The organism is Marinomonas aquimarina (assembly GCF_900089755.1).
GTDB lineage: Bacteria > Pseudomonadota > Gammaproteobacteria > Pseudomonadales > Marinomonadaceae > Marinomonas > Marinomonas aquimarina.
In genome coordinates this window covers 1-57,671 of the sequence record NZ_FLOC01000020.1, presented here as the reverse complement: position 1 = coordinate 57,671, position 57,671 = coordinate 1, and the positions used below count along the sequence as shown (strand labels likewise).

Genomic DNA, 57,671 nt, shown 5'->3' with positions numbered 1-57,671 from the left:
ATGGCGGTAATACGGAAAACCGAGACATCCTCGTCTATGAGCAAATCCCCTCTAGCTTGATCGACATTTTAACGATCACAGAAGATCGCGATTTCTTTCATCACTTTGGTATCTCCTTTACCGGTATTGCCCGTGCCGCTTTGGTTAATTTGAGCTCTGGCAGTCGTCGTCAAGGTGGTTCCACCTTAACTCAGCAGCTGATTAAGAATATGTTCTTAACCTCAGATAGAACCTATTCGCGTAAAGTGACTGAAGTCTTTATGGCACTTCTGCTCGAGTATCGTTACAGCAAAGAAGACATCATCACGGCTTACATCAATGAGGTGTATTTGGCGCAGGAAGGTGACAGTGCCTTGCATGGTTTCGCAGCTGCGAGTGAATATTTCTATGGTCGACCCGTTAATGAGTTAAACCTTGGTGAGCAAGCATTGCTGGTTGGGATGGTTAAAGGACCGTCTTTGTACAACCCAAGACGTAACCCAGAGCGGGCAAAGCAACGTCGTAATGTGGTGCTGGATTTGTTGTTTGAGCAAGGTCGCTTGACCCAACCACAAGTGGCCGCATTGAAAAAGCAACCACTGCGCTTGACCACAGAGGGCAAACGTCGCTCGGCCTATGGCGATTATTTAGATCTAGTGTCGATGCAGCTTGAGCGTGATTTTGATCAGGCTGCGTTGGCGACAAAGAACCTACGAATTTACACCGCGTTAGATGTCCGCGCTCAGAATGCGGCGTTGCAGGCCATGCAGGATCGAGTGGCGACCTTGGTAAAACAGAAGCCTGCTCTGGAAGGGCTGCAAGGTGCGATGGTGGTCACAGACCGTGAGTCAGGACAAGTGCGCGCCGTAGTCGGCTCCTCAGATAAGCTGTACAGTGGCTTTAATCGTGCGTTAGGGGCAGTGCGTCCTATTGGGTCTTTGGCTAAGCCACCGATTTATCTCACCGCGATCGCGTCAGGACGCTACACTTGGTGGGATCGTATCCAGGATGAACCTAAGCAATTTAAAGTGGGCAACTCTATTTGGGAGCCGAAGAACTACAGTCGCGATGTGCATGGCGAGGTGCCGTTATATGAGGCACTGGCAAAGTCTTATAATTTGGCTACCATTGATCTAGCGTATGCGTTGGGGTTTGATCGAGTTGCTCAGACATTGCGCGATCTTGGGGTTAAGCGCCCTTTTACTATGTATCCTTCAGTCGCACTTGGCTCATTAGAGTTGTCACCATTTGAAGTGGCACGCCTGTATCAACCATTGGCTTCAACCGGTAACAGTGCCGAGTTAGGCGTGGTGCTGTCTGTGATGGATCAAACTGGCAAGGTATTGAAGCGCTTTGATCAAAGCAGTGAGGTGCCTTTTACCCAGCAGGCCTTGTCTGTGACCCTTGCAGGCATGACGAAATCGCCTGAGATTGGCACCGCACGCGCGGCGCAAGCGCAATTACCTTGGTTACGCTTTGCGGCAAAGACTGGCACGACTAATGACCAACGAGACAGTTGGTTTGTTGGTATCACAGGAGACTACCTAAGCACCGTTTGGCTAGGGCAAGACGACAACTCTCCGATGAACATTACTGGGAGTTCTGGGGCTCAGTGGGTGTGGATCGATTTTGCCAAAACCTTGCCGCAGCGTTCCTTAGCCAAGGCTCTGCCTGAAGGGGCGAATTATTACTCGGTGACATTGGACGATTTTGAAATCGCTGCGGATCGTTGTGACGATAAAATTGAGTTGCCGTTTATCGAGGGAACTGAGCCACAGTCTTCTACTTCATGTTTCTGGTCATTCTAGAAAGTTTGAACAATAGGATAAAATACAAGTTTGTAATTTATTGATTTATATGATTATCTTTACAATATACGTAAAGTATTGTGTAGTTTTGTAAGGGCTTTTTGCAGGGTGTGAAGCCTTCAGAGTAGTAGAGTGCTGACAATGATAAAAATTTATAAGATAAAGAATGCATTAAAAGTGGCTACAGCACCGCTGATGATATTGGGCGCAGCGCTGAGCCCTTTCTCCTATGCTCATGCGAACGCGAACCAAGAGCAATCTTGCACTTCTCTTAGTGCAACGGGGAATCCTGAATACCCTCCTTTTTTATGGCAATCAGAGCAAGGCAATCAGTTGCACGGTGCGGTAGCGAACTTGATGGATAAGTTGGGCGACAAAATCGGTATCCCCATCGAAACCATTTATGTCGGCCCTTGGTCACGTTCACAACAGGAAGTGCGCAGCGGTCGTGTCGATTTAATGGCAGGCGCGTTTTATACCTCAGAGCGTGCCGATTACATGGAATACTTCAGGCCAGCGATGATGTATACCAAAAGCGTGGTCTGGCAATCTAGCCTCACGCCGTTCGAATACCGCGAGTGGGATGACCTCGTTGGCCGCTGGGGGGTGACTGTAATTAACAACAGTTTTGGCCAAGAGTTTGATACCTTCGCAAAACAAAACCTAAACCTGTTAAATGTCGCAAGCCTAGAGCAGGCGCTCTTTATGCTGGGAGCTGGTCGAGCTGACTATGTCTTGTATGAGCGTAGCCCAGGGGTCGCGTATGTGCAGAAATTAGGCTTAGAGGATGTGCGCTACATGGAGCCTTCGGTAAGCAGTGAAGGGTTGTTTTTGACCATGTCAAAAATGTCTCCTTGTAATACGCCCGAGATCAAGCAAAGCATTGCCACGGCATTACAAGACTTGGTGTCTGAAGGGGAATCGCAAGCCTCTTTAATCAGTGGCTTAATAGAATGGCGAGAGACGGCACAGGCGGCTAACTAGCGTTATTAGAGTGTTTTGATCTGATGAGCCGAGGCAAACTGCCTCGGCTTTTTTGTATCTCAAGTTAAGCAAGCAGTGACTGATATAATTGAATCCACTGCTCGGTTACACGCTCCCAGCTGTGGTCTTGCGACATCGCTTGGATTTGGAGGGTACGCCAAGTGGTTGCATTGCTGAACGCTTCTAAAGAACGTTCAATAGCGCCCTGTAAATCTTCTACTGAGGCATGTTGGAAGACAAAGCCGTTAGCATTTTCACCGCCTTCAAACACAGTGTCTGCTAATCCACCGGTATGGCGCACAATCGGCAAGGTGCCGTACTTCAGTGCATACAGTTGCGTTAGGCCACAAGGCTCAAAGCGAGATGGGATCAGCAAGGTGTCTACCCCTGCTTGCAAGCGGTGTGAGTAGGCCTCATCGTAACCAATGCGAATCGCGACCTGATCAGGGTAGCGCTCTTGTAATGCCAAGTACTGCTGCTCTAGGGATTTATCCCCTGAGCCTAGCAAAATCAACATGGCACCGCGTTTCAAAGCTGGTTCAATAGCGGCTGGAATCAAATCCAAACCTTTCTGCTCGGTCAGACGGCTGACGACGCCAAATACCGGCGCTTGCGCATTTTCCGGCAGATTGTTTTCGCGCTGTAACGCCAATTTATTCTGTAGCTTTAGGTCGAGGCTGTGCAGGTCGTAATGGGTATGGATAAAGGGATCAATGCTCGGTGACCATTCATTGTAATCTACGCCATTTAAAATACCGGATAACTTGTAGCTAGCAGCACGTAGGGTGCCGTCTAAGCCGTCCCCATATTCTGGCGTTAGGATTTCTTTCGCGTACGTTGGGCTGACGGTGGTGATGGCATTGGCATACACCAAGCCGGCCTTCAGTGACGAATAACGACCGTAAAACTCCATACCATGAATGGACAGCAAATCATGGGGTAAGCGTACGGCATCAAATTGTTCCACTGGAAAGCTACCGTTGTAGCGCAGGTTGTGTACCGTTGTCACAATGGGTGGGTGATCTAAGCGCCAAGCCGCCAAGTAGGCAGCGGCAAATCCTGTCTGCCAGTCGTTCAAGTGTAAAATGTCTGGTTGCCAGCCGATTAATCTGCCATGTTGGGTAATCATGGCGCAGACCCAAGAAAAGGCGGCGAAGCGCACATCGTTATCGCCAAAGTCATGGCTGTATTGATCAAGATAGGGGCCCGCTTCGCGCTCAAATAAGCTTTGACATTGCACCAGATAAATTGGGGTGTGGGATTCTGGTAGGTGAGTTTCCAATAGGATTAAATCACCCGTACCAAATGGATTACCTAAATTTATCGAACTTTTGACCGGTGCCATTTTTTCGAGAATACCTCGATAAGCTGGCATGATAAGTTTAACGTCAATGTCTTTTTTTCGTAGTGCAATAGGTAAGGCGCCTGCAACATCTGCAAGACCGCCGGTTTTAATGAGAGGGTGAATTTCAGATGCTGCAAACAGGACTTTCATAATTTTGTTTTCGTATTGATTTAGTAATATGACCAGAGTATACCTAATAAAAGCCTAATATAGTCTGGGACTTGGATAAAAAAATTAAGGGTGATATATGGATTTAAATGCTGCGCGTATGAGTACTCTCTCGCTTATTTTAGCTGGGGGAAGAGGGTCTCGACTGAAACAACTGACTGACCATCGTTCCAAGCCAGCGGTACCTATAGCTGGTAAGTACAAAATCATCGACTTTCCTTTGTCAAATTGCATTAATTCAGGGATGAGAAAAATTGCGGTACTGACACAGTATCGCTCTCATACATTAAATCAACATGTCCAACGCGGCTGGAACTTCTTGCGTTCCGACTTCAATGAATTTATTGAATTATGGCCAGCGCAGCAACAAACGGGTGAAGATTGGTATCGTGGTACCGCCGACGCGGTGTACCAAAACTTCAAAATGATTGATCAGCTGAACAGTGAATACATATTAATCTTGGCCGGTGATCACGTTTATCGTCAAGACTACAGTGTCATGTTACAAGAGCATATTGAAAACAAAGCCGATGTGACCGTGGCCTGTATTGAAGTGCCGGTTAAAGAAGCGGATCAATTCGGCATTATGCACGTTGACGAAGACGATAATATTATTGCCTTCGAGGAAAAGCCTTCTAATCCACCGACCATGCCTGGTAATCCAAATGTTTCCTTGGCCAGCATGGGTATTTATATTTTTAGCACCCAGTTCTTGCGCGATAATTTGATGAATGATGCGCAAGATTGCGACTCCAGCCATGACTTTGGTAAAGATTTGATTCCGTTATTTGTTGGGCGTTCTAAGATTAAGGCGCATCACTTCGCCAAGAGCTGTATTCCAAATGATAGCTACCCGGAGAAGCCTTATTGGCGTGATGTGGGTACGCTCACTGCGTATTGGGAATCCAATATGGATTTGACTAAGTTGGTGCCTGAATTGGATCTATACGATGAGTCTTGGCCGATTCGTACCACCCATTATCAGCGTCCAGCGGCGAAGTTTAACTACAACTACGAAGAGCGTATTGGTACGGCATTGAACTCTGTCGTGTCGGCGGGTTGTATCGTCTCGGGGTCGACAGTTGAGCAATCGATCTTGTTTAACAATGTACGCGTCAACTCTTATTCGTATGTGAAAAAATCAGTGGTTCTGCCACGCTGTGACATTGGTCGTTACTGCCAGTTAACCAATGTGGTGGTGGACTCGGATACCAATATTCCACCGCATACAATCATTGGTGAGGATCCTGTGGCGGATGCAGAACGCTTCTATCGCAATGAAGATGGCATTGTGTTGGTGACCCAAGCCATGATTGATGCATTGCCTAAAACAGACGTTTAATCCAGCAAGCGTCTAATAAACACTGTTGAAAGCCCTACTTGTTAGGGCTTTTTTCGTTGCTAGGGGTACTGAACAACTGCTGCACAAAGTAGCCTTTGTTTTCCAGTTCGTGAACAATGCTGTTGGGGCCGCTTAGGTGCAAAGCCCCGATCACGACAAAGGTGGTGCTTAATGCGTTTGGCGATTGGCCTAAATAAATACTGATCACATCGGCCATGCGTTGATTGCGCTGGTCAAGAAGTGCTTCCATCATAGGTTTGAGCTGCGGTGTCTCAAGCACATCTTGGTAGACAAAATGGTACAAGCCATCTGGGTCTGCTTGGCGCCAATATTCGGTCATTTGTGCCATATAATCTTCGTCATCCATTTGCTCTAAGCTGCTAGTGAGCATGGCTAGCTGGGCACTAAAGGGGGTGTCGGCAATGGCGCTGATTTGTTGCGCCAGGGTTTCAATCTCTAGGATCGGCAACTCCCTTTGTTTGGCTTGTTTCAAGAAGTGCAAGTCAATGCCATATTCTGCTTGATAGTTTGAGTCTTTTAATTGAGCTTGGGTGAGTTGCTCAACCAGCATCCAAGGGCGTATGCGAATCAGGCGCTCATAGTCGGCGTCGCTATCGTTAGCAAAATCCTTGAGTGTTTGTTGCTGGTCTGGCGTTAAATACTGATCCAAGGTGATGCCCTTTGGTAGCCACATCTTGGATTGCACGAGGCGTGAAGATTGATAAGGATCGAGGCTGTCAGGGTCCAGCTCTACGGCTAACCGGTCGGCGCTGGCAAAGGCCTCTTGGTAGGCTTCTGGCAAAGGGTAAAAGTCAGGAGTTAGCGCATGAATTGAGCCCACCAAATATACGGTGGCGCCTTGGTTTTGCACTTTCCACATGAAAGGTTGATAAGAAGAGGCGAATGCCGACGCTTGGGCTATGACAAGCAGCGTGAGAAAGATAAACTTGGGTAAGAGACTATTAAAGCGCATAGGATGAACCTACTGGATGTCACAAAACAGTGCAGGATTATCCCCGAAGCTTGTGGATAACCCCTGTAGAGACTATGTGATAACTCGCTCTAAGCCTTGAATTTACTGCTTTGAGACGGGTTAGTATATTAATTCTTCAGTCACGCAATAATCATGCTCCAAAATACGCTATTGGAGCGAAACTGATCAAACAGAGGATCGAATTATGTTTACCGGTATTGTCCAAGGTATGGCGGAAGTAGCTTCCTGTCAAGAGAATGGTCGTAACCTTATTCTTGAAGTGCAGTTTCCTCAGGGCACGATGTTGCAGCAGCAACTCGGTGCCAGTGTCGCCATTAATGGTGTGTGCCTAACGGTTGCTAAGATTGAAGGCGACCTGCTGACCTTTGATGTGATCGACACTACCTTGAACCTCACCAATATTGGTCGTTTAAAGCCAGGTGTCAAAGTGAATTTTGAACGCGCGGCGCGTATGGGAGATGAGGTCGGTGGCCACGTGATGTCGGGTCATATTATGACGATGGTGACCGTTCGTCAGGTAGAGCGTATCGATGAAAGCTTTCATATTCGCTTTGCCGTAGACCTTAATAATCCAGAAGTCGATGCGCGTCGCTATTTGTTTGATAAAGGCTATGTCGGGTTGAACGGTGCCAGCTTAACCATCAGTGCGATTGGCGATGATTGGATCGAGGTGTCATTGATTCCGGAGACCTTGCGTTTAACCACATTTGGCCTGCTGCAAACGGGGGATTTAGTGAACTTGGAAATCGATGCACACACCCAAGCGACCGTGGATACGGTGGAGCGCGTGCTGAAACAGCGCGGCATTGTTCTGCCCTAATGTAAATAACGGGGATATGGCGTGAAAACACTGAAATAAATGGAGTCTAGGACTGAATTTCGGTAGAATGCGCGCCATATTTTGCCCTGAGAACCTGTTTATAAGTCATTTATTCGCTTTTGATCGCTGCTTGCTGAGTGGATACGCTCCGTATGGCGTCATGATAGTTGGCTTATCAACAGGTACTCTTATAGAAATCGCTTTTAAAGTGTGAGTGTAACGTGTCAAACAATCTAAAGCACATCCGAAATTTCAGTATCATCGCCCACATTGACCATGGTAAATCGACCTTAGCTGATCGCTTTATCCAGAGTTGTGAAGGCTTAAGCGAACGTGAGATGGCCAACCAGGTATTGGACTCTATGGACATTGAGCGTGAGCGTGGTATCACGATCAAAGCACAGAGTGTGACGTTGGATTACGATTCAGCCGACGGTAACACTTATCAACTTAACTTTATCGATACCCCAGGGCACGTAGACTTCTCATACGAAGTGTCGCGCTCCCTTGCTGCCTGTGAAGGTGCGTTGCTGGTGGTCGATGCCGCGCAGGGTGTTGAAGCACAATCGGTGGCGAACTGTTACACCGCGATTGAGCAGGGCCTTGAAGTGATGCCGGTACTGAATAAAATCGATTTGCCGCAAGCGGATCCAGTACGTGTGGCCGAAGAGATTGAAGAAATCATCGGTATCGATGCAACCGATGCGGTGACCTGTTCTGCCAAAACCGGTATGGGTATTGAAGATGTGCTTGAGCGCTTGATCAAAACCGTGCCACCACCAGAAGGGGATACGGAAGCGCCTTTGCAGGCATTGATCATCGACTCTTGGTTTGACAATTACCTAGGTGTCGTGTCTCTGGTCCGTATCAAACAAGGTACGCTGCGCAAAAAAGACAAGATCTTCATCAAGTCGACTAAGCAAACGCATCCGGTTGATATGGTCGGTATCTTTACCCCAAAACGTACTGAAACAGGGGTTCTAAAAGCCGGTGAAGTTGGCTATGTGGTCGCGGGTATCAAGGACATCCTAGGTGCGCCGGTGGGTGATACGATCACTCATACACACACGCAAGATGTGCCAATGGTTGCGGGTTTCCAAAAAGTGAAGCCGCAGGTTTACGCCGGTCTATTCCCTGTCAGTGCCGACGACTACGAAGATTTTCGTGAGGCGCTGGGTAAGCTAACACTTAATGATGCTTCCTTGTTTTACGAGCCAGAGTCGTCTGATGCGCTAGGCTTTGGTTTCCGTTGTGGCTTCCTAGGCATGCTGCACATGGAGATTATCCAAGAGCGTCTTGAGCGTGAGTATGACTTAGACCTCATTACAACGGCGCCGACAGTGGTTTACAAGGTGGAGCTGAATAACGGCGACATCATTAATGTCGACAGCCCGTCAAAAATGCCAGACCCTGGTACCATTAAAGAAATGAGTGAGCCGATTGTTGAGGCCAACATTCTGGTACCACAGGAGTACCTAGGCAACGTGATCAACTTGTGTGTTGAGAAACGCGGTATTCAAAAAGACATGCAGTACATCGGTAGTCAAGTGCAACTGCGTTACCACTTGCCGATGAACGAAGTGGTACTGGATTTCTTCGATCGCCTGAAGTCTTGTAGTCGTGGTTTTGCGTCGTTGGATTACTCTTTCCATCATTTTGAAGCGGCGCCGCTATGCCGTTTGGATATCTTGATCAATGGTGATCGAGTGGATGCATTGGCCTTGATCATGCACCGCGACAATGTACAAACCAAAGGTCGTGCGCTGTGTGAGAAGATGAAAGAATTGATTCCTCGTCAAATGTTTGATGTGGCGATTCAAGGTGCGGTAGGCGCTAAAGTCATCGCTCGTACGACGGTTAAAGCCATGCGTAAAAACGTAACCGCGAAATGTTACGGTGGTGACGTGAGTCGTAAGAAGAAGCTGTTGCAGAAGCAAAAAGAAGGTAAGAAACGTATGAAGCAAGTAGGTAACGTTGAAGTGCCTCAAGCTGCGTTCTTAGCCGCTTTGCAAGTCGACAGCTAATGGAACGTATCAGAGCCGCAAACCTGCGGCTCTTTTTCTTGGAGATGTAGTATGGATTTTGATTTCGAGTTGATCTTGGCTGTGGCCTTTTTGGTGACCTTTGCGGCGTGGTTGTATGACCGCTTCGTATTTGCGCCAAAACGTAAACAGATTCTTGAGCAGATGGCTCCGGAAGCCGCTTTGGTATTGGATAAAAATGCCAAGCTAAGATTAGCCAACACGCCTAAGTGGTTATTGGAAGTCAAATCCTACTTTGTCATCGTTGCGGTGATTTTTGGGGTACGTTCGTTTGTTGCGGAGCCATTTCAGATTCCTTCTGGTTCCATGTTGCCAACGCTTGAGATTGGTGACTTTATTCTAGTCAACAAAATGGACTACGGTGTTCGTCTGCCAGTGTTGAACAGCACATTGATCTCAACTACGGAGCCGCAGCGTGGCGATGTGGTGGTGTTCAAATACCCTGATAATCCAAGCCTGAACTATATTAAACGCATGATTGGTTTGCCAGGTGATGTGATCAGTTACCACAATAAGCGTTTGATGGTGAATGGCCAGCTAGTGGATGAAGAGTTATTGGCAGAATTGCCCGTGTCGAAGAACCCTAGTCGTGAGCCGGTGGCAGTATTTGCCGAAAATTTAGACGGCGTGTCACATCAGATTTACAAAAGCTACCGTCGCAATCCTCTTGAAGGGGATTGGGTGGTGCCTGAAGGGCAGTATTTTGTGATGGGTGATAACCGCGATAACAGTGCGGACAGCCGTGTCTGGGGCTTTGTGCCAGAGGAAAACCTAAAAGGCCGTGCCTTTTATGTTTGGCTGCACTGGGATGAGTTTTTCAGTCTCCCAAGTTTTAAGAATAACGGTTTAATTAAATAATAATTTTTTGGAGAAATTTTGAGCTCTCTTTATGAAAAACTGTGTCGGCGCATAGGTTACTTTTTTGCCGACCTTGGGCTGCTTGAGTTGGCGCTGACGCACCGTAGTTACGGTGGCAAAAACAACGAACGATTGGAATTTTTAGGCGATTCGATCTTAAATTATGTAATTGCTGAAGATCTATTTCATCGCTTTCCAAAAGCCAAAGAAGGCGAGTTAAGCCGACTGCGTGCGTCCCTTGTGAAAGGGGATACCTTGGCCGAGTTAGCTCGTGAATTCCAGTTAGGGGACTTCCTAAAGCTGGGCGCTGGTGAGTTGAAAAGCGGAGGCTTCCGTCGTGATTCAATTCTAGCGGACGCCGTGGAAGGTATTATCGGTGCGATTTATTTAGACGCCGGTATGGATGTATGTCGTCAGCACATTTTGGAGTGGTACAAAGAGCGTCTTAATGCAACATCATTGAAAGTGGTGACCAAAGACGCTAAAACACGTTTGCAAGAGTTTCTACAGGCGCGTAAGCATTCACTGCCTCAGTATGAAGTAGTGGACATTGTCGGTGAACCTCATGCACAAACGTTTTTTGTCCACTGCCAAATTGAGTTGTTCGATGCGCCGATTGAAGGCAAAGGTAGTAGTCGACGAATTGCTGAGCAAAACGCTGCAGCGAAAGCGCTAAAAGAGCTGGAAAAGAACTAAATGCATCACGAAGAAGAGTATCAAGAGATTACGCACTGTGGTTTTGTGGCGATCGTCGGTCGTCCAAATGTGGGTAAATCCACCCTAATGAACCACATCCTCGGCCAAAAGCTGTCGATTACGTCGCGTAAACCGCAAACCACTCGCGATCAGATTTTGGGTGTGCAGACCAAAGGTCATATCCAAACTATTTACGTGGATACACCTGGGCTGCACAAAGGTCAGGATAAAGCGATCAACCGCTACATGAACCGTACCGCTAGCCAAGCGTTGAAAGATGTGGATGTGGTGCTGTTCGTGGTTGATGCGGAGCGCTGGACCGAGGAAGACGATAACGTATTAGCGAAACTGCGCTATGCGGAGTGTCCGGTGGTATTGGTCGTGAACAAGGTCGATAAGCTGGAAGAGAAAGACGAGCTTCTGCCGCGCATGATGACGCTTTCGGAAAAGATGGATTTTGCGCAAATCGTGCCGATTTCAGCGTTGCGTAATAAGAATCTAGATCGCCTTGAAAGCTTGGTTGAAAGCTACATTCCGGAAGGCGTGCAGTACTATCCAGAAGACCAGATCACTAACCGCAGCTCACGTTTCTTGGCGTCGGAAATCGTACGTGAAAAGATTACCCGTCAGCTAGGTCAGGAAGTGCCTTATGAAGTGGCGGTGCAGATTGAAGAGTTTGTCTTTGAAGGCAGTACGATTCATATTAGTGCATTGATCCTAGTGGAGCGTGATGGTCAAAAGCGCATCATCATTGGTGATAAAGGCTCCAAGATCAAATTGATTGGTAAAGAGTCGCGCATCGATATGGAAAACCTGTTCCAGCAAAAAGTGATGCTTAACCTATGGGTGAAAGTGCGCTCAGGTTGGTCAGATGATGAGCGCGCCTTGGCAAGTCTAGGTTACCAAGACGATTAATCTGTGCGTGTCCAAGGCTACGTCATACACACGCGCGCTTTTCAGGACGATAAGGTCCTAGTTGACTTATTGACGCAAGAAGCGGGTTTGGTGCGTGGCGTTTGGCGCAAGAAAGCGAAAGAGGCTCGGGTATCCCCCGGGTCTTTTTTATTGCTGGAGTTTGACTTGGTAGGGCGCTCTGAGCTGAAAACCATTCGCTCTGCAGAAGCGCTGGAAGCCCCAGTGATGTTGCAGGGCGCGGCCCTGTACAGTGCTTTTTATGTGCATGAATTGATTGAGCGGCTGTTACCGGTTGGGCTGCCGTTTGAGCCTTTGTTTGTGCTTTATCGTTGGCTGATTACGCACCTCAGTGGCGAAGCGCCCTTGGCACCTTTGTTAAGGCGCTTTGAATGGGGCTTGTTTGAAGAGCTGGGGATTCGCGTCAATATGAGTGCCACAGGGCGTGGTGACCCGCTCGAGGCCAAGCAGTTGTATCAACTGCACCATAAATTTGGTTTGCGACCGTATTATGGCGACCAGCCGAAGGTAAAGCCGATTGCTTTCTTGGACGGTGCCGCCGCGATGGCCTATGCCGCTGGGCGCTGGGACAATCGTCAGGTGTTGCTGTTGGCAAAAGAGTTGCATCGGGCTTGGCTTGATCAGGCATTAGGGGCGAAGCCATTAAAGTCGCGTTCCTTGCTTCCTGCGAAACCTTATGATGGTGAGCGTTTATGGCAGGTGCCATTGTTTAAACTATCCCATACGTTGTAAGAGTGTTTTATGATTCTAGGTATTGGCACAGACATTGTTGAAATTGAGCGCATTGCAGCCTCCATAGAGCGCTTGGGTGAGCGCTTTGTTGATCGCATTTTGACCCCATCAGAGCGCGAGCAATTTGCGCAATTGAATAATGTGCGCGCGGCTGCCTTTTTGGCTAAGCGTTTTGCCGCTAAAGAGGCGGCGGTAAAGGCATTAGGTACTGGTATTGGCTCAGGGGTCAGCTTTCAGCATTTTACGGTGGTTAATTTACCATCGGGTAAGCCAACCCTAGAGGTGGATGAGAGCATTCAAGGGACGCTGGGGCGCTCTGTGCAATGGCATCTTAGTTTGTCGGATGAGCAGCAGTTTGCGTTGGCGTTTGTGACGCTTGAGGCCATGGAATAAGTGTTTGGATGTTCTCCAAGTGTTCTAAGCTGGCCATAAAATCGTCAAACACTTCTTCCACTTCATCAAATCCCAGTTCTTTTAGGTGGGTTTCCAAAAAGTTGGCGTGCTTGGTCAGCTCAATGGTACCAGAGTATTTGCTGGCACCGTGGATACGGTGTACCGTGGCGATCAGCTTGTCTAAGTCTTGCGTTTCAAAATGGTGAATGAGTAGACGTCGATCTTCGCTCAGGGATTGCATAAGCATGTCAAACAGGTCTTTGGCTGCCGCAACACGATTACCTGCCATGGAGAGGGCTTTCTCCACATCAAACACATCAGACAGCTCTTCTTCCACTTGGCTGGTGAGGTTCTTGTTGGTGCTGCACCATTCACTTAGGGTATTAAGTAAGGTTTCTTCATTGATCGGTTTGGTCAAATAGGCGTTCATGCCACTGGCTAGAATAGACTGTTGCTCTTGTGCCAGCGCATGGGCCGTCAATGCGATGATGGGAGTCTCTTGGTAATGTTCTAGTTTACGCAGCTGCTTAGTGGCTTCCATACCATCCATATTTGGCATCTGAATGTCCATCAGAATCAAATCAAACTGTTGCTGCTGGGCCATGTCAATGGCCTGTTGGCCGGAGTAGGCCAAGCTCAGGTGAATGTTGTGCGGTTCCAGCCAGTGCCCAAGTAGTTGCAGATTGATGGCGGTGTCATCCACGGCCAGCATATGTAGCCCACTCAAATGTTGCCAAGTATCCTGCTCAGGTTGTGTCGCCGAAGGGGGAGCAATAAGCATGTCTGGCTGGGCCAGATTTTGCAGAGCGGCGTAAAGGCGCTTCAAGGAAATTGGCTTTTGCGCTAATCGAGAAGCCAGCTGGTACTGTTGTGCATGCAAAGTTAAATGGCTAGAGGGTTTGCTCAGAACCAGTGTGGGAAGCTGGAAGCGCTGCGCCAGATAATGAGTCAGCTCTGCGGCTTCCTCGGCATCTGTTTGCGTAATGCCGGTACAAATTAGGGCGGCTTGATACGCTTGCTTACTGTTGTGCAAGGACGTCATAAAGTGCTCAACCGAACTGGTGAAGTCATGGCTAACAGACAGTTGTGTCAAACAGCTGGCTAAGTACTCGCGATAATTGCTGCCTGGCTCATAGACAATGATGTGCTGGTTCAAAGGTGGCAGGGCGTCACTGCTTTTATGAGAACATTGCAGGCGGATATTAAAGTAAAAGTTGGAGCCGCGCTCTAGTTCGCTGTTGACGGCAATGCTGCCGCCCATTTGTTCAATCAATTTCTTGGTGATCACAAGTCCTAAGCCAGTACCAGCGTAACTGCGAGTATGGCTGGAGTCGACCTGTGAGAAAGGTTTAAACAGTTGGCTGAGTTTTTCGTTAGCAATGCCACAGCCGGTATCCACCACTTCAATACGCACATCTAGCTCAGTTGCTGATAGCTGGCTACTGCTCGCGAATACTTGAATGGAGCCTTTGTGGGTGAACTTTATCGCGTTGCCCACGAGATTGTTAAGGATTTGGCGCAGGCGCGTTTTATCCCCTTTTACCCAGTCAGGCAGGCTCTCATTGAAGTTGGGAATAAGATCGATGTCTTTGGCTTCACTAAAAGGGGTCGACGCTAGGGAGTGTAATACATCGTCGATGGTGTCTTTGATGTTGAAGTCTTCGCTCTCGAGTACCACCATTTTGCCTGCTTCAATCTTAGAAAAGTCGAGAATGTTGCCAATGGTGGCCAGCAAATCGTTGGTCGATTGGGCGATGGTGTCCACGTAAACTTGTTGTTGTGGGCACAAATTGTCTTTTTGTAATAGGTTGCTGTAACCCAAAATGGCGTTGAGTGGTGTGCGCACTTCATGGGAAATGTTGGCTAGGAACTGTGTTTTCAGACGATTCGATTCCATCGCTTCTTTGTTGGCGATGTGTAGCTGGGCACTTTTCTCTTCCAATAAGACTGAGTTTTCTCGTGTTTCCTTAGTAATCTGATTGATTTCGTTTTCCAGCTCAGTGCGATAGTTTTTCAGTCGTTCTGAGATGTAAGTTAGCGCTTCTCGGGTCGTGTTAAGGTAGCTGGGCAGACGGATCGCGTTGGCGGTCTCGTAATCGCCGCGCGTAATCAGTGACAGGCTCTTAGTAATGTTTAACCAAGGTTGTGAGATACGGGCTGCGTAGCGCCAGCAGAGTATGGCACAGATCAAGGTGGCGACAACCAGGTAGCCTAATGTGAGCAGAGCTATCATGATGTTGTCTAGGCTAAGGCGTTGTGTGCTGGAGCTTACCTGAATCCAGCCGAGTAATTCTTGTTGTGGCGTTTTCGACAGGCCAATGGCGTCCGCAAGCAGAGCGCTGTTAGGCTCGTTGAAAGGGTGTTCACTTAGCTGATTGTTATTGAGGTTGGCGTAGTAGATCGGCGCAATGGTGATATATTGGCTGATATCGTCTTGATAGTAACTCCGCGCTTGATTGGGAAGTGTGCCTTGTGGAGCCTCAATTTGCCCGACGCTGTCGATCAAGTCCCCTTGGCTGTTAAAGTAGCTAACGCCAACGATGTCCTGTTGGCGTAGCAGGCCGTGAATATTGCTACTGATCAGATTACGATCATTAAACAGCAGGGCGTATTCGCTGGTGTTAGCGATTTGCTCAGCTTGATAACGGTTGATGTATTCAAACTGCTCCTTGTTATCCAATGCTTCGACAACATAGAGGATGGCCGCTGAGCAGATCAGAATGCCTAATACAGGCAGAAAAATGGCTTTCCATAACTTAAAATGTAGATCTGAGCTACTGGATGAGCGCATTTTTCATTTCCTATTTCTCTACAAGAAGTTTAGTAACAAGCTATGTTACCTTTGTTCTTACGACGATCGCACTCCCGTTCATAGTTTTCGCAAGCCAGTACCTTGGTTCGAGACGGGTTGCTGATCGATTTACATTCACGCCATTTTTGACGTAGTTCGGCATCAGGGATGTCGGCAGAGGGTCCCCCGAACATATCACAGCCAGAAAGCGTAACGGCGGCGAGCAGTGCGCTGATTAAAAGGGGCTTTTGCATAGTCTGTCACTCCTAGTGCAACATAATGGGCCTAAATTTATAACAAGTTTGTATTTTATTCCTTAATGGATGTGCATTCTAATACGTTCTGGTAAAAAAGCGTAAACCATTAATTTATATAATATCTCAAGTGTCTGAGTTTATGATCGAATATCCTACTATTGAATCTATTATAGGCAATACGCCTGTAGTTAAGTTACAGCGAATTAATCCCAACCCAAGCAACACCATCTTGTTGAAGCTTGAAGGGCAAAACCCAGCGGGTTCGGTGAAGGATCGCCCAGCACTAAATATGATCGCTCAGGCCGAATTGCGTGGTGATATTAAGCCGGGTGACAGTCTTATCGAAGCGACCAGCGGTAATACAGGGATCGCCCTCGCGATGGCGGCAGCGATTAAGGGCTATGAAATGCACCTGATTATGCCGGATAACATGAGCCAAGAACGTAAATCTGCGATGTCTGCCTACGGTGCCATTTTGCACCTGGTCAGCAAAGAAGAGGGCATGGAGCGTGCTCGTGACTTGGCGTTAGAGATGGAAGCGGCTGGTAAAGGTAAGGTGCTGAATCAGTTTGGTAACCAAGACAACCCCAGTGCCCATTACGTTTCTACAGGGCCTGAGATTTGGCAACAAACTCAAGGGCAGGTGACACATTTTGTCAGTTCTATGGGGACCACAGGCACCATTATGGGGATTTCACGCTACTTAAAAGAGCAAAATCCTAAGGTCGAAATCATCGGTCTGCAGCCCTCTGAAGGCAGTAGTATTCCGGGCATCCGCCGTTGGCCGAAAGAATATCTGCCGACCATTTTCGATGAGAAGCGCGTCGATCGCGTGATGGATGTTGATCAACAAGATGCAGAAGTGATCATGCGTCGCTTGGCCACAGAAGAAGGCATTTTCTGTGGTGTGTCTTCGGGGGGCGCTGTCAGTGCTGCATTGCAGTTGTCCGAGCAAGTGAACGATGCCACCATCGTGGTGATCATTTGTGACCGTGGTGATCGTTACCTATCTACAGGCGTGTTTAACGCTGAGTAAAGTTTTGGCTTACCCTAGGTCGTCGAGTTCGAATAAGGTATTATCAACACATTATTTTTGTTGTTAGAGACGTTACCTTGAAACACCGATCGAATCGTCGAGCTCGACCCTCTCAGGATAAGCCTATCTCTTCCCCTATCCGCACTTTTACCATTGAGAATACCACCCATGAAGGGCATGGCGTTGCTCGTGAAAATGGCAAAGTGACGTTTGTCGAAGGCTCCTTGGCTGGCGAACAAGTGGAAGCGCGAGTCATCAAAGAAGGCCGCCAATTTAACCAAGCCATTCCTCTCAAACGCCTGCAGGACAGTCCGGCACGTGTACAGCCGCCTTGTCCGTATTTTGAACAATGCGGTGGCTGTCAGTTACAGCATATGGCGGTGGCGGCGCAGCGTGACCTAAAAGTGGACTGGCTCAAAGGGCAATTCCGTAAGCTATCCCTACCGGATGAAATGAGTCGCTTAGAAGGCCATGACTTTGGCTACCGTCGTCGTGCGCGCATCTCTGTGTTCGTTAAAAATGGTCAGGCGCAGATTGGCTTTCGTGCCAAGTCTTCCAACACCATTGTCGACATTGAACAGTGCCAAGTGTTGGCACCTGCTTTGCAAACAATCTATCCCGCGTTACGTGAACAATTAATAGCCACACCGTTGGTGGCCAAGCTGGGCCATATTGAGCTGTTGCATGATGAGCAAGGTGTTTGTGTGATCTTACGTCAGTCCCGTGACGTGTCGGAGTCGGATCAGCAGCCATTGGACGATTGGGCCAAAGCACAGGGGATAACGCTATTATGGCAGGTGCCAGAGCAGAAAAAAGTTGCAATCGACGCGCCACGACACTACACCATAGATAATTTAGCGTTGAACTTTCAGCCGCAAGATTTCATCCAAGTGAATGCTGAGATCAACCAAGCGATGGTGGCTCAGGCCATGTCTTGGTTGTCCTTATCAGCAGAGGATGTGGTGTTGGATCTATTTTGTGGCGCCGGTAACTTTTCCTTGCCGTTAGCAAAACGCGCTGGGCGAGTGTTGGCCGTGGAAGCAATTGAGTCCATGGTGGAAATGGGGCAAAGTAATGCGGCGCAGGCGCAGCTGGACAATCTAGAGTTCTTGGCGGCCGACCTGACACAGGCACCGCCCAATCGCTTGAAGAAAGCGAAAATCACTAAAGCCCTGTTGGATCCACCGCGGGCCGGTGCGTTTGAATTTTTACCAACGTTGGTGCGTTTGAAACCGCAGCAAATTTTGTATGTTTCTTGCAACGCTTCCACCTTAGCAAGGGATGCTGAGTACTTGGTTGAAAATGGATTTCGTGTGACCAAGGTGTGCATGATGGATATGTTTCCGCACACCTCGCACGTTGAAGCAATGATGTTGTTGCAGAAATAAGTTGTTACCAGAAGGGTAGTTATATGGTTACGGTAAGAAAGGATCACCCTGTTCTCGCAGACGGTAGTGTCGACATCGATGCATGGATGTCACAGTTTGCGGACAAAGTCGATGAAGCGAGTCGAGTGCCGCTAAGAATGGCCTGTGAATTAGCAAGGCAAGCGGAAGCTGCATCCGGTAGATCCTCTTATTGGGGGCCGCAGGCCAGTACCTTTCGTGCCGGATTAGAGATGGTCGAAATCTTAGCCGGCTTCCGTGCCGATCAGGATTCTCTGATTGCCGCTGCCCTATATCGCGTCGTGCGCGAAGACCAGTTGGTGTTGTCCAAAGTCAGTGATATGTTTGGTCGCAAAGTGGCGTCACTGATTGAAGGCGTGATTCGCATGGGCGAGGTGTCTAAAAACCTGTCCAAAGATACTACCGCGGAAGTGCTCGGTAGCCATGAAAACCAGCTTGAATCCTTGCGTAAAATGCTGGTGTCGATTATTGACGACGTACGTGTGGTCTTGATCAAGTTGGCGGAGCGTGCCTGCGCCATCAAAGAAGCCAAGCATCAGAGTGATGCCCGTAAAGAAGCGGTGGCTTTGGAGGTGCAGAGTGTTTATGCACCATTGGCGCACCGCTTAGGCATTGGTCATATCAAGTGGGAGCTTGAGGACCTGTCGTTCCGCTATTTGTATCCAGGTGAGTACAAGCGCATTGCGAAACTGTTGGATGAGAAACGTCTCGATCGCCAGCAGTTTATCGACGATGTGATTAGTGTGCTTAGAGAGCGCATGGAAGCCATCAATATTCATGCTGACATCAATGGGCGAGCGAAGCACATTTATAGTATCTGGCGTAAGATGCGCCGCAAGAATATTCCTTTTGATGAAGTCTATGACGTGCGTGCGGTGCGCATTCTCGTGGACGAGCCGATGCAGTGTTATGGCGTTCTCGGGATCGTACATAACCTCTGGAAGCCCATTCCACAGGAATTTGATGACTATGTCAGTAACCCCAAATCGAATGGCTACCAATCCTTGCATACTGCGGTCGTTGGGCCTGAAGGCCGGGTGCTAGAAATTCAAATTCGTACTCATAAGATGCATGAAGATGCGGAGCTTGGGGTGTGTGCCCATTGGAAATACAAAGGCACGGATTTGAGTTCGAACAGCTCAAGCTACGAAGAAAAATTGCAATGGCTGCGTACCATCCTCGATTTTCATGAAGTGCAGGGCGATCTCGAGTCGCTCAGCGAGCAGGTCATGAATGATATTGAGCAGGATCGTATCTATGTGTTTACGCCAGATGGCCACGTAGTTGACTTGCCAGTGAATGCCACGCCGGTGGATTTTGCCTACCGTGTGCATACGGAAATTGGTCACCGTTGTCGCGGTGCTAAAGTGAATGGCAAAATTATCTCCTTGGTCACGCACTTGAAGACCGGTGACAAGGTAGAAATTTTGACCACCAAAGAGGGTGGCCCTAGCCGTGATTGGCTGCATCCCACCCTTGGTTACGTCAACACTAACCGTGCGCGCGCGAAAATTCAGAGCTGGTTCCGTCGCGAAGATCGTGAGAAAAACCTCGAAGCAGGCCGCAGTGTGTTAGATAAACAGCTGAAACGTTTGGGTATCGAAGAAAATAAATTGGACTACGGTGCCATTGCCGAGCGTTTTAATTTCACCAGTGGTGAAGATGTCTATGTCTCACTCGGGGCGGGGGACATTCAACTGTCTCGCGTGCTGCGTGCGATCGATGATCTACATGGCTTAGACGGGGAACCGGCACCACGTCCAATCCGTCTGAAGAAAAGTCGTCATAAAACGTCGGATAATGACATCCATATCCAGGGTGTGGGCAAGTTATTGACGCAAATGGCAAAGTGCTGTTCGCCTATTCCGGGTGATGATATCGTCGGTTACATCACCCAAGGTCGCGGTGTTTCGATTCACCGTCAAGACTGTATCAACGCGGCACAACTGCAGTTGGAAGAGCCTGAACGCATGGTGCAAGTAAGCTGGGGTGAAGAGGTAGATAACCTCTACCCAGTGAACATTCGGGTACAAGCTTACGACCGTACTGGACTGCTGAATGACATTACCTCATTGCTGGCCAATGAGAAGGTCAACTTGTTATCAATGAATACCTTATCGGCAAAAGCGGATCATACGGCTGCTATTCGCTTCACCATTGAAGTCAGTGAAATCAGTTCGTTATCGCGCTTATTACATCGTATTAATCAGTTGCCTAACGTGCTGGATGTGTTCCGGGAGCGCGATCAGTGAAATACAGCCTAAATGACCTGCTGGCATTAATGACCATGTTGCGTGATAAGGAATATGGTTGCCCTTGGGATCAAAAGCAAAGCTTTGCCACGATTGCGCCTTACACCATCGAAGAAGCTTATGAGGTGATGGACGCCATCATTCGCGGCGACCGTAGTGACTTGAAAGACGAACTGGGCGATCTATTATTCCAGGTGGTGTTTCATGCGCAAATGGCCAGTGAGGAGAATCAGTTTAACTTCTCTGATGTGGTGCATGGCATCGTTGAAAAGATGCTGCGTCGTCATCCACATGTGTTTCCTGATGGCACCTTTGACAGTTACGCCACGCCCAATCCGCTTTCGGAGCAAGAGATTGGTGAACAATGGCAACAGATTAAGGCTCAGGAAAAGCACGCTAAAGGGCGTCACCAGCAGGGCTTACTGGATTCAGTGCCGAGCAGTATGTCGGTGCTTAGCCAAGCGGTGAAATTGCAAAAGCAAGCGGGCAAAGTAGGCTTTGATTGGCAGAATGTGAAACCGGTCTTCGCTAAGATTCGTGAAGAGCTTGACGAACTAGAAGAGGCCATAGAGCAGCTGTCTCAGGCTGAGGCGGAAGCAGAGATAGGCGACATCTTGTTTGCGGTCGCCAATCTTGCCCGTCATCTGTCGATCTCTCCAGAACAGGCGTTGATGCAAACCAATGTGAAGTTCCGTCGACGTTTTGCGTACATTGAAAACGCATTGTCAGAACAACAGAAGCCCCTGACAGATTGCTCGTTATCTGAGCTTGATCTGTTGTGGGAACAAGCAAAAGCCAACGGCTTATAAAAGTTAGACTCGCATAGCGGGCTTATTTAGAGAACTAAGGAGACGTATTGTGACCGATCGTCAAGCCTCGTTACGAGAAAACGTACGGTTGTTAGGGGATTGCTTAGGGGAAACCATGAGCAATCATTTGGGCGAACGATTCCTAGACACGGTCGAAAACATCCGCCGTTTGTCGAAAGAGGGCCGTCAAACTGGTGACTCCAGTGCTTTGATTGAAGCGTTAGAAGCGCTTGATGATCAGGATATTGTTCCGGTTGCTCGCGCGTTTAACCAGTTTTTGAACCTATCTAACATTGCCGAGCAGTACCACCGCGTACACCGTCGTCGTTCCAATGAAAGTAAAGGTATCTACAAAAACCCAATCGGGGATTTGTTGACTCGTCTTAAAGCGCAGAACTTTAGTGCTGAGCAAATGGTTGAAGCATTGCGTGATCAAGCGATTGACCTCGTCTTGACCGCTCACCCAACCGAAGTGGTACGCCGCTCGCTGATTCGTAAGTACGACAACATTTCTACTGAGTTAGAAGCGTTAGACAAAGACAATATTCTGCCGCTTGAGCAGCAGAAGCATGTGCGTCGTTTGAATGAAATCATCACTCAAGCATGGCATACCGACGAAATCCGTGAAGAACGCCCAACGCCAGTAGATGAAGCGAAATGGGGCTTTGCCGTGATTGAACAATCACTGTGGCAAGCACTACCACAATTCTTCCGTCAGTTAGATAAACAATTTAAAGAGCATACGGGTGAAGAGCGTTTACCGCTTGATCTAGCACCGATTCGTTTTGCCACTTGGATGGGCGGTGACCGTGACGGTAACCCGAATGTGACCCATAAAGTGACCGAAGAAGTGGTGATCCTAGCGCGCTGGAAAGCGGCTGATTTGTACCTAAAAGATTTGGTTGAATTGCGCGCTGAGTTTTCCATGACGGACTGCAACGCCGCGTTACGTGAGCGCGTTGGTGACAGCCAACAGCCTTACCGTGAAATCATTCGCAACCTAGAGCGTAAGATCGAGAAGACCAAAGCGTGGGCCAAAGCGAAGCTTGACGGTGAACGTGTGAGCGATGCAGGCGTTATGCTCGACAGTAAAGAGTTGATGGATGATTTGGTGCTTTGCTACCAGTCATTACTAGACTGCGGCATGAAAGTGATTGCCAATGGTTCGGTATTGGATTTGATTCGTCGCGTGGCAACCTTTGGCATGACCTTGGTGCGTCTAGATGTGCGTCAAGATTCGTCCAAACACATTGAAGCGCTATCTGCGATCACTCGTTTCTACGGCTTAGGCGATTACGCTGAGTGGGACGAAGCCTCTCGTCAGGCGTTCTTGCTAGCCGAGCTAAACTCGAAACGTCCATTGATCCCGACCAATGATTGGCAACCAGAGCCTATGGTGGCTGAGGTATTGAGTACCTTTAAAACCATCGCTAGTGGTTACCAAAACTCATTTGGTTCCTATGTCATTTCCATGGCGAGCTCGCCATCAGATGTATTGGCGGTAGCATTGCTACTAAAAGAGTCTGGCGTTAATTTCAACATGCGCATCGTGCCATTGTTTGAAACCCTAGCGGACTTGGATAATGCTGAGCCAACCATTGAGCAGCTGTTCTCGCTGCCTTGGTACAAGTCGTACATCAATGGTCACCAAGAAGTGATGATTGGTTACTCTGACTCGGCCAAAGATGCCGGTCAAATCGCGGCCACTTGGGGCCAGTACCGTGCCCAAGAAGCGTTAACGAATCTATGTAACAAGCACGGTGTTCACCTGACCTTGTTCCATGGTCGTGGTGGTACGGTGGGTCGTGGCGGCGGTCCTGCTCACGTAGCGATCTTGTCGCAACCTCCAGGTTCGGTGCAAGGTTCGATCCGTGTCACAGAGCAAGGCGAGATGATCCGCTTTAAGTTCGGTATTCCTGACATCGCGGTCCGCTCCCTAGAGCTTTACTGCTCTGCGGTATTGGAATCGTCTATGATTCCGGCACAAGGTCCGAATGAAGATTGGCGTGCCTTGATGGATGAGATGGCTGAAGAGGGGATGAATCAATACCGTTCGATCGTGCGCGGTCATGAAGACTTCGTTCCTTACTTCCGTACCATCACACCTGAACAGGAGCTGGCCAAGCTGCCGCTTGGTTCTCGTCCAGCGCGTCGTCGTTCTGACGGTGGTGTGGAGAGCTTGCGTGCGATTCCTTGGATCTTTGCTTGGATGCAGATTCGTATGATGTTGCCAGCTTGGTTGGGTGCGGAAAGTGCACTGCAACAGAGCATTGAATCAGGCAACCTTGAGAAACTGCGTGAAATGCATAAGAACTGGCCGTTCTTCAGCGCTTACCTAGACATGTTAGACATGGTATTGGCAAAAGCTGAGCCAGAAATCGCCGAATACTACGAGAAGCGTCTGGTACCAGCAGAGCTGCAAGGCTTAGGTCATTTGCTACGTCGCAAGTTGGATCAAGTGCGTGAGTTGGTGAAACAAATCAAACAGCAAGAACGCCTAATCGAAGACAATAAGACTATTCGTCAGTCGATCGATGTGCGTAACCCTTACATTGATCCATTGCATTACTTGCAAGCAGAGCTGTTGCATCGCAGTCGTCTCGATGGTGACAATGTGGCGGTCAATAAAGCGCTGATGATTACCATGGCAGGTATTGCCAGCGGGATGCAAAATACAGGCTAAACAAGGAACGAACGCCAGATATACCAAATATAGCCTGCCCAAACGGCACAAAACGACAAGTTTGTTTGCAAAGTTTGGGCAGGCTTCGGTATTCTAGCGGCCTCAAAAATTATAATTAGCGGGTGAAGCGATATAAATTCGCTCTATGTTGTGCACGTTTTAATCTAGTTTAAGAGCGTGCTTCACCCGTCTTGCCGATTTTACGCAGACTATTGGAGATAAATTATGCGAGTTATTTTGTTAGGAGCGCCAGGCGCAGGTAAGGGCACACAAGCTCAGTTTATTACTGAAGAGTTTGGTATTCCGCAAATTTCAACTGGCGACATGCTACGTGCAGCGGTGAAAGCGGGCACTGAGCTTGGCTTGAAAGCGAAAGCCGTAATGGATGCGGGTCAGCTAGTATCTGACGACATCATCATTGGCTTGGTAAAAGAGCGTCTTCAAGAAGCAGACTGTGCAAACGGTGCTTTGTTTGATGGTTTCCCACGCACTATTCCACAAGCGGATGCTTTGAAAGAAGCTGGCGTGGCAATCGATTACGTGGTTGAAATTGACGTAGCTGACGAAGAAATCGTACAGCGTATGAGCGGTCGTCGTGTTCACGAAGCGTCTGGTCGTACTTACCATGTGGTATACAACCCACCTAAAGTAGAAGGCAAAGACGACGAAACTGGTGAAGACCTAATTCAACGTGCCGACGACACAGAAGAAACCGTACGTAAACGTCTATCTATCTACCACGATCAAACAGCGCCTTTGATCGGCTACTACCAAGCTTGGCAACAAGAAGATGCGGCCACTGCCCCTCAGTTCGTTAAAGTGAACGGTGTCGGCGATCTAAATGAAATCAAACAAGGCTTGCTAGCAGCGCTTAAGGCTTAATGTCGCAATGACCGCTATTCTTGCTTTGGATACCTCAACGCCAGCCTGCTCGGTGGCGTTGATTCAAGATGGAGCCGTGCTGGAAGATTTCCGCATGGCGCCACGTCAGCATAACGATCTGATTCTGCCAATGGTGGATCAGATTTTGTCACAAGCAGGGTTAACCCTGGCGCAGCTCGATGCGATTGCCTTTGGTCGTGGACCGGGCTCTTTTACGGGGTTGCGTATCAGTGCCGGAGTCGTCCAAGGTTTGGCGTACGGCGCCGATTTACCTGTAGTACCAGTCTCGACCCTAGCCGCGATGGCGCTTGAGGCGCATCAAACGAGCTACCATGAAAATTGGTTGGCAGCGCTGGATGCACGCATGGGTGAAATCTACGTCGGTGGTTACCAGATCGCAAAACAAGACGATTTTTGGGTCGCCACAGAAACCTTTACTGAGCGAGTGATTGCCCCTGAGAATCTGACAACTATTGAGCAGGCCTATCAAGGGGTTGGCTCTGGCTGGATTTACCAAGAGCGCCTCAATGAGGTATTGCCTACGCCTGCGACTGAGGTATTGGCTGAGATTGCGCCTCGAGCGGCTTGTATTGCCCAGCTAGCGGCGTATGACTTTGCTCAACACAAAGTCGTCAGTGCCGATCAGGCATTACCGGTTTACTTACGTGATGAGATTACGTGGGAAAAACAACCTGCCCGTATCGGTAAGCGCTAATCAATGCTTTGGTATCACGTTGTTTTTCTAGCACTGATTCAAGGCCTCACTGAATTTCTCCCTATCTCAAGCTCTGCCCATTTGATCCTGCCTTCACAAGTGTTGAATTGGCCGGATCAAGGGCTAGCATTTGATGTGGCGGTGCATGTGGGGACCCTGATCGCTGTGGTGGGGTATTTCTGGCGTGATATCTACGGCATAGTCAAAGACTGGTTTGCGGCATTAGCGGGTGGTCAAAGCACTCAAAATAGCCGCTTAGGCTGGTGGGTGCTGATCGCGACCGTACCGGCCATGGTGGCTGGGTTGTGCTTCAATCACGCTATTGAAGCGCATCTGCGTTCCATTGAAGTGATTGCCTATACCACCATTGGCTTTGGCATACTGCTGTGGACTTCAGATCGCTTTTTTGCCAACCTCAAAGCGATCCATCAGTTAAACTTACCCAGTGTGCTGGTGATTGGTATCGCCCAAGCGTTCGCATTGATTCCTGGTACTTCACGTTCTGGGGTGACCATGACGGCGGCGCGTTTTATGGGTTTTAGCCGTGATGCCGCGGCACGCTTTTCTTTTTTATTGTCGATCCCCATTATCGTGGCGGCAGGCGGTTTGAAACTGATTGAGTTGTGCTCAGGGCAACAGGAATTCGCAGTCGATTGGCAGGCCCTGTTATGGGGAGTTGTACTCTCGGCCATTAGTGCTTATCTTTGTATTCATCTATTTTTAAAGTGGTTGAGTCAAATTGGCTTCTTGCCGTTTATGTTGTACCGCTTAGCGCTGGGCGCGCTTTTACTATGGTTGGTGAAGGTGAGTTAACAAATGAAGATTGGTGGTAATTTTCCTGCTATTCCTCAGGGCGGCTCGGATTACAGTCATCGTGCAAAAGTGCCGGCTGTGGTCAACCAGGAGCAACAGAGCGCGAGCAGCTCTATGCCCAGTCCCGTACAAAGTTTTGAGCAAGCTTCCAGTGCGCAATCCGCTCGATTTTTCAAAGTCGATGGGCTGAGTGCCTTGGCGCAGCAGGCCGTCGATGCTTACCAGTCAACAGAAGCGTTGTCTCCCAATAACCCCGTCATCAATTAATAGGTATCGATGTTTACGCCTAATGCTCTTGCGGTGGCCTATCGCAATTCTGACAGCCATGTCCGTGACTTGGCAGAACGTTTAGCACTGCCCAAATTCCGCTTAACCAGCGAACTCAAGTTTGCCACGCAATACGATTATCTACTGATGCATCAGGATGACGCCTTGGTGATCGCCAAAACAGGTAAAGGTGCACCCAAACCAGTGAGTGTTGAGTTGGCCAGTGGTGCCGTGGACCATCGGCGTAAATTTGGTGGCGGCAAGGGCCAAGACATTGCCAAGGCCTGTGGCCTGAATAAGCGCTCAAACCTAAGTGTCTACGATGCGACTGCGGGGCTTGGGCGTGATAGCTTTGTACTGGCCAGCCTTGGTTGTGAAGTGACCTTATTTGAGCGGGTTGGCTTTGTCCGCGAACTGTTATTTGACGGTCTTGAGCGGGCGCGTATGGTGGTGGATATCGAAGATATTATGGCGCGTATGACCTTGGCGAAGGGCACCATATTCGATATTGATGACGAAGAGTGTGTCGATGTGGTGTATTTAGACCCCATGTATCCACATAACGATAAATCTTCCGCCGCGGTGAAAAAGGAAATGGCATTTTTTCGCGACCTGGTGGGCCATGATGAGGATGCCGACGCCTTATTGCCACAAGCACAGCAATTAGCGCGTTATCGTGTCGTGGTCAAACGTCCAAAAGGCGCGCCTTACCTAAATGGTGAAGAACCCAGTTACCGTTTGGACGGTAAGTCTGGGCGCTTTGATGTTTACGTGAAACGCTCTTTGGATAATGACTCAGACTAATGGTTAATAGTGTGGTGGCTTTTCTATTGTACCGTTAATCCCAGAACTGGAATTGTCGCGTTGATCTTCTAAGCGTTTTGCGAGCAGCTTGATTTGTTCTTTGAGTAATAAAATATCCTGCTGTTGGTGGGTCAGCGCGCTGTTTAAAGCGTCGATGGTTTCTTCTTGAAACTGGCTGCGGATTTCCAGTTCGTCAATTCGGTTTAACAAGTCTGAGGTATTCATAAATGGCTGCTATATGGTAGTCTTCTTATGTGCTAAGTACTTAATTTCGCGCATCAATTAAACATCAACTAAACTTTTCATAGTGTTTAGCTGGCGCGATTTTTGCTGACATTATGTACGTTCTATTCAGTTCTTTAATGGTGGTTAGCGCTGCTTTTTCAATGGTGGGGTTTTTCTTTTTGAATATTGATCCAACGGTTGGAAGAAGTGCGGGGCGCACAACTAAACTGGTAGACGTGTATATTGGGAACAAATAACAAGAAAATCTTTAAACATATTCAAGGAACTCCAATGTTTTTATCAGTACGTGCATTTATCGTTAGTCTTATTTTTGCTTTGGTGACACCTCTTATTATTGCTCCTTTAGTGCAAGTTGAAATTGGTGAGCACTACCTAGTGTATTTTTTAGTTACCTTAGTCACAGTGTATCTTGGTGCTGTGCTGTCACGCTCAGAGGCTTCTGCTGAGGCGACGTCTACTGCGGATTCAGGTAATGATGAGACAGAAGTCGAAGAAGAGAATGATGACCGTGAAGTTGGTACGGTGAAATGGTTCAATTCTTCTAAAGGATTTGGTTTTCTAACGATGGACAATGGTGATGATGTGTTTGTGCATTACCGTGCGATTCGTGGACGCGGCCGCCGCTTCTTAATTGAAGGTCAAAAAGTTCGCTTTAATGTTACCGAAGGCGAAAAAGGCAAGCAGGCGGAAAACGTATCCATTGTCAAAAGTTAAAACAACGGGGGCAGCACTGATTGCCCCCATCATATAAAGAGAGGACATTATGGCTACTGTTACTTTGCAAGGTAATCCTTTGGAAACAGCTGGTGAATTGCCAGCAGTGGGTTCAAAAGCACCTAACTTTGAGTTGGTGAAAACGGATCTATCGACGACTGCATTGTCGGATTACGCAGGTAAGAAACTGGTTTTAAATATCTTTCCTTCAGTAGACACTGGTGTGTGTGCCGCGTCTGTGCGTAAGTTCAACGAAGCGCTGTCTAGCCTAGATAACACAGTGGTACTTTGTGTGTCAGCTGACCTACCGTTTGCGGCGGCGCGTTTCTGCGGTGCTGAGGGTCTAGAGAACGTTGTTTCTGGTTCGAGCTTCCGTGCCAGCTTTGGTCAAGATTACGGTGTGGAATTCTTCACAGGCCCGCTAACGGGTCTACTGTCTCGCTCTGTAGTGGTGATCAATGAGCAAGGCGAAGTGGTGTACACAGAGCAAGTGTCGGAAACCGCGGAAGAGCCTAACTACGACGCAGCGTTAGCCGCAGCGAACTAATCGATTCGAACGTTAGATAAACAAAAAGGTCGCCTAGGCGACCTTTTTTAATGTTTGTGGCTATCGCTAAGACGTTAGTCTACTTGCACTGGAATCGTGTTCGCTGTGCGTTCAACGGTATTGTCTTTGTTGCAGTACACCAGTTTGGGTTCAAAATGGCTCGCTTCTGCTTCATCCATTTGCGCGTAGGCGGCAATGATCACACGGTCACCTACTTGAACTTTACGTGCTGCAGCGCCGTTCATGGAAATCGTACCCGAGCCAGCCTCCGCTAGGATCACGTAAGTGTGGAAGCGTTCGCCGTTGTCGACATTGTAGATGTCGATTTGCTCGAATTCACGCAGACCGGCAAGCTTCACAAGATCGCTGTCGATGGCACAAGAGCCGTCATACCATAGCTCAGCTTGAGTGACGGAGGCCATATGAAGTTTGCCTTTCAGCATTGTAATTTGCATAGTATTTCTCTTACTCTTGATGTTTTCCAAGGAGGTGGCGTTGGTGTTATCGCCAGATATAGGGACCTTCGCCGTTAGCGTTGATACGCCACCAGAGATCTGGGTCTTCCTGCCCATCTTCTTGCCACCCTTGATAATTACAACGAACCTCGCACTGTAACGCTTCAAACGCACGCTTAGCGCATTCCATGTCGCTCTCCCAAGGGGTTTGCTCAGAGTCAAACCAAACGGAGGTGAAACGTTTACCTGCAGCTTGTTCCAGAATCGTCACGGGTATGTCACGCCCATTCCAATCTAAGTGCAGCTTGGTGGCGATGTCGCTCGGTTTACGCATATCTAGAACTGAGAAGTCTTGCTCCAGCCAACTGATGATACGCTCTGTCGGACACGACAAGAGATAGATTTCGATATCGGGCTGCATCGGATTAATCCTTCTTATTTAGCATGTGGTAGATACGCAATACGCTCATGGATAAATAGCCAATCAGCGACCAGACGACACCAAGGCCGGCTGTGATAAGGCCTACAAGGGCAATCAGTTCGCGCTGAATGGAGTCAATGACTAAATTATTTGCGACAAAAATCATGAGTACGCCAAAGGCGAACAAGAGTCCGCCTTGAATCAACTTCAGCAGCGCTAACCTTGGGTTTTGCCCCAATTTAAGTGCTAATTTATGAAGTAGGGCCAGTGGCTTACTCACAGTGTGCCTATTTTGCCATCAAGTTAGTCAAAATGCGCTGATAAATTAGGGAAAGTTGATTCAAACTTTCAGCGTCAACACACTCGTTAATCTGGTGGATAGTGGCATTGATAGGACCTAATTCCACCACTTGTGTACCCATTTTGGCAATAAAGCGCCCATCTGATGTGCCGCCAGAAGTGGACAGTTCAGGAGTGATGTCCATGGTCGCTTGCACCGCTTCGACCATCGCGTCGACCAGCTCGCCGGGTTTGGTTAGGAACGGTAGGCCATTGTAGGTCCACTCGATGTCGTATTGCAGTTCGTGCTTGTCGAGAATATGTAGCACGCGCTCTTTTAGATCATCAAAGGTTAGCTCGGATGAGAAGCGGAAGTTGAACTGTGCATGCAACTTACCCGGTACCACGTTTGTAGCACCTGTGCCCGAATTTAGGTTCGAGACTTGGAAGCTGGTCGGTGGGAAGAAGTCATTGCCGTCGTCCCAATGGGTGCTGGCTAGTTCTGCTAACGCAGGGGCCGCTAAATGGATTGGGTTAACGGCTAGGTGAGGGTAGGCTACGTGACCTTGTTTACCGTAAACGGTTAAGTCACCACTGAAGGAGCCGCGACGGCCATTCTTAATGATGTCGCCCAACGTTTTAGTGCTCGATGGTTCACCGACGATACACCAGTCAACCTTTTCATCACGTTCCATTAGCGTATCCACTACGCGTGTGGTGCCATCGACAAATGGACCTTCTTCATCACTGGTGATCAGGAATGAGATTTGCCCGTCGTGGTCTGGGTGCTCGGCAACAAAGTTTTCCACTGCAGTGACCATGGCGGCAAGGCTGCCTTTCATATCGGCTGCGCCACGACCAAATAGCACACCATCAACGATTTCAGGTTCAAATGGCGGTACTTTCCACTCGCTTTCAGGGCCCGCTGGCACCACATCAGTATGGCCGGCAAAGCATAGGTTTGGTCCGCTGCTGCCGCGTTTGGCATAGAAGTTTTTCACATGGCCAAAGGGCATGCGCTCTACCACAAAGCCGATTTTTTCTAAGCGTTCAATCATCAGCTCTTGGCAGCCTTCGTCCTCAGGCGTGACAGAAGGGCGGGAAATCAGGTCTAGGGCCAATGCTAGAGTGGGCGTAAGTTGCGTCATTCTTTACCTTTGCGTTGTGTTTGGTTACCTTAACTTTTGTCGAGCAGACTTCTCTTTATAGGTGACATAATGAAATTAAGCTTAATAAGCCTCGTGGCACTGTTTCTCTCTGGGTGTGCCTTAGTAGGGGGCTCCAAATCGCAACTACAAGAAGCTTATTATGTTCCTGTGATTGTTGGAGATCGTCCCGCTAATACTTCACCAGGCGTGACTCCTGTGCATCGCTCAGACGAGCCAAGCAGAGCGGATAAAGCCTATTATGTCCCAGTTATTTCTGAGTAGTTTGATGCTTACTGCTGAAAAATAGCTTGGTATTGTTCTGGTTTGAAGCCAAGTGTAAGGGATTGCTGGTGATCCAACAATGGGCGCTTAATCATCGCTGGTTGTTCTAGCAAGACGTCTACAGCGCTGTCATTGTTCATCGCCGCTTGTGTCTCAGGGTCTAGCTTACGCCATGTAGTACCGCGTTTGTTGACCACGCTTTCCCAGCCAAGCTGCTCAATCCATTGTGATAACAATTCGCGCTCTAGACCATCTTTGCGATAATCGTGGAAGCGATATTCAATCTTGTTGTCATCGAGCCAGCGTAACGCTTTTTTCATGGTGTCGCAGTTTTTGATACCGTAAATAGTTGTCACGATATTTTCCTACCTTATAGTCCGCTATCTTCTAGTCAAAAAAATGCCGAAGCCCCATCGGGTGCTTCGGCATTGGCATAGCAACTGATTAGTTGTGTGCGTGCAATGCTTCGTTTAGGGCGATGGCAGTTTTGTTAGTCTTACACTCGATCGCACCTGTTTCAGAGTTGCGACGGAATAGTAGGTCAGACTGACCAGACAGCTCACGTGCTTTGACCACAGACACTACGTCGTTGTTTTCGTCTAGTACTGCAACTTTAGCGCCTGCTGTGATATAAAGGCCAGATTCAACGGTACAACGATCGCCAAGACCGATACCGATACCAGCGTTGGCGCCGATTAGACACTCTTCGCCGACAGAAATAACGATGTTACCGCCGCCTGATAGGGTACCCATTGTTGAACAGCCACCACCTAGGTCAGAAGCGTTACCAACCACAACACCCGCAGAGATACGACCTTCAACCATGCTAGTGCCTAGTGTACCGGCGTTGAAGTTTACGAAACCTTCGTGCATCACGGTCGTGCCTTCTGCTAGGTGAGCACCTAGACGGATACGTGCTGCATCACCGATACGAACGCCAGTTGGTACCACGAAGTTGGTCATTTTCGGGAACTTGTCTACGCTGAAGACTTCGATCGTACGGCCAGCCATACGCGCGTCTAGTTGACGGTCTGCCAGTTCGCGCACGTCAATCGGACCTTCACTTGTCCAAGCTGTGTTGACCAATAGACCGAACATGCCGTCCAGTTTTGTTTGGTGAGGCTGAACTTGGCGGTGCGAAATCAGTTGTAGCTTCAAGTACACTTCTGCTGGGTTCGCTGGCGCTTCGTCGCTTGCTAGGACACACAATACCACTGGCTGAGAAGACGCTTTTAGACGTGATGCACGCTCACCTAGTTCAATGTGGCCTGCTTTTAGCAGTGCCAGGTGAAGGCGGTTTAGATCGCTTTCGTCCAACACAAGTGTTGCGTTGCCACCTTCGTAGTTTGTGCTTTCCAGTACCGCATCAATGATGCTTTTCTCTGGAGAAACGATTGGCGAAGGGTAGAAAACTTCTAACCAAGTACCTTCTGAGTTTTTAGTGCCAATGCCTAGGCCAATTGCAAAAGTAGAGTCGCTCATTAGAGTAAGTGCTCCTGAAAATTTAATTTTAAAGGTTTTGGTGTTTTTTCATAAAACGGGCAATGCGCTGAGCGGCCTCAACACATTCAGATTCTTCTGCGACAAGGGCCATGCGCACATGGTTTTGTCCAGGGTTATGGCCATTCACTTCACGGCCTAAGTAACTGCCAGGAAGAACAAGAACGGATTCTTCTTGGTATAACTTGATGCAGAATTCTTCGTCGTTCATCGGCAGTTTCGGCCATAGGTAGAAACCGGCTTCTGGTTTTTCAACCGCCATCACTGGAGATAGGATGTCTAGGACTTGGTCGAATTTACGGCCATAGATTTCACGGTTGTTGGCAACGTGTGCTTCATCGTTCCAAGCGGTGATCGATGCCAATTGATGATGTAAAGGCATCGCACAGCCGTGGTAGGTGCGGTATTGCAAAAACGGCTTAAGCAGTTTCGCATCACCGGCAACAAAGCCAGAGCGCAGGCCTGGTAGGTTGGAACGCTTGGATAGAGATTGGAAAATCAAGCAGTGATCGTAGTCGTCGTTACCTAGCTGCACGCACGCGTCTAATAAGCCTAGAGGTTTCTCGTCAAAATAAATCTCTGAGTAACACTCGTCGGCGATAATGGCAAAGTTATGCTGCTTGGCTTTTTCCAGTAAGAAACGGTACTCATCCAGGGTGGTCACTGTACCTGCTGGGTTGTTAGGGGAGCACACAAACAGCAGTTCACAGCGCTGCCATACGTCTTCTGGTACCGCTTGGTAATTAATCTTGTAGTGATTGTCTGCGTCGCATGGCAAGTAGTGCAGTTCAGCGCCAGCTAGGATGCCCGCACCTTCATAAATTTGATAAAACGGATTTGGGCTAACCACCAGTGGGTTTTGCTTTTCGCCGACCAGTGCCTGAGTGATGGCAAACAGCGCTTCACGGGTGCCGGTGACCGGTAGGATTTCTGTGTCGGCGCTTAAGGACTTTAGGTTAAAGCGTTTGACGGCCCACTCAGAAATGGCTTCACGTAAGCTGTTCTCCCCTTTCGTTAGTGGGTACTTTGACACACCATCCAAAGCGTTCTTAAGGGTCTCAAGTACGATGCTTGGCGCGTCGTGCTGAGGTTCACCAATGGTTAGCTTGATCACTGGTAAGTCGGCATTAGGTGTCACGGATGACAATAGATCCGCCAACTTCTGGAATGGGTAGGGGTGTAAAGAATGAATCAAGGGGTTCATGTGGTTATTTATCCGTAGCTTGTGAAAAACGGTCAATGCTGTGTTTTAGGGCATCGCAAATGTGTTGCATGCGTGTATGCTCAGTAATGAGGTCGCCATTTTCCTCAGTAATATAGAAGGTATCTTCTACTCGCTCGCCCAGTGTAGCGATTTTTGCCTTATGGAGCATGATGTTATGTTCCATAAAGAATTGGCCAATCAAGGCCAGTAGACCTGGGCGATCCGGTGCGGTGACTTCCAGTGCTGACCAAACCTCTTCCGGTTGGCTGACAAAGTGGACCGTCGATGGCGCATTAAAAATCTTCAAATGTCGAGGCGTGAAGCGTTTCACCACACTTTCATACAGAGAAGGTGAGTCCAGCTGTTCTATAAGGGTCTTTTTCACTAATTCAATGCGTTCACGATCCAGATGCAGATTAGTGTCGCAATTCTCACCACTTTCCATGACCACAAAGGTATCTAGGCTGTAATGGTTAGAGGTGTTGTTGATCTTGGCATCCAAGATGGTCAAGCCCATTTGTTCAAATAGGGCCGCAGTGACGGCAAACAAATGACTGGCGATCGGCGTATAGATAAACACCTTGCTGGCGCCAGAGAAGTTGCGACCGCCAAGAGGACTGATGGCAACCAATGGCTTGGTACTTGGGCGGTGATTCAGAATGGCCTCAGTGTTCCAAGCAATCTCTTCACCACTGGAGCGAATAAAGTACTCGTCTTCAATTTCAGACCAAATATTTTCCGCTTCGATGATATCGGCATTGCGCTCGATTAAAATTTCCAGAGCGCGTTGCTTGTGTTCATCGCTTTGCATTTCCGCGTCGATAGGAAAGTCTAGACCACGACGCAGGGCGCGTTTGGTTTCTAAATACAGTTGGCGCATCAAGGACGCGCGCCAGCTGTTCCACATGCTTGGGTTAGTGGCATTGATGTCAGCCACGGTCAGCAAGAAGAGATAGTCCAAACGCTCCTGGTCTTTGACGATGCTGGCAAACTCCCAGATCACTTCTGGGTCAGAGATGTCTTTGCGCTGGGCGGTCACCGACATCAGCAGGTGGTGGCGTACTAGCCATTCGATCAGGTCGGTTTCATGCTTATTAAGACCATGGCGTTCACAGAATAAGCGCGCATCGACACAGCCCAGCTCCGAGTGATCACCGCCGCGGCCTTTGGCGATATCGTGATACAAGCCAGCAATGTAAATCAGCTCAACTTTGGCAATATGGCGAATTGCTTGTGACGAAATAGGGAACACCGAGCGGCTTTCTGGGAGTAGAAAACGGCGTAAGTTCTCCACCAGTTGTAGCGTGTGCGCATCCACTGTGTAGATGTGAAATAGGTCGTGTTGCATCTGGCCGATGATGGCGCCAAATTCAGGTAAATAGCGACCTAATAAGCCAATGTGCTTCATTGAGCGCAGAATCGTGGTCATGCGGTAGCGGCTGGCAATGATGTCTAGGAACAGGTTGGTGTTCACTGGATCGTTGCGGTAGCTTTCATCCACCAGTTCAAGATTATCACGCAGGGCGCGCATGGTGTTGGCGCGAATGCCTTTGAACTCACTGCGATCGCCCATGATCTTATAGATTTCCAGCATCGCCGAGGGGGTCTCAGAGAACACATCGGGATGTCGAATCTCTAATTGACCATTGTTGATCTGGAAGCGTTCGTTGATCACCTCAATATCTGGGTTTTCTTCGATGTGCAGGAAGGATTCTTCAAAGTGCTGTAATAACAGGTCGTTTAACTGCTGGATGGCCGCCACGCTTTGGTAGTAGCCCTGCATAAAGCGCTCAACGTTGCGCTTTAGGTCTTCATCATCAAAGCCGAATTCTTTGGCTAAGGTGCGTTGGTGGTCAAACAGTAAGCGGTCTTCTTTGCGGCCAACAATGGTGTGCAGTGCCCAGCGAATACGCCACAGATGTGAGACGGCGCCCTTGATCTGCATGTATTCGTCTTCGGATAAGAACTGTTTGTCGACGAGTGCGCTTAAGCGATGGGTGTGTAAATGGCGCTTAGCCACCCAGTCGATCACTTGCATATCGCGTAAGCCGCCAGGGCATTCCTTTAGGTTTGGCTCAAGGTTGTAAGCAGTATTCTGATACTTGGCATGGCGTTGTTGCTGCTCAAGTAGCTTGGCGCGGTAGAAGGTATGACCGTCCCACATGTGGTTGACGTCAATCTTTAGCTTTAGGTTCGCCAGCAGCTCTTTGTCGCCGTACAGGGTGCGCGATTCAATCAGGTTAGTGATCACGGTGATATCGGTTTCCGCGAGTGACGCGCAATCGCTGATGGTGCGCACCGCATGACCGACATCGAGTTTTAAGTCCCATAAGAAGGTGATAAACGACTCTATTTTGGCCGCATTGGGTTCACGGTCATCATTTAATAGAATCAGCAGGTCAATGTCGGACTTTGGGTGCAGTTCGCTGCGTCCATATCCCCCCACCGCGACCATGGCGATATCACTTTCTTCATGCAGTCCGGCGCGTACCCATGCCGCATGCATGACTTCGTCGTACAATCCAGAGAGGCCTTTTACAAGCTTTTCGATCGGGTATAAATCATGAAATAAGTCATTATACGCCTTTGTTTTTTCGCTTAAGAGCTCGCGAAAGCGCTTGGCGTTGGTTTTTGGTGACGCCAGTTCAAGCTTTTCGGCTTGGCTAAACAAAGGTGGAGCATCAGGAAATGCTGGAAAGTCCATGCAAGGCCTCTTTGGTTGTACTACAGGGCAACAAATTAGACAGTGATCGTATCGTCAGGGCGCAACGTTAAGATTTCAACACCGTCTGCTGTCACCAATAAAGTGTGCTCGTACTGGGCAGATAAACGACCATCTTTGGTTTTCGCGATCCAGTTATCGGGGCCAGTGTGTTTCACCTGCTTTTTACCCGCGTTGATCATTGGTTCGATGGTGAACGTCATGCCTTCTTCTAGTACCACACCTGTGCCTGGGCGGCCGTAGTGGGCCACTTGAGGCTCGCCATGGAAGGTCGTGCCGATGCCGTGACCGCAGTATTCTTCTACTACTGAGTAGTGATTCTTGTGGGCGAAATCGGAAATGGCTGCGCCAATATCACCAAGGCGAACCCCCGGCTTAACCATTTTGATGGCAAGGTAGAGACTTTCTTGGGTGAGTTTACAGAGGCGTTCTACGTGCGCTGGTACTTGGCCAACCGTGAACATCTTGCTGGTGTCACCGTAATAGCCGTCTTTGATAATGGTGATGTCAATGTTGACCACATCGCCTTTTTTAAGGGCCTTATCATTCGGGATACCGTGACAGATCACATCGTTAACCGAAGTACAGCAGGATTTCGGGAAACCGTGGTAGTTAAGCGGGGCAGGAATGGCGCCTTGCTCATTAACAATGTAGTTGTGCACGATGATGTCTAGCTCTTCAGTGCTGACGCCAGGTACCACGTATTGCTCCAACATAGTTAGCACTTCGCCTGCCAGCTTACCCGCTGTACGCATGCCTTCGATATCGCTTACATCTGTAAAACGTGTCGCTGCAGAGCGAGGTGTCCAGCTAGGAACCTCTGCGCGACCGTCCTTAGTTAACTCTTTTACTTTTTGCAGAATTTCGTTGCTCATAATAAAACTGTCTTAAAACTTCACTAGTCTGAGAATCCCAATATTCTACATGAGTTATTGACATTAATCGTCCTGAGATAAGAAAAAAACTTGGAGATTGGTGGGGGGTAATGGGAATATCTGCTTTTGTAAATCTGGCTTTTGTGGTATAAAACGCCGGCTTATTCTTGATCGTAAGACTAAGCTATAAACTAAACAATCTAACGACCTTGTTGCCTAGTTAAAAATAGACACTCTGGGGTGCCTGAAATTGCTTTAAATTTCAAAAGGCTGAGTGGCTAGGGCTAACAAGTTAACCTAACCCAAAATTTGAAGGATAGTAAAATGCCTACAGTTTCTATGCGCGACCTGCTACAGGTTGGTTCACACTTTGGTCACCAAACTCGTTACTGGAACCCAAAAATGAAGCCATTCATTTTCGGTGCACGTAACAAGATCCATATCATCAACCTTGAGCACACTGTACCAGCACTTAACGAAGCTCTTGAGCTAGTTAAGAAAATGGCTGAGAACAAAAACAAAGTTTTGTTCGTAGGTACTAAACGCGCTGCATCTAAAACAGTTGCTGAGCAAGCTTCTCGCGCTGCTATGCCATACGTAAACCACCGTTGGTTAGGTGGTATGTTGACTAACTACAAAACGATCCGTACGTCTATCAAGCGTCTACGTGATCTAGAAAGTCAGCAAGCAGACGGCACTTTCGAAAAACTAACTAAGAAAGAAGCCCTAATGCGCACTCGCGAACTTGAGAAACTAGAGCGCTCTCTAGGTGGTATCAAGGATATGGGTGGTCTTCCTGACGTTCTTTTCGTAATCGACGTTGACCACGAGCGTATCGCAATCAAAGAAGCTAACAAGCTAGGTATCCCTGTTATCGGTATCGTTGATACTAACAGTGATCCAGATGGCGTTGATTACGTAATTCCTGCAAACGACGACGCAATCCGCGCAGTTCAGTTGTACGTTTCTGCATTCGCTGACGCATCTCTAGAAGGTCGTGCGGCAGCTGCTGGTAGCGCTGACGAGTTTGTTGAAGTAAACGAAGCCACTGAAGCGTAATTTACGGCTCTAACGGGTCTGTTTTTATAAAAGGGGGGAGGGTTCTCTCTCCTTTTTTTAAATTTTGTTATCGTACAAGGGGAATTGACATGGCCGCAGTATCTGCAGCAATGGTAAAAGAACTACGTGACCGTACTGGCCTAGGCATGATGGAGTGTAAAAAAGCTCTGACTGCAGCTGGCGGTGACATCGAAGTAGCAATCGAAGAGCTACGTAAATCAAGTGGTATGAAAGCAGCTAAGAAAGCTGGTCGTACTGCAGCTGAGGGTACTATCATCATGCGCGTTGCAGATGATAACTCTTACGGCGTATTGGTTGAGATCAACTCTGAGACTGACTTCGCAGCACGCGACGAAGGCTTCCTAGCGTTCGCTAACAAAGTTGCTGACGCGGTATTCGCTTCTAAAGAAACTGATATGGCTGTTGTGATCTCTGGCGAAATGCTAGAAGCTCGTGAAGCGCTTGTTCAGAAGATCGGCGAAAACATCACTCCACGTCGTGCAGTCGTTGTTGAAGGCGGTCTAGTTGCTGGTTACCTACACAGCAACGGTCAAATCGCTTCTCTAGTTCAGCTAGAAGGCGGCAACGAAGAGCTTGCAAAAGATGTTGCGATGCACGTAACTGCTGTTAACCCACGTGTTGTACGTGGCGAAGACATGCCAGCTGAAGTTCTTGCTAAAGAAGAAGAAATCATCCGTGCTCAACCAGATATGGCTGGCAAGCCAGCTGAGATCGTTGACAAGATGATCGGTGGTCGTATCAAGAAATTCTTGGCTGAAAACAGCCTAAATGACCAGCCATTCGTTAAGAACCCAGAAGTAAAAGTTGCTCAACTAGCGAAAGACGCTGGTGCAACAGTATCTTCTTTCGTTCGCATCGAAGTAGGTGAAGGTATCGAAGTTGAAGAAACAGACTTCGCTGCTGAGGTTGCTGCTCAACTTAATAAAGGCTAATTGCTGATAAAGTTTTGAGTAAAATAAGGGGCAGCTAGACTGCCCCTTTTTATGAATAGCCTATTGAGGTGGCTTTGTTTCAACCTCAATAATTACTTCTCACCATTACCGGAGGTTCTAAATGCCTAAAGAAACCAATCCAAGATACAAACGCATTTTGTTGAAATTAAGTGGCGAAGCGCTACAAGGCGATGAAACCTTTGGTATTGATCCAAAAGTGTTGAGCCGTATAGCACTAGAGATCGGCCAGTTGCGCGGTATCGGTGTGGAAGTCGGGATTGTTATCGGTGGTGGTAACTTGTTCCGTGGTCAGGCACTAAGCCAAGCGGGAATGGACCGAGTGACTGGCGACCATATGGGAATGCTGGCGACGGTTATGAATGCGCTAGCGATGCGTGATGCGCTTGAACGTGCGAATATTTCGACTCGCGTTATGTCTGCGATTACGATGACGGGGATTGTTGAGCCATACGATCGTCGTCGTGCGATGCGTCACCTAAAAGACGGTGATGTGGTTATTTTCTCTGCCGGTACTGGTAACCCATTCTTTACAACTGACTCTGCTGCGTGTCTGCGTGGTATCGAGATTGATGCGGATGTCGTGCTGAAAGCGACAAAAGTGGATGGTGTTTACTCTGCGGATCCAATCAAGGACCCAAGTGCAGTGAAATATGGTACATTAAGCTACGATGAAGTTTTGGAAAAACAGTTAGGCGTCATGGATTTAACGGCTATCTGTCTAACTCGTGACCATCAAATGCCAGTGCGCGTATTTAATATGAACAAGCCAGGGGCTCTGATTAACATCATGACCGGTGGCGACGAAGGTACCGTTATTAAGTGAGGAAATAATGATTAACGAGATTATAAAAGATGCTGAAGAGCGCATGGGGAAAGCCGTTGTAGCGGTAGACAACGCGTTCAAAAAGATTCGTACAGGTCGTGCACACCCAAGCCTTTTAGATCCTATCAAAGTGAACTACTACGGTAGCGAAACTCCTCTTAACCAAGTGGCAAACGTTACAGTAGAAGACGCTCGTACTTTGGGTGTTTCGCCATGGGAAGGTAACATGGTGCCTGAAATTGAAAAGGCGATCATGAAATCCGATCTAGGTTTGAACCCATCTACAACGGGCAACTTGATTCGTATCCCACTGCCAGCTTTGACAGAAGAAACGCGTGGTAACTACTACAAGCAAGCAAAATCTGAAGCGGAAAATGGCCGTATTGCGATTCGTAACATTCGCCGTGATGCGAACAACAGTCTAAAAGACCTAGTGAAAGAAAAAGAGATTTCTGAAGACGAAGAACGTCGTGGTCAGGATCAAGTTCAAAAAGTAACAGACAAGTACATCGCTCAAATCGAAGAGCATTTGGCTGCGAAAGAAAAAGATCTAATGGAAATCTAATAAAAGAGGCAGGTGCTGTGCGCCTGCCTTTTTTCTGACTAGGTAACTCTATGTCGAACCAAACGTTGGCTGTCGACAGCCAATCTGTTCCTGCCCACGTGGCCATTATTATGGATGGTAATAATCGCTGGGCGAAAAAAAAGCACTTACCAAGTATTGCTGGCCACCGCGCAGGCGCTGCCGCCGTGCGTAAAACAGTTGAATCTGCGGCACGTAGTGGTGTTAAAGTGCTGACTCTGTTTGCTTTCTCGAGCGAGAATTGGAAGCGCCCCCAAGCGGAAGTTGACGGCTTGATGGGGTTGTTTATGCGTTCTTTGAAAAAAGAAGCAAAGCGTCTTAATGAGCACTCAATCAAATTAATGGTGGTGGGCGATAAATCCGGCTTTAGTGCAGGTTTGCAAGAGCAAATTGCCTTAGCGGAACAAGCGACTGCGGATAATCAAGGTATGGTGCTTGCCATTGCGGCAAACTATGGTGGTCGTTGGGATATTGCTCAGGCCGCGCAGGTACTAGCGCAGCAAGTGGCCGCTGGAGAGCTGACACCGAGTGACATCACGGAAGAGACCCTAGGGCAGCATGTCTGCTTGGCGGGGCTTCCTGAATTGGATTTGATCATACGCACTTCCGGCGAGGAGCGTGTGAGTAACTTCTTGCTATGGCAACTTGCCTACGCGGAATTTATTTTTATGCCAGTGCTTTGGCCTGACTTTGATGGCGCACACTTTGAAGAAGCACTGATGATTTATCAACAACGTCAACGACGATACGGTGGGCGATAGTTTTATGCTTTTACCAAGAGTTCTTAGCGCAATCGTAATGGCGCTGTTGTTTATTTATGCGGTATTTGTTTTAGGAGCCTCGGGCTTTCAGGTCGCCATGGGGGTAGTCGTACTGCTAGCAGGCTGGGAGTGGGCGCGTTTATCCGGTATTACACGCCAGCAAGGACGAATTGCCTTTGCTGGTCTAGTGGGGACCTTGTGTTACGGGGTAGCGATTTTTGATCTGCAACGTGCGATTTTATGGGTGGCCCCTATTTTGTGGTTGATGGCGCTATTCTGGGTCATCCACTATCCCACCGATAAAGGCTGGCAGTCTCGCTTTGTACGCATCGTATTTGGCTTGCTGGTCTTGGTAAGTACTTGGTCGGCCATGGTCGTGTTGCGTGACTCCAATGACTTTGTGGTTTGGGTGTTGCTATTGATGGGCTTGATCTGGGGGGCGGACTCAGGAGCCTACTTCTCAGGTAAAGCGTTTGGTAAACGTAAACTGGCCGTAAAGGTATCCCCGGGCAAGTCTTGGGAAGGGGTAATTGGTGGCGTGCTACTGACTCAAGTAGGGGTAGCGGTGTTTGCGGCAATGACCTCTCTTGAAAGTGTTGCCTGGTTGCCTTTGGCCGTGATGGCATTCATTACCGTGATGACGTCTGTGTTGGGTGATCTGACGGAAAGCCTTTTCAAACGCCATGAAGCCCTTAAGGATTCCAGTCAACTGATTCCAGGTCACGGTGGTGTAATGGATCGGGTTGACAGTTTGACGTCTGCGGCGCCAATTTATGTCTTGTTGCTGAGCTTTGTAGGTTGGGTGTAATGCAAAAGATTTGTCTTCTTGGTGCAACAGGCTCAATTGGTCGTAGTACCTTAGATGTGATTGCTCAGTACCCTGATCAGTTTGAATTGGTCAGTGTGGCAGCGAATGCCAGTGTTGAACGTATGGCAGAGATCTGTCGTACGTTCAAACCCAAACGTGCAGTGATGGGAAGTGCCCAAGCGCGTGATGAGTTAGCCGCCTTGTGTGCCGATCTGGATACGCAATTTGAATATGGCAGTGCGGCGATGGAAAGCATTGCCAGCGATGATTGTGACCAAGTGATGGCCGCTATTATGGGCTTTGCGGGTCTGCGTCCAACGCTAGCGGGGATTCGCGCTGGTAAGCGTGTGTTACTGGCGAACAAGGAGAGCTTAGTCACCGCTGGCCGCTTGTTTATGGAAGAAGTGGCCAAGCATAATGTTACCTTGATGCCGATTGACAGTGAGCACAACGCAATTTTTCAATGTTTGCCACAGAATGAGGCGGGCGCGACCAAGCGTGACGTGGACAAAATACTGTTAACCGCATCGGGTGGGCCATTTCGTACCTTCTCGCCTGAGCAGATGCGGAGCGTGACACCAGCACAAGCGTGTGCACACCCGAATTGGTCTATGGGGCAAAAAATTTCGGTGGATTCCGCCAGCTTAATGAATAAAGGCTTGGAATTGATCGAGGCTTGCTGGCTGTTTGATGTCACGCCGGCGGATGTGCAAGTGGTCGTGCATCCAGAGAGCATTGTGCATTCCATGGTGTCGTTTAAAGACGGCTCTGTGATTGCGCAAATGGGCAACCCAGATATGAAAATTCCGATTGCCTACGGTATGACTTGGCCGGCTCGCATTGAAACCGGTGTTGAAGCGTTGGATTTTTTTAAGGTTGCTCAGTTGAATTTTGAGGCGCCGGATTTGGAACGCTTCCCAAACCTTAAGCTCGCTAGCGATGCTTGGTATTTGGGCGGTACGGCAATGGCTTGCTTGAATGCAGCCAATGAAGTGGCAGTGGATGCTTTTCTCAAAGAGCAAATTTCTTTCTTAGATATTGCTCGTCTAAACCAGCGTGTACTTGAACGCTCTGAGATTAAAGCTGTCAATGATTTAGAGGCAGTGTTTGCGGCTGACCAAGCGTCGCGACTGCTGGCGCAACAATTGATCGCTTCGGAGTTTGCATAACATGTTTGAAAGTGCTTTATCTATCATCATCGCGTTGGGGGTGCTGATCACTTTCCATGAGTTTGGGCATTATTATGTCGCACGCTTATGTGGTGTGAAGGTGCTGCGTTTTTCAGTGGGTTTTGGTAAACCGATTTATAAGTACACGGCCAAGTCAGGTACGGAATTTGTATTGGCCATGATTCCACTAGGCGGCTTCGTACGCATGCTGGATAGTCGCGAAGATAAAGTACCAGAGTCCCTCAAACATCAAGCGTTTGATAATAAAAACGTTTGGCAGCGAATTGCGGTTGTGTTCGCTGGTCCCTTGGCCAATTTTATTTTGGCCATCATTATTTACGCCTTGGTTGCCGGCATGGGGCTACAAGCGCTAGCACCCAAAATAAGTGGCGTCGCTCAGAACTCGCCCTTGGCTCAGACGCAAATTGAGGCGGGAGCGGAGATTACCCAAGTCAATGGTGTGCCAACCCATTCTTGGGAAGATGTAAATTTAGCGTTAGCTGACTTGATTGGTCAGACAGGGCGCTATAGTGTTCGTTACTTGCCGGCTGACAGCAGTATTGAAGAAGAGGGCAGCTTTACCCTCAATCGTTGGTTAGTAGGGCAAGAGCCCAACACTCTGATTACCCAGTTTGGTGCACAGCCTTGGCGCCCTATGGTGGTGCCAACCGTTGCTGAAGTGGTGCCCGGCGGTGCGGCCGAGCAAGCCGGCTTTAAAATCGGCGATACCGTACTAGAGATTAATGAAGAGTCGATTTCAGGCTGGCAGAGCTTTGTTACTTGGGTGCAAAGCAACCCCGCGACAGCACTGCAAGTGCTGATTGAGCGTGATGGGCAAACACAGTTGTTAACGCTAACGCCGACTGCTCGAGAAGTAGAGGGCGCGACAACAGGTTTTGCTGGCCTTGGGGTGGCAAAACCTGTGCTATCTGAAGACGATCTGCGTGTGCGAGAATTTGGCTTTTTCGGCGCAGCAGTTTATGGTGTGCAACAGACATGGCAGATGACCTCGTTGACGCTGTCTTCGATCGGCAAAATGCTACAGGGATTAATCTCCCTTGATAATCTGTCAGGACCCATTACGATTGCCAAGGTTGCCAGCGCATCCGCTGATTCGGGTGTGCAATCGTTCTTAAAATTTATGGCTTACTTGAGTGTGAGCCTAGGTGTATTGAATTTACTGCCGATCCCCATGCTAGATGGTGGGCATTTGCTGTTTTTTGGGATAGAAGCTGTACGTCGCAAGCCCGTTTCTGAACGTGTTCAAGGGTTTGCCTACCGTATTGGCGCATCATTGCTGTTTGCGATGATGGCCGTTGCTTTATTTAATGATATTGCCCGCTTGTAGAGAGGTATATGTGAGAGTCTTTGTAGCATCAGTATTAGCGATTTGTAGTGCTCAAAGTTATGCGAAGACAGTTGCGGATGTTCGTGTTGATGGGTTGTTACAGATGACCCCCACACGTGCGTTCGAAACCATTGGTTTCCAGCAAGGTCAGGGATACGATTCCTCGCGCGTGCATGAAGCGGTTAATAACCTTTTTGCAACCGGCTATTTTAGCGACATTGAAGTTTTCGAAGAAGACGATGTGGTGATCTTTAAAGTCGTTGAACGTCCAACCATTGGTCAAATAGAGATCAATGGCAATGACATGATTTCGACGGAAGATTTGCAGCGTGGTCTACGTCTTTCCGGCTTAGAAGAAGGCGAACTGTATAAGCCTGAAACCCTTAATCAGATTCAACAAGAGTTACAACGCCAGTATTACGCGTTAGGGCGTTACAGTGCGCAAGTTGAAATGAACGTTGAAAACCTGCCCCGTAATCGTGTGGCTCTTAATATTAATATTGAAGAAGGCGTTACCGCTAAGATCGTCCATATTAATATTGTGGGCAATAAACACTTTTCAGATGAAGAGCTAACCGACAAATTTCAGTCGGCGGAAACAGGCTATTTTAACCCATTTAGCTCCGCTGATGAGTACTCTAAACAGAAGATTCAAGGTGACTTAGAAACCCTGCGTAGCTTTTATTTAGACCGTGGTTACCTAGATTACGAGCTGATTTCGAACCAAGTGAGCGTGTCTGCTGACAAGCGTGAAGTATACGTTGTCGTCAACATTGTTGAAGGTGACTCCTATGCGATTAACGACATTTCACTGAGTGGCTCTTTGCCAATCAGTGAAGACCGTATCTGGAAACACATCAATCAGAAAGCCGGCGACGCTTTTTCTCGTAAGCAGACCACAGACATCATGGAAGCAGTGTCGGGTGAGCTAGGTGACAGTGGCTATCTGTTTACCAATGTGAACATCATTCCGAATAAGTTGCCTGACCATAAGGTTGATCTGACCTACCATATTACACCCGGGCCAAAAGTGTATGTGCGCCGCATCAACTTCAGTGGTAACTCGGAAACCAAAGATGAAGTGTTACGCCGTGAGATGACCCAATTCGAAGGGGCTTTGGCAACGCACTCGAAGATTCAATCTTCTAAGCGTGCCATTGAGCGTTTAGGTTTCTTCTCAACCGTGGATCTTAAGACACGTCCGGTGCCAGGTACTGTGGACCAAGTGGATTTGGATGTGGTGGTCGAAGAGCAGCCTTCAGGTAGCATTCAAGCCAGTATTGGTTACTCTCAAGCAGAGGGTACGGTGCTGGGCTTTGGTATTTCGAAGCGTAACTTCTTGGGTACTGGTAACAAGCTTGGCTTTAACATGAGCCGCAGTAACCAAACGCAAGACTTTACCCTGTCGTATGACAATCCATACTTCACTGTCGATGGTGTCAGCCGCGGCTACAGCTTGTTCTATCAAGTCAGTGACCACGATGAAGACGATGTGGAAGACTACGACCTGGACCGTATTGGGGCATCGGTTAACTTTGGTTACCCGATTAGCGATACGCAGCGTTTGAGCTTTGGTGTGACGCTGAAGAATACTGGCGTCGATCTCGGTTCGAACCCGTCGCTGGAAACGCAGGATTACTTGGATACCTATGGTGACTCGTTTGACGATGTGATTGCTAACATTGTTTGGAGTGATAATGACATTGTCGGTGGTCTTTTGCCGACGGGTGGTATTAGTCACCGTGTGACCTTAGATGTTGCCACTCCGTTAGGTGACCAAACCTACGCCAAGATTGGTGCACTTTCTCAAGGTTATTGGAATCTAAGCGAAAATAACCTGTGGCTCTTCCACTTGAAGGGGCGTGCGGGCTATGGTGTTGGTTACGGTGATACTGATCGTCTGCCATTCTTTGAAAACTACTATGCGGGCGGTGTGTATTCTGTACGCGGTTACGGGGCTTCGTCTCTAGGACCACGTAACACCTACAATGACGATACTGAAACGGATTCTATCGGTGGCAACATGCTGTTAGCAGCCACAGCGGAAATCATTTTCCCGATGCCGATGGTTGAAGATCACAGCTCAGTGCGAACGTCGCTCTTCTTAGACGCGGGTAACGTGTTTACTGACTACTGCTTCTCGGGCAGTACCAGCTGTCAAGAAGGCTTTGATGCCGGCGAGATTCGTTACAGTGTGGGCTTCAACTGGACCTGGATCACACCGATTGCACCTTTGTCATTTAACATTGCGAAAACCTTGAATGACAAAGAAGGTGATGAGACGGATGTGTTCCAATTTCAGTTAGGTACAACCTTCTAACAGAGGTAAGGATTGAACATGAAAAAACTACTGAGTATGGCGTTTGTCGCCTTGTTAAGCGCCCATACGATGGCATCTGAAATTGCGGTACTGGATTTCCGTGCTGCGCTTCTGCAAAGTGATGCTGGGCAAGAAGCTGCGCAAGCGCCGAGACAGCAAGTTGATCAAATGAAAGCACGTTTGGATCAAGAAAATCGTACTCTGAAAGATATGGTCGAAAGCCTTAAGCGTGATGAGCTTACCTTGTCTGCTGACCAATTAGCGGAGCGTCGTGCTGAGGTCAACAAGAAACAAGCTCAGTTACGTCAGATGGTGGCGGCGATGCAGCAACAGGCTCAGCAAATGGAGCAGCAGTTGATTCAGAACCTGACACCTATGGGTGAAGCCGCACTGAAAGAGCTGATTGATGAGCGCAACCTAGACGCCGTGATTTCTCGTCAAGCCGCTATCTACACCAATGAATCTGTTGATATCACAGCAGAGCTGATCGAAAAATTGAATAAAGAGAAATAGTGGATGGGGTATACCCTTTCAGAGATCGCCGCCCACGTTGGCGGCGAATTATTTGGTGATCCAGATTATTGTGTTTCCGCACTCGGTACTTTAGATCACGCTGAAGCAGGCCAACTGAGTTTTCTGTCGAATCCTAAATATGCCGATAAGCTGTCTCGCTGTGAAGCTGGGGCGGTCTTGTTGCGCGACGTGAAAGACGCTGAATCGGTGCGCAACGCGATTATTGTGCGCAACCCCTACCTTGCTTTTGCTCAAGTCACACGTCTGTTTACCGCCGCTGAATGCGGTTGGCAAGACAGTATTCACCCTTCTGCTATTATTCATGACAGTGCTGAGTTGGCAGATAATGTCACCATAGGTCCGAATGTGACCGTTGGCGCAAATGTTCGCATTGCTGCGGGTTGCCAGCTGGGGCCAGGTTGTGTCTTAGGAGAAGGTGTCTCTTTGGGTGAACAGACACGTTTGGCGGCCAATGTGACGCTTTATGAGAAAGTAAAACTTGGCGCACGTTGTATTGTTCACAGTGGGACTGTCATTGGCGCAGATGGCTTTGGTTTTGCGCCTCATAACGGTGAATGGATTAAAATTCATCAGTTGGGCAGTGTGCTGATTGGTGATGATGTAGAAATCGGCGCGAACACGACGGTGGACTGTGGCGCGATTGAAGACACAGTGATTGGCAATGGGGTGAAAATTGATAACCTCGTACAAATTGCTCACAACGTCGTAATCGGTGATAATAGCGCGATTGCAGGTTGTGTGGGCATCGCAGGTAGTACTGTGGTTGGCAAAAACTGCACGATTGCCGGAGGTGCAGGCTTAGCGGGACATATTACCTTAGTGGACAATGTTCATATTACGGCGATGAGCTTGGTGACTCGCTCAATCGATAGCCCAGGGTCGTACTCTTCTGGAACAGCTTTGGATTCAACGCAAAAGTGGCGCAAATCGGCCGCTCGCTTGCGTCGTATTGAAAACATGGCTGCGCAAATCTCTAAATTGGAAAAACAAGTTAAAACGCTTTTAACAAAAGGTTAATGCATAAATGATGGATGTGAATGAAATTCGCCGTTACTTACCCCACCGCTACCCGTTCTTATTGGTGGATCGTGTAGTTGAATTGACTCCTGGGGAATCAGTTGTAGCGTACAAAAACGTGACGGTAAATGAACCGTTCTTTAACGGTCACTTCCCAGATCATCCAGTAATGCCTGGTGTTTTGATTATCGAAGCAATGGCTCAAGCGGCAGGCATCCTTGGTTTTAAAACCATGGACAAAACCCCACAAGATGGCTCAATCTACTACTTTGTAGGTGCTGATAATACACGTTTCAAGCGCCCTGTAGTGCCTGGTGATCGCCTTCAACTTGAAGCCAAAATCCTGACCGAACGTCGTGGTATTTGGAAATTTGAAGTGAAAGCGACGGTTGAAGGTGAGCTTGTTTGTTCTTCTACAATTCTATGTGCTGACAGGAAGCTATAAGTGTTGATACATCCAACTGCGATAGTTGATCCAAAAGCTGAACTAGACAGTGATGTTGAAATCGGCCCGTTTTGTATCGTCGGACCTGACGTGCAAATCGGTGCTGGTACTGTGTTGAAGTCCCATGTTGTGGTCAATGGTCATACGACCATTGGTCAGAACAATGAGATTTATCAGTTTGCTTCCGTTGGTGAAGTAAACCAAGACAAGAAATACAAGGGTGAGCCGACACGTTTGATCATTGGTGATCGAAATGTCATTCGAGAGAATTCAACCATTCACCGTGGAACCGTTCAGGATCAAGGTGTCACTCAAATTGGACATGGCAATTTGTTCATGGCCAGCACGCACGTCGGCCATGACTGTATGGTTGGCGATAATAATATCTTAGCGAACTATGCGGCCTTAGCTGGGCATGTCACGGTAGGGGATTCGGTTATTTTAGGTGGTTACACAGGTATCCATCAATTTTGCCAAGTGAACTCTTACAGTATGTGTGGCATGGGCTCTATGGTCACTAAGGACGTGCCGCGCTATGTTATGGTGTCGGGCGATCCTGCGAAGGCGCACGGTATGAATTTTGAGGGCATGCGTCGACGTGGCACGCCTGCCGAGGTCATTAAAGCACTTCGCTCTGCCTACAAGATGGTATACATCAAAGGTATGCCCCTTGAGCAGGCTTTGAGTGAGATTGAAGCGAGTGACATGTACCGCATTCAAGAAGTGGCTGATTTTGTCCTCTCCATTCGTCAGTCTAATCGAGGCATTGTCCGATAACGGATGACTGGCTCAAAAGAAACCCCGATCTCGTCGGGGTTTTTTTATGAAGGTAAAAGTAGATTATGCAAAAAAGATTTGTGATTGTGGCGGGCGAAGCCTCTGGTGATATCTTGGGGGCGAACTTAATTGAGCATTTAAAGCTACGCTTCCCTGATGCCATTTTTGAAGGCATTGGTGGCCCAATGATGATTGAAAAGGGCTTTCACAGTCTGTTCCCTATGGAGCGCTTGTCGGTCATGGGGTTGGTTGAGGTACTGGGCCGTTTACGTGAGCTGCTGGGCATTCGAAAGGCGATGATGAACCACTGTCTTGAGCATGAAGTCACGGCCTTTATTGGTATCGACTCGCCAGATTTTAACTTGCCTTTGGCGCGTAAACTTCGCCAGAAAGGTCTGAAGACCATCCATTATGTAAGCCCCTCAGTTTGGGCATGGCGTCAAAAACGTATTTTTAAAATCAAGCAATCTGTTGATTTAATGCTCACCCTGTTTCCATTTGAGCTGGAAATCTATCAGGAGCATGAAGTGCCTGCGGTATGCGTTGGTCATACCTTGGCCGATGAAGTGCCGCTTAGCAGTGATAAGTCCGCTGCTCGTGAGCGTTTAGGCTTGTCTCTAAATGAGGACTGGTTTGCCATTTTGCCAGGTTCCCGTGGCGGTGAAGTCAGTCGCTTGATGCCAGTGTTTGCTGAGACCATGAAAGTCATTCAGCAGCAAGTGACAACCGCAAAGTTTGTCATTCCGGCGGCCAATGCTGAGCGTCGCCTGCAAATCGAAGCCATTCTGCGTGACATTGGTGTTTCAGCGACGGTTGTCGACGGGAAATCGCGTGATGTGATGGCGGCTGGTGAAGCCATTTTGTTGGCGTCTGGTACCGCGGCATTGGAAGCGATGTTGGTGAAACGCCCCATGGTGGTCGCGTATCGTTTTACTAAGCTGACCTTTGCCATTATGAAACGCATGATCAAGGTACCGTATGTGTCGCTGCCTAACCTGTTGGCGCAAAAACGCTTGGTCCCAGAGCTGCTTCAAGATGAGGCGACTCCAGTGAAACTGGCGAATGCCTTGGTAAGTGAGTGGCGCGATTACGAACAAGATAAAGAGAGACAAAAGACGTTCTTAGATCTGCACGAAATGCTACGTAAAAATGCCGGTGAAGCGGCGGCACGTGCGATTGCTCAGGAGATTCGTAATGGCTGATTTAGAGCCGTTTGTCAGTCAGCAATACAGCGGAGTATTAGTGGCGGGAGCAGATGAAGCTGGCCGCGGCCCTCTGGCGGGTGATGTGGTAGCTGCCGCGGTGATTCTCGACCCAAACCATCCGATAGTGGGATTGAATGACTCGAAGAAGCTGTCAGAGAAAAAGCGTGAAGCTTTGTTTGACGAGATCCAAGCAAAAGCGTTAGCGTTTAGTATCGCGCGCGCCTCAGTGGCGGAAATCGATGAAATCAATATCCTTCATGCCAGCATGCTGGCCATGAAGCGTGCCATTGATGCGCTGCCAACGGCAGCGGAACATGCTTTGATTGATGGCAATCGTGTGCCCAAGGAGCTGCCTTGCCCGGCGGAAGCGGTCGTAAAAGGGGATGCGCGTCATGCGGCGATTGCGGCCGCGTCCATCTTGGCAAAAGTGACCCGAGATCGTGAAATTGTAGCGCTGGATGCCCAATATCCAGAGTACGGTTTTGCAAAGCATAAAGGTTATCCAACCGCCGTCCATTTGGCAGCGATTCAAGAGCATGGTGTATGTGATATTCATCGCCGTAGCTTTGGCCCAGTAAAACGAATCTTAGAAGGTTAAGCCCATGTCGTCCTTTATTCACCTTAGAGTGCACACCGAGTTTTCTCTGGTTGATGGCTTGGTAAAAGTCAAAGGGTTGGTGGCGCAGGCAGATAAAATGCAAATGCCTGCCGTGGCCATGTCCGATGAGAACAACCTGTGCGGTTTCGTTCGCTTCTACACAGGGGCCATGGACAAAGGTATTAAGCCTATCTGTGGCGCCGACATCATCTTGGAGGCAGAGGGCTTATTGGAGCAGCGCACGCGCATGACCTTGTTGGCCATGTCGAATAAAGGCTACAAGAACATCATTGAAGTGATCTCCAAAGGCTACCAACTAGGTCAAGTAGAAGGCCGCCCTATTATCAAGCGAGAGTGGGTCGCGCAGCATAATGAAGATGTGATTGCACTGTCTGGTGGCGTCAATGGCGATGTAGGGGTATTGCTGGCGAAAGGGCATGATGCGGAGGCGCGTGATTACTTACAGCGTTGGATGGATACGTTCCCCGATCGCTATTACGCTGAAGTCGTGCGTACTCTGCGTCCAGGCGAAGAAGATTACATTCATGCGATGGTGCCGTTAGCGGCCGAGTTTGACTGTCCGGTGGTCGCGACTAACGATGTACGTTTTATTAACCGTGGGGACTTTGAGGCGCATGAAGCACGCGTGTGTATCTACGATGGCGTCACACTAGAAGACCCGCGTCGTGAACACAAATATAGCGAAGAGCAATATTTTAAGTCTTCCGAAGAAATGGAAGAGTTGTTCTCGGACCTACCTGAAGCGATTGAAAATACGGTTGAGATTGCTAAGCGTTGTAATGTCGATGTCCTGCTAGGTACATATTTCTTACCAGACTTCCCTGTGCCAGAAGGCATGACCATGGAAGACTATTTTCGCCAGATTTCCCATGAAGGTCTGGAAGAGCGATTTGATCTCTTGGTGAAAAAATATGGCGAACGTATTGAGGCGCGTCGTCAAGAGTACATTGATCGTCTGAATTTTGAGCTCGATATCATCAATCAGATGGGATTCCCTGGTTACTTCCTGATCGTAATGGACTTTATTCAGTGGTCCAAAGATAACGATATTCCGGTCGGCCCTGGGCGGGGCTCCGGTGCCGGTTCATTGGTGGCTTACGCACTCAAAATTACCGACCTTGATCCACTTGAATACGACTTGCTGTTCGAACGTTTCTTGAACCCAGAACGTGTCTCCATGCCCGACTTTGATATCGACTTCTGCATGGATAACCGTGACCGAGTAATCGATTACGTCGCTCAGCGTTATGGCCGTAATGCGGTATCTCAGATCATTACCTTTGGTCAGATGGCCGCCAAAGCGGTTGTGCGAGACGTGGCTCGTGTCCAAGGCAAGTCTTACAGTCTTGGAGATAAGTTGTCTAAGCTGATTCCGTTTGAAATTGGCATGACACTGAAAAAAGCACTGGAAGTCGAGCCAGCCTTAGTGGAATTCATTGAAGGGGACGAGGCTGCTGCTGAAATTATGGAAATGGCGTTCTCTTTAGAGGGAACGGTTCGTAACTTCGGTAAGCACGCCGGTGGTGTGGTGATTGCACCGACGAAATTGACCGACTTTGCACCATTGTACTGTGAAGAAGACGGCACCGGCCTCGTGACCCAATACGATAAGAACGATGTGGAAGAAGCAGGCCTAGTGAAGTTTGACTTCTTGGGTTTAAAAACCCTAACGGTGGTCGACTGGGCGCTGAAAACCATTAATGATCTGCACGCCCGTGAAGGCAAAGAGCCGTTAGACATCGCTTTGATTGATTTGGAGGACAAAGCCACCTACGACTTATTGCAGCGTGCCGAAACCACTGCGGTGTTCCAGCTGGAATCCCGTGGTATGAAAGAGTTGATCAAGAAGCTGTTGCCATCACGCTTTGAGGACATCATCGCCTTGGTAGCACTTTACCGTCCTGGTCCGCTTGGTTCGGGCATGGTGGATGACTTTATTAACCGTAAGCACGGTCGTGCTGAACTGGCTTTCCCGCACCCAGATTACCAGCACGAAGACTTGATCCCTGTGTTGGAGCCGACCTACGGCATCATCTTGTACCAAGAGCAGGTAATGCAGATCGCTCAGGTATTGGCGAAATTCTCCTTAGGTGGCGCCGACTTGCTACGTCGTGCCATGGGCAAGAAAAAGCCTGAGGTTATGCAAGAGCAGCGCTTAATCTTTATGGAAGGTGCAGCGAAGAACAACATCGATAAAGACCTGGCTGGTAACATCTTCGACCTGATGGAGAAGTTCGCGGGTTACGGCTTTAACAAATCCCACTCGGCAGCCTATGCCTTGGTGTCCTACCAAACTGCATGGTTGAAGCACCACTATCCAGCGCCATTTATGGCGGCGGTATTGTCTGCCGATATGCAGAACACGGATAAGATCGTTATCTTCGTGGAAGAGTGTCGCGCCATGAATTTGGTGGTCGACCTGCCGAACGTGAACGAGTCGGTGTACAAGTTCGCCGTGAATCTGAAAGGCGCCATTGTATACGGACTTGGAGCGATCAAAGGGGTAGGGGAAGGTCCTATCGAAGCCATTGTTGAAGCCCGTAAAGAGGGTCCGTTTAAGCATATCTTTGACTTCTGTGAGCGTGTTGGTCGTAAGGTCAATAAACGTGTGATGGAAGCATTGGTGCGCTCGGGTGCGTTTGATACCATCGGGCCTAACCGAGCGACCTTGTTTGCCAGCATCGATGAAGCGTTAAAACGTGCCGATCAAAATGCCAAGAACCAAGATGCGGGGATGATGGATTTGTTTGGTATTGCGGTGGAGGAATCCACTGAAAATGCCTACGATGAAATTGGGATTGAGCCTGAGTGGCATGGCCGTAAGCGTTTGGATGGGGAAAAAGATACCTTAGGCCTGTATGTAACGGGTCACCCGATCGACGACTACGAAAAAGAAATTCGCCGTTTTGCGCGTCAGCGCATTGTTGATTTGCAGCCGAAACGTGACACCCAAGTGATGGCGGGGTTGATCGTTGAGATGCGTATTACTAAGAGTAAGCGTGGCGGTAATATTGCCTTTGTTACCTTGGACGATCGCTCGGCACGAATCGAAGTGGCGGTATTCCCAGATACTTTCGAGAGTGTGAAACAATACTTGGTCAAAGATCAGGTGGTGGTGGTCGAGGGTGAAATCAGTATTGATGAGTTCCGCGGTGGTCAAAAGGTAGCGGCGCGAAACGTATTAGATATGGCCACGGCGCGCATTCGTTATGTGGAAGCCCTGCGCATCGACTGGCTTGAGGAAGAGGTCACACAACAGAACATTGACGCCTTAGCAGGCTTTATTGCCCCATACCGCGGCGATGGCTGTGATGTGGTGATCGGTTTTGAAACAAACCAAGCCATTGGTGATGTCAAATTGGGACCGCAGTGGAAAATTCGCCCCGATGACGAATTAATTCACGAACTTGAAAAACAATACGGTAAACAAAAGGTGCAGTTAGTGTATACTTAGCGCCATTTTATCATTCTTTCACTCGCGTATCGTCAACGGAACGGCGCGATAGGATGTTCGAAGCTAGAACTTTCTGTAGAATATTAGGCAACTAAATAGCAGCGTGTAAAAAATGAATCTAGATTACTTACCTTTTGAGCAGCCAATTGCTGAGCTCGAACAAAAAATTGAAGAGTTACGTCTTGTTGGTAATGATAATGATCTGAACATCAGTGAAGAGATCAGCCGACTAGAAGATAAAAAGATCACTCTAACGCAAAGCCTATTCAGCAATCTAGGTGCGTGGGAAGTATCTCAGTTGGCACGTCACCCTAAGCGCCCTTACACACTGGACTACATTAAACATGTCTTCACTGATTTTGAAGAAATGCACGGCGACCGTCATTACGCAGACGACCGTGCGATTGTCGGTGGTGTAGCGCGTCTTGATGGTCGTCCAGTGATGGTCATTGGTCACCAAAAAGGCCGTGAAGTTAAAGAGAAAGTGATGCGTAACTTTGGTATGCCGCGTCCAGAAGGCTACCGTAAAGCGTTACGCTTAATGGAAACCGCTGAACGATTCAATATGCCAATCGTGACACTAATCGACACACCTGGAGCCTACCCTGGTATCGGTGCGGAAGAGCGAGGCCAAAGTGAAGCGATCGCTTACAACTTAGCGGTTATGTCTCGTCTAAAAACACCAATCATCTCAACCGTAATTGGTGAGGGTGGTTCTGGTGGTGCACTCGCTATCGGTGTGTGTGATGAGCTAATGATGTTGCAATACGGCACTTACTCAGTAATTTCTCCAGAAGGTTGTGCATCGATCCTTTGGAAGAGTGCGGAACGTGCTTCTGATGCAGCGAAAGCCATGGGTATCACCGCCGACCGCCTACAAGAGCTTGGCTTTGTTGATAACATCATCGAAGAGCCGCTTGGTGGTGCACACACCAGTCACTCTTTAATGGCTGAACGTTACAAAGAAAATGTGTTGGCTGCTCTGGATCGTCTAGAAGCGTTGACGACAGACGAGCTACTAGAACGTCGCTACAACCGTCTAATGTCTTACGGCCTATAATTAGCCGTCGTAAGATAAGATCTCTAAAAGCCCGCTGCTTAGTTTAAGTAGCGGGCTTTTTTTGTTTTTATACCCCCTCCCAGCCTTCCTCTTGGTAAGGGGGAGGAGCTCAGATTTGCAGTACTGCGATATATCATGTTCCCTCCCCTTTGTAGGAGGGAAGTACGACAAGCTTCACTGAAGCAGCTTTTAAATACGAGCGATAGGCTTTTTGAGCGATAAATGCCACTTTTCTAAAATTAATGCAAAAAGTGCTTGCGTTGAAAATTCTGATGCGTATTATACTCACCCACTGACACGGCAGGTCGCCATGACCTATATTGCTATCACAGCAAACAGTGTCACGCTCTTTAAAATAGATAATCAGATAATTTGTGTGGGCGCTTGCTGGAGACTTCTCAAAAACTTTGAAGTCTTAAGCAAGTGACCATGTCAATTCGCTTTACGTTCTTTAATCTTAGGGTTGAAGAATATAGTTAAAGTCAGACGTGATTCATGAGTTTGAGCAAGCTT

At 48.5% G+C, this 57,671-nt stretch carries 53 protein-coding genes (1 of these 53 running past the window's edge); 39 read left to right on the top strand and 14 right to left on the bottom strand.

What is annotated here, in order from left to right:
• Both mrcB and MAQ5080_RS15215 read left to right on the top strand, forming a co-directional pair.
• On the top strand, nucleotides 1–1,787 hold the 3' portion of the coding sequence (gene mrcB, locus MAQ5080_RS15220; RefSeq protein ID WP_231870853.1) for a penicillin-binding protein 1B. The gene continues 430 nt to the left of window position 1, outside the view; only the last 1,787 of its 2,217 coding nucleotides appear in the window; its start codon lies off the left edge, out of view; it ends in the stop codon at nucleotides 1,785–1,787.
• 177 nt (nucleotides 1,788–1,964) lie between these two features.
• A complete protein-coding gene (locus tag MAQ5080_RS15215) occupies nucleotides 1,965–2,771 on the top strand; it encodes a substrate-binding periplasmic protein (RefSeq protein WP_197464637.1) in 807 nt (268 codons plus the stop codon).
• A 64-nt stretch (nucleotides 2,772–2,835) separates the two neighbouring features.
• On the opposite strand, the gene glgA is transcribed toward MAQ5080_RS15215, so the two are convergent.
• On the bottom strand, nucleotides 2,836–4,266 hold the full coding sequence (gene glgA / locus MAQ5080_RS15210; protein ID WP_067212178.1) for a glycogen synthase GlgA: 1,431 nt from the start codon (nucleotides 4,264–4,266) through the stop codon (nucleotides 2,836–2,838).
• A 97-nt stretch (nucleotides 4,267–4,363) separates the two neighbouring features.
• Here glgA and glgC point away from each other — a divergent pair, with 97 nt between their 5' ends.
• Nucleotides 4,364–5,626, top strand: coding sequence for a glucose-1-phosphate adenylyltransferase (gene glgC, locus MAQ5080_RS15205; RefSeq protein ID WP_067212186.1), 1,263 nt, complete (start codon nucleotides 4,364–4,366; stop codon nucleotides 5,624–5,626).
• A 34-nt stretch (nucleotides 5,627–5,660) separates the two neighbouring features.
• On the opposite strand, the gene MAQ5080_RS15200 is transcribed toward glgC, so the two are convergent.
• Complete coding sequence (locus tag MAQ5080_RS15200) at nucleotides 5,661–6,599, bottom strand: TraB/GumN family protein (protein ID WP_067212188.1); 939 nt, start codon at nucleotides 6,597–6,599, stop codon at nucleotides 5,661–5,663.
• Between the two features lie 205 nt (nucleotides 6,600–6,804).
• Here MAQ5080_RS15200 and MAQ5080_RS15195 point away from each other — a divergent pair, with 205 nt between their 5' ends.
• From MAQ5080_RS15195 to acpS, 7 genes are all read left to right on the top strand, one after another.
• The gene (locus tag MAQ5080_RS15195) at nucleotides 6,805–7,440 is read left to right on the top strand and encodes a riboflavin synthase (protein ID WP_067212191.1); all 636 of its coding nucleotides are present in this window, start codon (nucleotides 6,805–6,807) and stop codon (nucleotides 7,438–7,440) included.
• A 221-nt stretch (nucleotides 7,441–7,661) separates the two neighbouring features.
• A complete protein-coding gene (lepA, locus tag MAQ5080_RS15190) occupies nucleotides 7,662–9,464 on the top strand; it encodes a translation elongation factor 4 (RefSeq protein ID WP_067212194.1) in 1,803 nt (600 codons plus the stop codon).
• Nucleotides 9,465–9,515: 51 nt separating this feature from the next.
• Nucleotides 9,516–10,340: a signal peptidase I gene (gene lepB, locus MAQ5080_RS15185; protein WP_067212197.1), complete on the top strand. Its 825-nt coding sequence runs from the start codon at nucleotides 9,516–9,518 to the stop codon at nucleotides 10,338–10,340.
• 18 nt (nucleotides 10,341–10,358) lie between these two features.
• Nucleotides 10,359–11,036, top strand: a complete 678-nt coding sequence (gene rnc, locus MAQ5080_RS15180) for a ribonuclease III (protein ID WP_067212199.1) — start codon at nucleotides 10,359–10,361, stop codon at nucleotides 11,034–11,036.
• Nucleotides 11,037–11,951: a GTPase Era gene (gene era / locus MAQ5080_RS15175; RefSeq protein WP_067212210.1), complete on the top strand. Its 915-nt coding sequence runs from the start codon at nucleotides 11,037–11,039 to the stop codon at nucleotides 11,949–11,951.
• A 3-nt stretch (nucleotides 11,952–11,954) separates the two neighbouring features.
• Entirely contained in the window at nucleotides 11,955–12,701 is a 747-nt protein-coding gene (recO, locus tag MAQ5080_RS15170; RefSeq protein ID WP_067212213.1) for a DNA repair protein RecO, read from the top strand.
• Nucleotides 12,702–12,710: 9 nt separating this feature from the next.
• Complete coding sequence (acpS, locus tag MAQ5080_RS15165; protein WP_067212216.1) at nucleotides 12,711–13,094, top strand: holo-ACP synthase; 384 nt, start codon at nucleotides 12,711–12,713, stop codon at nucleotides 13,092–13,094.
• On the opposite strand, the gene MAQ5080_RS15160 is transcribed toward acpS, so the two are convergent.
• Nucleotides 13,033–15,885: a response regulator gene (locus tag MAQ5080_RS15160; protein ID WP_067212220.1), complete on the bottom strand. Its 2,853-nt coding sequence runs from the start codon at nucleotides 15,883–15,885 to the stop codon at nucleotides 13,033–13,035. The two genes, acpS and MAQ5080_RS15160, sit on opposite strands and share 62 nt — an antisense overlap.
• A 29-nt stretch (nucleotides 15,886–15,914) precedes the next feature.
• A complete protein-coding gene (locus MAQ5080_RS15155; protein WP_067212223.1) occupies nucleotides 15,915–16,139 on the bottom strand; it encodes a hypothetical protein in 225 nt (74 codons plus the stop codon).
• Nucleotides 16,140–16,281: 142 nt separating this feature from the next.
• Here MAQ5080_RS15155 and cysM point away from each other — a divergent pair, with 142 nt between their 5' ends.
• The 10 genes from cysM to MAQ5080_RS15105 all read left to right on the top strand — a co-directional run bounded on the left by cysM (nucleotide 16,282) and on the right by MAQ5080_RS15105 (nucleotide 27,809).
• Nucleotides 16,282–17,178, top strand: a complete 897-nt coding sequence (gene cysM / locus MAQ5080_RS15150; protein ID WP_067212228.1) for a cysteine synthase CysM — start codon at nucleotides 16,282–16,284, stop codon at nucleotides 17,176–17,178.
• 77 nt (nucleotides 17,179–17,255) lie between these two features.
• Nucleotides 17,256–18,566: a 23S rRNA (uracil(1939)-C(5))-methyltransferase RlmD gene (gene rlmD, locus MAQ5080_RS15145; protein WP_082861139.1), complete on the top strand. Its 1,311-nt coding sequence runs from the start codon at nucleotides 17,256–17,258 to the stop codon at nucleotides 18,564–18,566.
• Nucleotides 18,567–18,589: 23 nt separating this feature from the next.
• Complete coding sequence (relA, locus tag MAQ5080_RS15140) at nucleotides 18,590–20,836, top strand: GTP diphosphokinase (protein ID WP_067212231.1); 2,247 nt, start codon at nucleotides 18,590–18,592, stop codon at nucleotides 20,834–20,836.
• Nucleotides 20,833–21,645 carry a nucleoside triphosphate pyrophosphohydrolase gene (mazG, locus tag MAQ5080_RS15135; RefSeq protein ID WP_082861140.1) on the top strand — a complete coding sequence of 271 codons (813 nt, stop codon included), beginning with the start codon at nucleotides 20,833–20,835 and terminating at the stop codon, nucleotides 21,643–21,645. Before relA ends, mazG begins: the two co-directional genes overlap by 4 nt.
• Before the next feature lie 49 nt (nucleotides 21,646–21,694).
• Nucleotides 21,695–24,328, top strand: a complete 2,634-nt coding sequence (ppc, locus tag MAQ5080_RS15130) for a phosphoenolpyruvate carboxylase (protein WP_067212234.1) — start codon at nucleotides 21,695–21,697, stop codon at nucleotides 24,326–24,328.
• Nucleotides 24,329–24,553: 225 nt separating this feature from the next.
• Nucleotides 24,554–25,210, top strand: coding sequence for an adenylate kinase (adk, locus tag MAQ5080_RS15125; protein WP_067212237.1), 657 nt, complete (start codon nucleotides 24,554–24,556; stop codon nucleotides 25,208–25,210).
• 7 nt (nucleotides 25,211–25,217) lie between these two features.
• Entirely contained in the window at nucleotides 25,218–25,925 is a 708-nt protein-coding gene (tsaB, locus tag MAQ5080_RS15120) for a tRNA (adenosine(37)-N6)-threonylcarbamoyltransferase complex dimerization subunit type 1 TsaB (protein ID WP_067212243.1), read from the top strand.
• A 3-nt stretch (nucleotides 25,926–25,928) separates the two neighbouring features.
• On the top strand, nucleotides 25,929–26,738 hold the full coding sequence (locus MAQ5080_RS15115; RefSeq protein WP_067212246.1) for an undecaprenyl-diphosphate phosphatase: 810 nt from the start codon (nucleotides 25,929–25,931) through the stop codon (nucleotides 26,736–26,738).
• Nucleotides 26,739–26,741: 3 nt separating this feature from the next.
• The gene (locus MAQ5080_RS15110; RefSeq protein WP_067212250.1) at nucleotides 26,742–27,005 is read left to right on the top strand and encodes a hypothetical protein; all 264 of its coding nucleotides are present in this window, start codon (nucleotides 26,742–26,744) and stop codon (nucleotides 27,003–27,005) included.
• Between the two features lie 9 nt (nucleotides 27,006–27,014).
• On the top strand, nucleotides 27,015–27,809 hold the full coding sequence (locus MAQ5080_RS15105) for a class I SAM-dependent methyltransferase (protein WP_067212253.1): 795 nt from the start codon (nucleotides 27,015–27,017) through the stop codon (nucleotides 27,807–27,809).
• Between the two features lie 3 nt (nucleotides 27,810–27,812).
• Here the strand turns inward: MAQ5080_RS15105 and MAQ5080_RS15100 are convergent, their stop codons facing one another.
• Entirely contained in the window at nucleotides 27,813–28,034 is a 222-nt protein-coding gene (locus tag MAQ5080_RS15100; protein WP_067212256.1) for a SlyX family protein, read from the bottom strand.
• Nucleotides 28,035–28,325: 291 nt separating this feature from the next.
• Here MAQ5080_RS15100 and MAQ5080_RS17695 point away from each other — a divergent pair, with 291 nt between their 5' ends.
• Nucleotides 28,326–28,769 (top strand): cold-shock protein, encoded by a 444-nt coding sequence (locus MAQ5080_RS17695; RefSeq protein WP_067212259.1) that lies wholly within the window; start codon nucleotides 28,326–28,328, stop codon nucleotides 28,767–28,769.
• Between the two features lie 49 nt (nucleotides 28,770–28,818).
• The gene (gene tpx, locus MAQ5080_RS15090; RefSeq protein WP_067212265.1) at nucleotides 28,819–29,316 is read left to right on the top strand and encodes a thiol peroxidase; all 498 of its coding nucleotides are present in this window, start codon (nucleotides 28,819–28,821) and stop codon (nucleotides 29,314–29,316) included.
• A 74-nt stretch (nucleotides 29,317–29,390) separates the two neighbouring features.
• On the opposite strand, the gene panD is transcribed toward tpx, so the two are convergent.
• The 9 genes from panD to map all read right to left on the bottom strand — a co-directional run bounded on the left by panD (nucleotide 29,391) and on the right by map (nucleotide 38,202).
• Nucleotides 29,391–29,771 carry an aspartate 1-decarboxylase gene (gene panD / locus MAQ5080_RS15085; protein ID WP_067212268.1) on the bottom strand — a complete coding sequence of 127 codons (381 nt, stop codon included), beginning with the start codon at nucleotides 29,769–29,771 and terminating at the stop codon, nucleotides 29,391–29,393.
• A gap of 46 nt (nucleotides 29,772–29,817) precedes the next feature.
• Nucleotides 29,818–30,192, bottom strand: coding sequence for a hypothetical protein (locus MAQ5080_RS15080; RefSeq protein WP_067212270.1), 375 nt, complete (start codon nucleotides 30,190–30,192; stop codon nucleotides 29,818–29,820).
• 4 nt (nucleotides 30,193–30,196) lie between these two features.
• The gene (locus MAQ5080_RS15075; protein ID WP_231870854.1) at nucleotides 30,197–30,472 is read right to left on the bottom strand and encodes a hypothetical protein; all 276 of its coding nucleotides are present in this window, start codon (nucleotides 30,470–30,472) and stop codon (nucleotides 30,197–30,199) included.
• A 7-nt stretch (nucleotides 30,473–30,479) separates the two neighbouring features.
• Entirely contained in the window at nucleotides 30,480–31,619 is a 1,140-nt protein-coding gene (gene dapE, locus MAQ5080_RS15070; protein WP_067212274.1) for a succinyl-diaminopimelate desuccinylase, read from the bottom strand.
• Nucleotides 31,620–31,909: 290 nt separating this feature from the next.
• Nucleotides 31,910–32,257, bottom strand: coding sequence for an ArsC family reductase (locus MAQ5080_RS15065; protein WP_067212278.1), 348 nt, complete (start codon nucleotides 32,255–32,257; stop codon nucleotides 31,910–31,912).
• 88 nt (nucleotides 32,258–32,345) lie between these two features.
• Nucleotides 32,346–33,383, bottom strand: coding sequence for a 2,3,4,5-tetrahydropyridine-2,6-dicarboxylate N-succinyltransferase (gene dapD, locus MAQ5080_RS15060; protein WP_067212281.1), 1,038 nt, complete (start codon nucleotides 33,381–33,383; stop codon nucleotides 32,346–32,348).
• A 28-nt stretch (nucleotides 33,384–33,411) separates the two neighbouring features.
• Nucleotides 33,412–34,605: a succinyldiaminopimelate transaminase gene (dapC, locus tag MAQ5080_RS15055; RefSeq protein ID WP_067212284.1), complete on the bottom strand. Its 1,194-nt coding sequence runs from the start codon at nucleotides 34,603–34,605 to the stop codon at nucleotides 33,412–33,414.
• Nucleotides 34,606–34,609: 4 nt separating this feature from the next.
• The gene (gene glnD / locus MAQ5080_RS15050) at nucleotides 34,610–37,309 is read right to left on the bottom strand and encodes a [protein-PII] uridylyltransferase (RefSeq protein WP_067212286.1); all 2,700 of its coding nucleotides are present in this window, start codon (nucleotides 37,307–37,309) and stop codon (nucleotides 34,610–34,612) included.
• Nucleotides 37,310–37,344: 35 nt separating this feature from the next.
• On the bottom strand, nucleotides 37,345–38,202 hold the full coding sequence (gene map / locus MAQ5080_RS15045) for a type I methionyl aminopeptidase (RefSeq protein ID WP_082861141.1): 858 nt from the start codon (nucleotides 38,200–38,202) through the stop codon (nucleotides 37,345–37,347).
• 324 nt (nucleotides 38,203–38,526) lie between these two features.
• On the opposite strand from map, the gene rpsB reads away from it, so the two are divergent.
• From rpsB to accA, 17 genes are all read left to right on the top strand, one after another.
• Complete coding sequence (rpsB, locus tag MAQ5080_RS15040; RefSeq protein ID WP_067212289.1) at nucleotides 38,527–39,261, top strand: 30S ribosomal protein S2; 735 nt, start codon at nucleotides 38,527–38,529, stop codon at nucleotides 39,259–39,261.
• Nucleotides 39,262–39,350: 89 nt separating this feature from the next.
• Nucleotides 39,351–40,214: a translation elongation factor Ts gene (gene tsf, locus MAQ5080_RS15035; protein WP_067212292.1), complete on the top strand. Its 864-nt coding sequence runs from the start codon at nucleotides 39,351–39,353 to the stop codon at nucleotides 40,212–40,214.
• A 121-nt stretch (nucleotides 40,215–40,335) separates the two neighbouring features.
• Nucleotides 40,336–41,058: a UMP kinase gene (gene pyrH, locus MAQ5080_RS15030; protein ID WP_067212295.1), complete on the top strand. Its 723-nt coding sequence runs from the start codon at nucleotides 40,336–40,338 to the stop codon at nucleotides 41,056–41,058.
• Between the two features lie 7 nt (nucleotides 41,059–41,065).
• Nucleotides 41,066–41,623, top strand: a complete 558-nt coding sequence (gene frr / locus MAQ5080_RS15025; RefSeq protein WP_067212296.1) for a ribosome recycling factor — start codon at nucleotides 41,066–41,068, stop codon at nucleotides 41,621–41,623.
• Nucleotides 41,624–41,673: 50 nt separating this feature from the next.
• Nucleotides 41,674–42,402: a polyprenyl diphosphate synthase gene (gene uppS, locus MAQ5080_RS15020; RefSeq protein ID WP_067212298.1), complete on the top strand. Its 729-nt coding sequence runs from the start codon at nucleotides 41,674–41,676 to the stop codon at nucleotides 42,400–42,402.
• Between the two features lie 4 nt (nucleotides 42,403–42,406).
• Nucleotides 42,407–43,210, top strand: a complete 804-nt coding sequence (locus MAQ5080_RS15015) for a phosphatidate cytidylyltransferase (protein ID WP_067212340.1) — start codon at nucleotides 42,407–42,409, stop codon at nucleotides 43,208–43,210.
• Nucleotides 43,210–44,379 carry a 1-deoxy-D-xylulose-5-phosphate reductoisomerase gene (gene ispC, locus MAQ5080_RS15010; protein ID WP_067212300.1) on the top strand — a complete coding sequence of 390 codons (1,170 nt, stop codon included), beginning with the start codon at nucleotides 43,210–43,212 and terminating at the stop codon, nucleotides 44,377–44,379. Before MAQ5080_RS15015 ends, ispC begins: the two co-directional genes overlap by 1 nt.
• Nucleotide 44,380: 1 nt before the next feature.
• Nucleotides 44,381–45,727, top strand: a complete 1,347-nt coding sequence (rseP, locus tag MAQ5080_RS15005; protein ID WP_067212302.1) for an RIP metalloprotease RseP — start codon at nucleotides 44,381–44,383, stop codon at nucleotides 45,725–45,727.
• Nucleotides 45,708–48,047 (top strand): outer membrane protein assembly factor BamA, encoded by a 2,340-nt coding sequence (bamA, locus tag MAQ5080_RS15000; RefSeq protein WP_067212304.1) that lies wholly within the window; start codon nucleotides 45,708–45,710, stop codon nucleotides 48,045–48,047. The genes rseP and bamA overlap by 20 nt, the downstream gene beginning before the upstream one ends.
• A gap of 18 nt (nucleotides 48,048–48,065) precedes the next feature.
• Nucleotides 48,066–48,560, top strand: coding sequence for an OmpH/Skp family outer membrane protein (locus MAQ5080_RS14995; RefSeq protein ID WP_067212306.1), 495 nt, complete (start codon nucleotides 48,066–48,068; stop codon nucleotides 48,558–48,560).
• A 3-nt stretch (nucleotides 48,561–48,563) separates the two neighbouring features.
• Nucleotides 48,564–49,598: a UDP-3-O-(3-hydroxymyristoyl)glucosamine N-acyltransferase gene (gene lpxD / locus MAQ5080_RS14990; protein ID WP_067212307.1), complete on the top strand. Its 1,035-nt coding sequence runs from the start codon at nucleotides 48,564–48,566 to the stop codon at nucleotides 49,596–49,598.
• A gap of 7 nt (nucleotides 49,599–49,605) precedes the next feature.
• Nucleotides 49,606–50,043, top strand: a complete 438-nt coding sequence (gene fabZ / locus MAQ5080_RS14985; protein WP_067212309.1) for a 3-hydroxyacyl-ACP dehydratase FabZ — start codon at nucleotides 49,606–49,608, stop codon at nucleotides 50,041–50,043.
• Nucleotides 50,044–50,820, top strand: coding sequence for an acyl-ACP--UDP-N-acetylglucosamine O-acyltransferase (lpxA, locus tag MAQ5080_RS14980; RefSeq protein WP_197464638.1), 777 nt, complete (start codon nucleotides 50,044–50,046; stop codon nucleotides 50,818–50,820).
• A 65-nt stretch (nucleotides 50,821–50,885) separates the two neighbouring features.
• Entirely contained in the window at nucleotides 50,886–52,022 is a 1,137-nt protein-coding gene (gene lpxB, locus MAQ5080_RS14975) for a lipid-A-disaccharide synthase (RefSeq protein ID WP_067212313.1), read from the top strand.
• The gene (gene rnhB / locus MAQ5080_RS14970; RefSeq protein WP_067212316.1) at nucleotides 52,015–52,623 is read left to right on the top strand and encodes a ribonuclease HII; all 609 of its coding nucleotides are present in this window, start codon (nucleotides 52,015–52,017) and stop codon (nucleotides 52,621–52,623) included. Before lpxB ends, rnhB begins: the two co-directional genes overlap by 8 nt.
• Nucleotides 52,624–52,627: 4 nt before the next feature.
• Nucleotides 52,628–56,098 carry a DNA polymerase III subunit alpha gene (dnaE, locus tag MAQ5080_RS14965; protein WP_067212319.1) on the top strand — a complete coding sequence of 1,157 codons (3,471 nt, stop codon included), beginning with the start codon at nucleotides 52,628–52,630 and terminating at the stop codon, nucleotides 56,096–56,098.
• Nucleotides 56,099–56,210: 112 nt separating this feature from the next.
• Nucleotides 56,211–57,158, top strand: coding sequence for an acetyl-CoA carboxylase carboxyl transferase subunit alpha (accA, locus tag MAQ5080_RS14960; RefSeq protein WP_067212322.1), 948 nt, complete (start codon nucleotides 56,211–56,213; stop codon nucleotides 57,156–57,158).
• The last annotated feature ends 513 nt before the right edge of the window (nucleotides 57,159–57,671 follow it).

Coding starts and splice junctions, on each gene's coding strand:
- glgA (WP_067212178.1), bottom strand. CDS start 4,266: ATGAAAGTCCTGTTTGCAGCATCTGAAATTCACCCTCTCATTAAAACC.
- glgC (WP_067212186.1), top strand. CDS start 4,364: ATGGATTTAAATGCTGCGCGTATGAGTACTCTCTCGCTTATTTTAGCT.
- MAQ5080_RS15200 (WP_067212188.1), bottom strand. CDS start 6,599: ATGCGCTTTAATAGTCTCTTACCCAAGTTTATCTTTCTCACGCTGCTT.
- MAQ5080_RS15195 (WP_067212191.1), top strand. CDS start 6,805: ATGTTTACCGGTATTGTCCAAGGTATGGCGGAAGTAGCTTCCTGTCAA.
- lepB (WP_067212197.1), top strand. CDS start 9,516: ATGGATTTTGATTTCGAGTTGATCTTGGCTGTGGCCTTTTTGGTGACC.
- era (WP_067212210.1), top strand. CDS start 11,037: ATGCATCACGAAGAAGAGTATCAAGAGATTACGCACTGTGGTTTTGTG.
- acpS (WP_067212216.1), top strand. CDS start 12,711: ATGATTCTAGGTATTGGCACAGACATTGTTGAAATTGAGCGCATTGCA.
- MAQ5080_RS15160 (WP_067212220.1), bottom strand. CDS start 15,885: ATGCGCTCATCCAGTAGCTCAGATCTACATTTTAAGTTATGGAAAGCC.
- MAQ5080_RS15155 (WP_067212223.1), bottom strand. CDS start 16,139: ATGCAAAAGCCCCTTTTAATCAGCGCACTGCTCGCCGCCGTTACGCTT.
- cysM (WP_067212228.1), top strand. CDS start 16,282: ATGATCGAATATCCTACTATTGAATCTATTATAGGCAATACGCCTGTA.
- relA (WP_067212231.1), top strand. CDS start 18,590: ATGGTTACGGTAAGAAAGGATCACCCTGTTCTCGCAGACGGTAGTGTC.
- adk (WP_067212237.1), top strand. CDS start 24,554: ATGCGAGTTATTTTGTTAGGAGCGCCAGGCGCAGGTAAGGGCACACAA.
- tsaB (WP_067212243.1), top strand. CDS start 25,218: ATGACCGCTATTCTTGCTTTGGATACCTCAACGCCAGCCTGCTCGGTG.
- MAQ5080_RS15115 (WP_067212246.1), top strand. CDS start 25,929: ATGCTTTGGTATCACGTTGTTTTTCTAGCACTGATTCAAGGCCTCACT.
- MAQ5080_RS15110 (WP_067212250.1), top strand. CDS start 26,742: ATGAAGATTGGTGGTAATTTTCCTGCTATTCCTCAGGGCGGCTCGGAT.
- MAQ5080_RS15105 (WP_067212253.1), top strand. CDS start 27,015: ATGTTTACGCCTAATGCTCTTGCGGTGGCCTATCGCAATTCTGACAGC.
- MAQ5080_RS15100 (WP_067212256.1), bottom strand. CDS start 28,034: ATGAATACCTCAGACTTGTTAAACCGAATTGACGAACTGGAAATCCGC.
- MAQ5080_RS17695 (WP_067212259.1), top strand. CDS start 28,326: ATGTTTTTATCAGTACGTGCATTTATCGTTAGTCTTATTTTTGCTTTG.
- tpx (WP_067212265.1), top strand. CDS start 28,819: ATGGCTACTGTTACTTTGCAAGGTAATCCTTTGGAAACAGCTGGTGAA.
- panD (WP_067212268.1), bottom strand. CDS start 29,771: ATGCAAATTACAATGCTGAAAGGCAAACTTCATATGGCCTCCGTCACT.
- MAQ5080_RS15080 (WP_067212270.1), bottom strand. CDS start 30,192: ATGCAGCCCGATATCGAAATCTATCTCTTGTCGTGTCCGACAGAGCGT.
- dapE (WP_067212274.1), bottom strand. CDS start 31,619: ATGACGCAACTTACGCCCACTCTAGCATTGGCCCTAGACCTGATTTCC.
- dapD (WP_067212281.1), bottom strand. CDS start 33,383: ATGAGCGACTCTACTTTTGCAATTGGCCTAGGCATTGGCACTAAAAAC.
- dapC (WP_067212284.1), bottom strand. CDS start 34,605: ATGAACCCCTTGATTCATTCTTTACACCCCTACCCATTCCAGAAGTTG.
- glnD (WP_067212286.1), bottom strand. CDS start 37,309: ATGGACTTTCCAGCATTTCCTGATGCTCCACCTTTGTTTAGCCAAGCC.
- map (WP_082861141.1), bottom strand. CDS start 38,202: ATGAGCAACGAAATTCTGCAAAAAGTAAAAGAGTTAACTAAGGACGGT.
- rpsB (WP_067212289.1), top strand. CDS start 38,527: ATGCCTACAGTTTCTATGCGCGACCTGCTACAGGTTGGTTCACACTTT.
- tsf (WP_067212292.1), top strand. CDS start 39,351: ATGGCCGCAGTATCTGCAGCAATGGTAAAAGAACTACGTGACCGTACT.
- pyrH (WP_067212295.1), top strand. CDS start 40,336: ATGCCTAAAGAAACCAATCCAAGATACAAACGCATTTTGTTGAAATTA.
- frr (WP_067212296.1), top strand. CDS start 41,066: ATGATTAACGAGATTATAAAAGATGCTGAAGAGCGCATGGGGAAAGCC.
- uppS (WP_067212298.1), top strand. CDS start 41,674: ATGTCGAACCAAACGTTGGCTGTCGACAGCCAATCTGTTCCTGCCCAC.
- MAQ5080_RS15015 (WP_067212340.1), top strand. CDS start 42,407: ATGCTTTTACCAAGAGTTCTTAGCGCAATCGTAATGGCGCTGTTGTTT.
- ispC (WP_067212300.1), top strand. CDS start 43,210: ATGCAAAAGATTTGTCTTCTTGGTGCAACAGGCTCAATTGGTCGTAGT.
- rseP (WP_067212302.1), top strand. CDS start 44,381: ATGTTTGAAAGTGCTTTATCTATCATCATCGCGTTGGGGGTGCTGATC.
- bamA (WP_067212304.1), top strand. CDS start 45,708: ATGATATTGCCCGCTTGTAGAGAGGTATATGTGAGAGTCTTTGTAGCA.
- MAQ5080_RS14995 (WP_067212306.1), top strand. CDS start 48,066: ATGAAAAAACTACTGAGTATGGCGTTTGTCGCCTTGTTAAGCGCCCAT.
- lpxD (WP_067212307.1), top strand. CDS start 48,564: ATGGGGTATACCCTTTCAGAGATCGCCGCCCACGTTGGCGGCGAATTA.
- fabZ (WP_067212309.1), top strand. CDS start 49,606: ATGATGGATGTGAATGAAATTCGCCGTTACTTACCCCACCGCTACCCG.
- lpxB (WP_067212313.1), top strand. CDS start 50,886: ATGCAAAAAAGATTTGTGATTGTGGCGGGCGAAGCCTCTGGTGATATC.
- rnhB (WP_067212316.1), top strand. CDS start 52,015: ATGGCTGATTTAGAGCCGTTTGTCAGTCAGCAATACAGCGGAGTATTA.
- dnaE (WP_067212319.1), top strand. CDS start 52,628: ATGTCGTCCTTTATTCACCTTAGAGTGCACACCGAGTTTTCTCTGGTT.
- accA (WP_067212322.1), top strand. CDS start 56,211: ATGAATCTAGATTACTTACCTTTTGAGCAGCCAATTGCTGAGCTCGAA.